Genomic DNA, 57,671 nt, shown 5'->3' with positions numbered 1-57,671 from the left:
CGCACCGCCGCATTCGACAAAATTTTCTAAATGATTAAATCGATTGAGCGGACGGGGGTATTCAATCGATATTCCGCAAGTCTCGCGGACCAACTTCACGGAAGACCTGAAGGGCACAACGACTCCCGTGCTCGTGAGGCACGGCGACGACGACCAGATCGTGCCTTATACCGATTCCGGTCTCCGGTCGGCTGGCAGCCTGGCCTTCGGGGAGGGACAGCCAGGGCCGTCGTTTCGAGCGAGCGGTATGTCGACGCGAGCCGCCCACGAACACATCGAACCGCCAGCCACCCGTCATCATGTCGATTCAAACGATAAAAATATTCTGCAATCCTTTTAAATTGGCGCAATCCCCTGCCCCTTGCTCACCGTCACCTCGCTGTATCGAGCCACGCTCGAACGAACAGCGGCGCAGCGAGCCCGTTGACTCCCCGCTCGTCACGTTCAACCAGGGAACCGGTTCATGTCGCCTCGCGCCTTCAGCGCGACGCCCCTACGTTCCGCTTACGACTCCCGCAAGCTTTGAAATTTTTCTCGGCAACCCTGCCAAACCTCGATCTAAACATTTTAGATTCCATCAAAAAATATTTGACGCTCCGTTTTCTTCCTTGCTATCTTTTCCTGCAATAAATACCGGCGGGAGCTTGAACGGCGAAAAAATCAAAAACCCGACAAATAACTTCCATTTTAATTACGTTACTACGAGGTCGATATCCGGTTCGCAAACCGCGATTACCTCCAGCAGGGAAAGATTTTCGATTCACCCTCATCCAGCTTTGCTTCAGGCTGGACCGTTTCTTAGATGCGTCGCAAGGAAGTCACCGGCATCCAGGTCGTCTAACGGCATCTCGATATCGCCTTTTTTCGACTCCAATAAATTGCATTCCTAATCAACAGGGAACGAATCGAAGCTGTTCCATCCGCAAGCCGCGGACTGTACCCAAAGCATGTGTCGGACCACCGCACGCACGATCGCGGCACAGCCCGGCAAACAAGAGGGCCGAGCGCAGAATCCGCGCCCGCGATACGCGAGCCCGATACCGGACCGGCCTCAAATCCTGATGGTGGGTGGGGAGGAATACTTATGTCGCCTTGAATTCTGCTGATCGTTCTGGCTTGCGTCAGGTTGCATCGGCCGCCCTTCGCTACCCGCGATCCGGGCCGCGCGCTGTACCCGTTCTTCGTCGAAATCTCGGAGCTCACAATGCAGAGAACTCAATACCTCAATCGCAAACGCCTGCAACGCTTTGCGCTGACGGCAATTGCAGTTGGAGTAGCAGCCACGATGGTCCCGCTGTCCGCCCAGGCGGCAACCAACTGGGTCCAGACGCGCACCAGCGCGTTCCTCCTGCCGAATGCACCGGCCGCGGCCGCATCGCAGGCACTGGCCGCGTCCGCTGCGGCACCCGGTTATTCGCTGAACAGCGTCGGCACGCCGGCGCTCACCGATACGCACGTGACGCCGCTCGAATTGAGCCAGCCGCTGCACGTGACCGTGGTCCTGAAGAACCGCAACGCGGACCAGCTCGACACCTTCCTTCGCGACGTCAACCAGCCGGGTAGCGCGAGCTATCACAAGTACCTCACGCCGGCCCAATTCAAGGCACGCTTCTCGCCGACCGACGCGCAGGTCGCGGCGGTAGTCGCTCATCTGAAGGCGAACGGCTTCAGCAACATCACGGTCTCGGACAACAACACACTGATCGCCGCCGACGGTAATGCCGGTAACGTGCAGCGTGGCTTCCAGGCGAGCATCAAGCGCTTCAACTATCGAGGCAAGCCGGTCTACGCGAACGATTCGGCGGCGCTGATCCCGGCGTCGCTCGGCTCGGTCGTCGATTCGGTGCTCGGCCTGCAGAACGCTGCCGTGCCGCACCGCCTGCTCCACCGTTTCGCGCCGGCCGCCGTCGTCGAGCCGAATGCGATCTCGAAGAATGCGACCGCCGGCTCGCAAGTCGGCCATCAGCCGACCGATTTCGCAAAGATCTATGACGCGAGCGGCCTGCCCGCCGCGACCAACACCACGGTGGGCATCATCACCTGGGGCGACATGACCCAGACCATCGCCGACCTGAACACCTTCACGCAGAACGCCGGCCTGGCAACCGTCAACACGGCGGTGGTCGCGGGCGGCCCCGGCACGCTGGCCGACGACGGCGATCCGAGCGAGTGGGATCTCGACAGCCAGGACATCATCGGCACGTCGGGCGGCGTCAAACAGCTGATCTTCTACTCGGCCATCAACGGCGACAGCAACGACAGCGGCCTCACCGACGCCACGCTGACCGCCGCCTACAACAAGGCGGTAACCGACAACAAGGCGACCGTCATCAACGTGTCGCTCGGCCTCGACGAAACGGCCGCCAACTCGGACGGCTCGCTCGCGGCCGACGACGCGGTATTCAAGCAGGCGGTCGCGCAAGGGCAGGTGTTCTCCGTCTCGGCAGGCGACGCGGGCGTCTATCAGTGGTCGACGTCACCGCAGGGCGCACCCGGCTACATCGGCACGTACAACGGCACGTCGGTCAAGACGACGATCAACCTGTCCAAGTACAGCGTGTCGTCGCCCGCGAGCTCGCCGTACGTCGTCGCCGTCGGCGGCACCACGCTATCGACCACCGGCACCACGACGTGGGCCGGCGAAACCGTGTGGAACGAAGGCGTCGCCTATGCGGACCTCGACAGCAACGGCAACCCGGTCGACAACGCCGTGCGGATCTGGGCGACGGGCGGCGGCGTGAGCGCGTTCGAGACCGCACCAAGCTGGCAGACCGCAGCGCTTGGCAGCACGGTAACGAAGCGCGTACTGCCCGACGTGGCGTTCGACGCCGCGCAGTCGACGGGCGCATACATCGTCATCAACGGACAGACGAACCAGCTCGTCGGTGGCACGAGCCTCGCTTCGCCGATTTTCGTCGGCGGCTGGGCACGTGTCGAATCGACCAACAACAACAGCCTCGGCCTGCCGACTTCGGCGTTCTATCAGGGCCTCCCGACCCATACGTCGCTACTCCACGACGTGACGTCGGGCAACAACGGCTACAGTAGCCACGGCTACACCGCGAAGGCCGGCTGGGACGACGACACCGGCTTCGGCAGCCTGGATTTCGCGAAGGTCAGCGCGAGCTCCGTCAAGTAACGCGGCACGGCCCGAGGGGGCGCGGCAAGCTCGCCGCGCCTCTCGTTGCCCAGTCGGGCTCACGTGACGGCACGGCTTACCGGGGTTGGCCTCACGTTCATCCCGCGCCTCGATTGTTGCCACGAAACACGACCGCAGCCGCCTCGTTCGGCTGAATTCCCCGCGCCTGCGACGCGCAGGCAAACGCGGGGCCGACGACGGCTGCATCGCGCTATCCAACGCCGCGGCGCCACCGATCGGAACGGACATAAGCAAAGAATCCGCAACCACACAATGCGGATCCAAGTTAGCAGTATGGCCAAAGTGCTGTTGCTCGACGACGAGGTCGAGTTGCGCGAAGAAATCGCCGCGTTGCTGGAAAAACGCGGCTGGACCGTCGATCAGGCCGGTACGGTCGCGAATTTCCAGGAACGGGCGTCGGATCTCGCCTTCGCGATCATCGACGTGATGCTGCCGGACGGGAGCGGCTTCGATGCGGCCGTGTGGCTCGGGGCCCGGCATCGCGACTGCGGCATCGTGATGCTGACTGCGCGCGGAGAGACCCAGGACAAAATCGACGGCCTGATTGGCGGCGCCGATCACTATCTCGTCAAGCCGGTGAAACTGCTCGAACTCGACGCCATTCTCCAGGCACCCGGCCGTTGGGTGGCAAACGACTGGCGGCTCGACTGTCAGGCGCGCGTGCTGTCCGCGCCGGTTGGCGGCCGGCTCGAACTGTCGGCAAGCGAAATCGCCCTCCTCGCCCTCCTCGCCCTCCTCGCCCTGCTGGCGCGGCGCGTGGTACAGGCACCAGTGCGCCCCTTCGCGCCGCGCCGCCTTCTGCTCGACGTAGCGGCGCAGTTTCGCGCGATCGTCGGCGTTATCCTGGGCGACCGCGCCGGCGATGCAGTCGGTAACGCATTCGACCCGTTGCCGGCACGACAGTCCGCCGCATGTGACTGGCTGAGGTCGCAATGGAACGCCGGCGCCTACCTTGCGGCAAACTGCACCGGCAGTTTTGTCCTGGCCAACACCGGCCTTCCGGAAGGACGGCCCGCGACGACCACGTGGTGGCTGGCAGACCCGTTTCGCCGTCGGTTTCCCCGGGGCGACCTTCAACTGGAAGTCTGTAGAATCAGCGTGTTCGCCGTTCACGGCACGGTAAACGACATGATCCGCGGCCGCTGCCCCGGCGAAGACTGCGATCCTTCATCGACCCGGCCCGGGCGTCACACCCGCCGTTTCCGAGTCAGACGAGGCGGTCAATCCTGTTCAGGAAGGGGCCGGCGAGGCCCGACAGAATCGAGCGTCACCCGCACCACCCACCGGAGGGCACCATGGCGATTCACGAAGTCTTCCCCTATTTGCGCGCCAGGCGCGCGGACGACGCCATCGCGTTCTATGCGAAGGCATTCGGCGCGCAGGAGAAATTCCGTCTCGTCGAGCCGTCGGGACGCATCGGCCACGCGGAATTGCAGCTCGGGCCGTGCACGCTGATGATCTCGGACGAGTTCCCCGAATACGATATCTTCGCGCTCGACCCGGATGGCAAGGCGCCGATGTCGCTTCACCTGCATGTCGACGATGCCGACGCGACGATCGCCGCCGCGATCGCGGCCGGCGCGCAGCTGACACGCGCGATCCAGGACCAGTTCTACGGCGAGCGTTCGGGCAAGATTCGTGATCCGTTCGGCTACGATTGGCTGATCGGGCATACGTTCGAAGCGGTCGAACCCGATGAAATGCAGCGGCGTTACACCGCGCTGCTGTCCGGCGCCCCGCCGAAAACCTGAACGGCGCACCGCGCGCGCCGGTCGATCACCCCGACATTCGCGATGCACTATCACCCCGACGACATCCACCGGCTCTACCGAAGCGTGCCGACGCTGTTGCTGAATCGTCCCGCGCCGGCCGAACGGTTTCTCGCCGCTGCCGTCGAGACCGGCGCCGAACTCGGGCACGTGCTGCGCGACTACCCGCAGGTCCGCTGCCAGCCGCTCGACTTCCACTACCTGTGCCAGCAAAGCCTGTCCGTGCTGGACGACGCGCTGCTGGCCGACCTCACGCGCGACGAGGAACATGGATGGCGCGGCGCGCAATGGGCCGCGCTGTTGATCGCGTTGTCGGGCGACGCACGCCATCTGCCGCACCTTGATGCAGTCAGGCGCCATCGCGGCGTCGAGTGGACGGCCGGGCTTGCCGACGCCGCCGTCCACCCGCAGGCCGCGTCCCACGGTTTTCGCTGCTGCCGGCTGATCGTCGACCTCCGGACGCAGCTCGCATCACTGCCGCGCGTCGCCGTGCGCCTGCGAAAGTCACCCCCGCCGGAGGTCATCGCGGCCACGACGGCAGCCGTTCGGGCTGCATATCGCCGCGGCGATGTCGCGACGGCGTTGGCGATCGCCCGAGCGTAGACACGTAGCGACCGTCCGCCCGTTTTCATCACCTACCGCTTACTCGACGTTGTCCGACACATCCGTCATGCGGATCATGTGCGGCCTCACGCCGTCGTCGATGGCCACCGCCTCCTTCGGATGGATCAGCGCCTCGAGCCGCGCCTTCGTCGCGATGAATTCGGGCGTATTGACCTGCGCACCGTCGCGCGGCCTTGGCACGGGCACCTCGATCAGCTCCTGCACCGCCCCCGGGTTCGCCTTCAGCACGAGAATCCGGTCCGCCAGGAAGATCGCCTCGTCGAGGTCGTGCGTGATGAACAGGATCGTCACGTCGATGTTGCGCCAGATGTCGAGCAGGTGCGTCTGCATTCGCGCCCGCGTCTGCGCGTCGAGCGCGCCGAACGGCTCGTCCATCAGCAGGATGCGCGGACGGTTCGCGAGCGCGCGGGCAATCGCCACGCGCTGCTTCATCCCGCCCGACAACTGGTGCGGATAGACATCCGCGAAACGCGTCAGCCCGACCAGATCGAGCCACTGCAGCGCTTCGCGCTCGGCCTGGCCGCTGCTGCTTCCATTCATCCGGAGTCCGAACATCACGTTCTTCTTCACGGTGAGCCACGGAAACAGCGTATAGCCCTGGAACACCATCCCGCGATCGGCGCCCGGCCCCTGCACGGGCTTGCCGTCGAGCAGCACCTCGCCGCTCGTCTGTGCGTCGAGCCCCGCCAGGATGCGGATCAGCGTCGACTTGCCGCAGCCGGACGGGCCGATCACGCACACGAATTCGCGCCGGTAGGTACGGAAACTGATGTCGTCGAGTGCGGTGCACTCGCCCTGCGGTGTCGCGAAACGCTTGCCGACATGACGCACGTCGAGTATCACGTCGCGGGTTTTCAGGCGCGCGAAGCGCTCGCGCACCGCGTCGGACTGCATCAGGTAATCGGGAACGGCTTGCGGGTTCTGCATGATGGTCTCCGCGGAAATCGGTCGATGGGTGGGCGTCAACGGGCGTCACGCGTTCAGCGTGCGATCCCACGGAAACAGCCGGCGGCCGAGCAGCCCGAGCACGATGTCGGTGCCTAGGCCGATGATCCCGATCATCAGGATCGCCGCATACACGTTGTCGAAATGCTGGTAGCGCGCCTGCTGGCTGATGTACCAGGTGATGCCCGAGCTCGTGCCGACGAGTTCGGCGACGATCAGGTAGGTCCACGCCCAGCCGAGCAGGATGCGCTGGTCGCGATACAGGTCCGGCAGCACGCCGGGGATCACGACGTGCGTGAGCAGCTTCAGCTTCTTCGTGCCGAGTGTCATCGCTGCCTCGAACAGCCCGTATTCGAGCTTGCGCGTCGTGTTCGCGATGATCAGCACCTGCTGGAACAGCGTCCCGATCACGATGATCGCAACCTTCGGCGCATCGTAGATGCCGAGGATCGCGACCATCAGCGCGCCGAACGCGGGTGCCGGCAAGTAGCGGAAGAACTCCAGGAACGGCTCCTGCAGCCGCGCGAGCACGCTGAAGGTGCCGCAGACGATGCCGAGCGGCACGCCGATCGCGGATGAAATCACGAAGCCCCAGAAGATGATCCGGATGCTGTGCCACAGGCTCTCGTGCAGCCAGACGCCGTCGCGAGATGCCGGCGGAGTCGTGAACGCCGTGTAGAACGCGCGCAGCACCTGGTGCGGCGCGGGCAGGTACACCGGGTTCGCGCGCACGCCTTCGGGCACGGCCGCGTGGGTCGCTCGCGCATGGGCGAGCTCGTCGTCGAACACGTCGCGATCGATCTGCATGCCGGTCTGGAAGTAGTCGACGCTGCCCGGATTCGTGACGCGCATTTGCGGATGCCAGATGAACGGCACATAGCTGATCAGGCACCAGACGGCGAACGGCAGCAGGAAGGACGCCACGCCGAGCGTCCATTTTCCGCGGGTCGTCAGCTCGCGGCGCACGGCGAGCCATCCGTTCGTGTTGCGGGTCGTTGGCATGAAAATCTCCGTATCGTTTCAGATGCCGGTCGCGCGCATGCCGGGGCACCGCGCGACCGGGCGTTCATTGCAATGCGCCTGCGCCGGTCGCGGCGCTCGCACGGTAGGCACGCCAGCCGCCGAAGTGCGTGATGTCCTGCGCACCGGCCAGCGCCGCGCTTTCGCACAGGAAACCCTGCACCCGAGAGCCGTCCGCGAGCGTCAGCGTGCCGATGCCAAGCGGGCCGGCAATGCCGGCGACGAAGCTGCCGTACGCGTCGACCGGCATCTCCCAGAGCTCGACCGCGATCGACGCGCCGCCGTCCGGCACACGCACGAGACCCGGCTTGGCGACGCCGCCGGATGCCGCCGCGGACAGCGCGTAGAGACGATAGGCGGGCGCTGTCGTCGTCGCGGCGACGAAACGTCCGCCACGCTGGGTGAGCTGCCAGTTGAGCGCCTCACCGCTCAGATGCGCGCCGACGACAGCCACGCGCACGACGCCGGATGACGCGCCGGGCATCGGTACCGGCGTTGCGAACGCGTCACCGGCGACGTCCGTCAGCAGACCGCCACCCTCACCGCTGCCACGTTCCGCCGCGTCACCCCACGCCTGTGCAAGATCGAGCAGTTGCGCGTCGTCGTGCGCGCGCCCGACGAACGTGATGCCGAACGGCAGCCCGGCATGCGGCCCGGTTTCGCAAAGGCCGGCGGGCACCGCGATCGCTGCCAGGTCGAGCAGGTTGACGAAGTTCGTGTAATAACCAAAACGCGAATTGACGCCGATCGGGTCGGCTTCGAGTGCGTCGATGGTCGCTGTCGTCGCCGAAGTGGGCATGACGATCGCGTCCAGTCCGTCCCAGGCGCGACCGGCGTCGACGCGCAATGTCGCGAGCGTGTCGAACGCGGCGAACGCATCGGCCGCGCTGAAGCGCGCCGCGCCGCCGACGATTTCGCGGATCACCGGATGCAGCGCGTCCGGTTCCCGCGCGGCGAAGGCGCCGATCGCGGCGAGCCGTTCGGCGACCCACGGGCCTTCGTAAAGCAGCCGCGCGGCGGCCAGGAACGCGCTGAAATCGATCTCGACGATCCGCGCCCCGGTCGCGCGCAGGCGATCGAGCGCGGCACGCCACGCCGCGCCATACGATTGGTCACCGAAGAATTGCAGCTGATCGGCGCGCGGCGTGCCGAAGCGCAACTGCCCGAGCGGTCGCGCCGGTTGCGCGCGTAGCCCGTCCGCGCCCAGCAGCGGCTGCCATGCGCGTCCGTACGGATCGCCGTCGGTCACACCGTGCGCGGCGGCGAACACCGTGCGCGCGTCGGCCGCCGACTGCGCGAACACCGACACGCAATCGAGCGACCGGCAGGCCGGCACGACGCCGAGCGTGCTCAACACGCCCTTGGTCGGCTTGAGCCCGACGAGCCCGTGGAACGCGGCCGGCACGCGCCCGGAGCCGGCCGTGTCGGTACCCAGCGAGAACGACGCGACGCCGAGCGCCACGGCCACCGCCGACCCGGCGCTCGAGCCGCCCGATGCATAGCGCGGATCGAGCGCATTGCGGCACGCGCCATAAGGCGAGCGCTGGCCCGACAACCCGGTCGCGAACTGGTCCAGGTTGGTCTTGCCGATCGGGATCGCGCCGGCCGCGATCAGCCGCTCGACGACGGGCGCGCTGCGCGCCGGCGTGTACGCGTAGGCCGGGCAGGCTGCCGTCGTCGGGATGCCGGCGAGGTCGATGTTGTCCTTGATCGCGAACGGCACGCCGTACAGCGGCAATGACGCGAGGTCGCGCCCGGCCAGCGCGTCGGCATACGCGGTCATCTCGCCATGCGTCAGCGGCCGGATCCACGCATGATGCGGATCGCCAGCGGCGAAATGCGCGGCGATCGCGTCGACGAGCGCGTGCGGCGTCAGGTCGCCCGCCGCATAGCGCGCACGCAGCGCGGCGATCGAGCGGACGCCGGGCACAATCGAACGTTCCGTCGTGCTCATGCGACCTCCTCGGCGGCGCCCGCCTTCATCACCATCAGCCGCTGGCCGGCCACCACCGCCGCGCCCGGCGCGCAATCGATCGTCTCGATCGTGCCGTCTTCCGTTGCCGTCACCGCGACCTCCATCTTCATCGACTCGACGATCGCGACGACCTGCCCTTCGGTCACGCGTTCACCCGCTTCGACCAGCACCTTCCACACGCTGCCCGATACGTCCGCGGCAATCGCGCGCTGCGTGTCGGCGAGTGCGCCGGCTTCCCGCGCGGCATCCGCGTCACCCTGCGCCGCGTCGCCGACGTATTCGGCATGGCCGGCCACCCGCCACCGTTCGCGCTCCGCTTCGAACGCCGTTTGCTGCGCTGCCTTGAACGCGGCGATCGAATCGGCCTCGTCGCGCAGGAAACGGTTGTATGCGCCGAGATCGAACACCGATTCCTCGATCTTCAGCCCGGCGCGCCCCGCGACGAAATCCGCGCGCAGTTCCGCCAGCTCGGCCTCGCTGACTTCGTAGAAGCGAATCTCGTCGAAGAAGCGCAGCAGCCACGGCTTGCCGGCTTCGAATTCGCGAGTGGTGCGGTGGCGATTCCACATCTGGACGGTGCGGCCGACGAACTGGTACCCGCCCGGCCCCTCCATCCCGTACACGCACAGGTACGCGCCGCCGATGCCGACCGCGTTCTCCGGCGTCCAGGTGCGCGCCGGGTTGTACTTCGTGGTGACGAGCCGGTGGCGCGGATCGATCGGCGTCGCGACTGGCGCACCGAGGTACACGTCGCCGAGCCCCATCACCAGATAACGCGCGTCGAACACGATGCGCTTCACGTCGTCGATGCCGGCCAGGCCGTTGATCCGCCTGATGAACTCGATATTGCTCGGGCACCACGGCGCATCGGGCCGTACCGACTGCATGTAGCGTTCGATCGCGACCCGCGTCGACGGGTCGTCCCACGACAGCGGCAGATGCACGATGCGGTTCGGCACGCGCATGTCGGCGACTTCCGGCAGTTCGCGCTCGGCCGTCTGCAGATGCGCAAGCAGCGTGTCGAGCGGCAAGGTCCGCGCGTCGAACTGCACCTGCAGCGACCGGATGCCCGGCGTCAGGTCGAGCATGCCGGGCAGACGGTGCGCGTCGAGCCAGCACATCAGCGCATGCACGCGAAAACGCAGGTTCAGGTCGAGCACGAGCGGCCCGTATTCCACCAGCACGTTGCGGTCGCCCGAGCGCCGGTAGACGACGCCGAGGCCGCCGCCGGCCGACGGGTCGCGATGCAGCACGCAGTCGTCCGGCGTGCCGGTGGGTGCCGGACGCGCAACCGCCATGTCGGCGGAGCGCTTGGTCGACACTCGGGCGCGCACGAATTGCACGGTATCGCCCGGCCGCAGTTGCCCGAGCTTCCACAATTCGTCATGCACGACCGTCACCGGACACACGAAGCCGCCGAGGCTCGGGCCGTCCGGGCCCAGGATCACCGGCATGTCGCCGGTGAAATCGACCGCGCCGATCGCATACGCGTTGTCGTGGATGTTCGACGGATGCAGGCCGGCCTCGCCGCCGTCCGCGCGTGCCCACTGCGGCTTCGGGCCGATCAGCCGGATGCCGGTGCGGCTCGAGTTGTAATGAACCGTCCACTGCGTGCCGTACAGCATCGCGATGTCGTCCGGCGTGAAGAAATCCGGCGCACCGTGCGGACCGTCGAGCACGCCGAGCGTCCACGCGTGCGTCAGCGCGGGGATGTCCGCCGCGGCCAGCGTGGCGCCCGCGTCGCCGCGCCCGGCTGCCGCATCCAGATGCAGCACGTCGCCCTTGCGCAGCGCACGCCCCGCATGGCCGCCGAACTGGCCGAGCGTGAAAGTCGCCTTGCTGCCGAGATAGTCGGGCACCTGCAGCCCGCCTTTCACGGCCAGGCATGCGCGCACGCCGGCGCCCGTCACGCCGCCCAGCTTCAGCACCGCGCCGGGCCGCGCACGCAGCACCTGCCAGAACAGAGCGGGCTCGCCATCGAGCGATGCCGCGAGCGGCGCACCGCCGAGCACGAAGAGCGTCTCGGCGTTGAAGCGCAGCGTCGCGCCGACCATCGTGAATTCCAGCCCGGCCGCGTCGAGCGCGTTGTCGAGCAACGCGTTCGCGAGCGCGAACGCGCGATCGTCCATCGGCCCGGACGGCGGCACGCCGACGTTCCAGTAGCCGACGCGCCCGGGCGCCTGCTGCACGGTGGTCTGCACGCCGCCGTCGAGCACGTCGATCGTGTGCGGCGCGAACGCGAAGCGCGACAGGAAGGCGGTCGTCGATGCGCCGCGCGCGAAGGTATCCGAACCGGCAATCGCGCGCAGATAGTCGAGGTTGGTTTCGATGCCGTACAGTTCCGTGCGCGCCAGTGCGCGCTGCAGCGCAGCCAGCGCGTCGCGGCGCGTCTCGCCATGCACGATCAGCTTCGCGAGCAGCGGATCGTAGTACGCGCTGATCTCGGTGCCCGCCTCGATCCAGCCGTCGACGCGCACGTCGTCCGGAAACGCGACGTGCGTCAGCAGCCCCGCGCTCGGCAGGAACTGCTTGTGCGGATCCTCCGCATAGAGCCGCACCTGGATGCTCGCGCCGCGCGGTGCAACGGCGAGCGTGTCGAGCGGCGGCAGGTCGCCCTCCGCCTGCAGGATCATCCATTCCACGAGATCGATGCCCGTCACTGCCTCGGTCACGCAATGCTCGACCTGCAGCCGCGTGTTCACCTCGAGGAAATAGAACTGGCGCGCAGTCGCGTCGAACACGAATTCGACCGTGCCGGCCGACGCATAGCCGACCGCACGGGCCAGCCGCACCGCGCTCGCGTGCAACGCGGCGCGCTCTTCAGCGGTCAGGCCCGGTGCAGGCGTTTCCTCGATCACTTTCTGGTTGCGGCGCTGCACCGAGCAATCGCGCTCGCCGAGCGCGATCGCATCGCCACGGCCGTCGCCGAAGATCTGCACTTCGATGTGCCGCGCGTGCTCGACGAATTTCTCGAGATACACGCCCGCATGCGCGAAGTTCGCGGCGCCGAGCCGCACGACGGAATCGAACGCCGCTTCGAGCTGTGCGGCATCGCGGCACAGGGACATGCCGATCCCGCCGCCGCCCGCGGTGCTTTTCAGCATCACCGGATAGCCGATCGCGTCCGCTGCCGCGAGCGCCGTCCGCGCATCGTCGAGCAGGCCCGTGCCCGGCAGCAGCGCGACGCCCTGTGCGGCGGCGAGTTCGCGCGCGGTGTGCTTGAGCCCGAACGCGCGCATCTGGTCGCCGCGCGGCCCGATGAAGCGCAGGCCCGCGGCTTCGCATGCGTCGGCGAAACCGGCGTGCTCGGACAGGAAGCCGTAGCCGGGATGCACGGCTTGCGCGCCCGTCTCGCGCGCGGCGGCGAGAATCGCCGCGACGTTCAGGTAGCTGTCCGCCGCAGGCGCGGGGCCGACCCGCACGGCTTCGTCGGCGAGCGCCACATGGCGCGCATCGCGATCGGCGTCGGAGTAGATCGCGACCGACGCGATTCCGAGCCGCTTCAGCGTACGGATCACGCGGCACGCGATTTCGCCGCGGTTCGCGACGAGGATTTTCTTGAATCTCATGTTGCCTCCCGCCGGGCCGCCCCAAGGGGCGTAGCGGGGAATTCGCGGAGCATCGCTCCGCGCCCGCGCAGCCGGCCGGCTTTGCAAAGCCGGCCGTGGACGGCAACCGCCCCCTTGGGGGGCAGCGAACGATAGTGAGCGTGGGGGTCGTTCATTTCGCCTCCCAGATCGTGAGGCGCACCGGCGTCGGGTTGTACCCGTTGCACGGATTGTTGAGCTGCGGGCAGTTCGAGATCAGCACCGTGACGTCCATCTCCGCGCGCATCTCCACATACTTGCCCGGTGCGGAAATGCCGTCCTCGAAGGTCAGCCCGCCGAGCGGCGTGACGGGCACGTTCATGAAGAAGTTGACGTTGCCGACCAGGTCGCGCTTGGTGAGCCGCGCGCCCGCGCCGCACGTGCAGTGCGTGATCGCGTTGAGGAAGCTGTCGCGGCAGTTGTGCATGTGCCGCTTGTCGAGCGCATAGCGCACGGTGTTGCTCTCGGCCGCGCACGCGCCGCCGAGCGTGTCGTGACGGCCGCAGGTATCGGCGACGATCGTCACCATCGGATTGCCCCGGCTCGACAGCAGCACGCTGCCCGCGCTCAGGTACAGGTTGCGCTGGGCGCGGATGGTGTCCTGCGCGCTGTAGCGCTCCTCGGGGTCGTCGGACCGGTAGAACAGCGTGTCGACGGCCTGGTTGCCTTCCAGGTCGAGGATGCGGAAGACCTGCCCGCGCTTCAGGTCGCGCAGCCACGGTTCGCCCGCGTTCAATGTGGTGTCGTGAATGGCATCGCGCGGGTCGAGACGGCTTTCGATGATCGGCATGGCTCGGCGCTCCTTACGCAAACAGGCGATCGGTGTTGGCGAAGCCGCGCACGTTCTCGGCGCACGCGCGGCGGCACGGATCGTCTTCCGGCGCGGCACCGTCCGCCGGATACGCGCGGTACGCGATCAGCTTCACGGCCTTCGGCGCGTAGTCCGGGTGCGGGTCGAGCGGATGCGGCGCGGTCGAGAACGCGGCCAGCGTGTTCATCTCGAAGCGCAAATCGACGGCGCTGCCGGCCGGCGAATGTCCGGCGACGAAATCGAGCGCGCCGTCGTCACGCGTGTCGAGCTTGCTGAAGAAATTGACGTTCGCGACGAGGTCGCGCGCCGACAGCCCGTATTTCGCGAGTTCGAGCACGAGGCTGTCCCGGCCGTTGCGGATCATCGCGTTGCGATCGACCTGGTACGACGTCGTGCCGTACTTGTGCGCGAACAGCCGCGCATCGCCGACGCCGCCGAGCGGGTCGTGCCAGCCGAGCGTGTCGGCCGTGATCGACGCGATCACGCGCCCCATGTCGGTGTACAGCGCATGGCCGCGGGTGAGATGCGCGGTGTGCTGCGCCTTCAGCGTGTCGGCCATGTTGTAGCGTTCGAGCGGATCTTCCTGGCGATGAAACACGGCGGAAAGATTCGCACCGCCGTCGACATCGACGACACGCAGCGCGAGACCGCGGCGCAGGATGCCGGACCAGTGGGTTCCGGCGGGAATGAGCGTTTCCCACACGACGTGTGGCGGCGGGGCAAGGACGGCTTGGGGGCGCGGCGACATGGCGGCTCCGTGGTCGGTTGGACAAAAGGCGTGAGAGGGCGACCGAACGACATCGCGACCTCCCGGGCTTTTATCCCTCCGTGGAGCCTCGCCGTTTCCTCGAAACGAGGAGAAGACAAGACCGGATTGCTCTCGGACCAGCCATCGCGCGGCGCGAACGCCGCACGACCGGAACCCTAGCGATCCTGAAGATGATGCAAATTGCTTCGCACCTCTCGGGCACTGACTAAGCGAGTTGCGTGCCAGCGTGTGAGGAATCGCCGCGCCATGCGGCTTTCCGGCATGCGCGCGCTGACGGATACCGCACCGGATGCGGATGGCCGCCCTCGCGGCGGGCGTGCCGCGCACCATGCGAACGCGCGCCCGCACCGACGCAGTGCGCGCCGCGCCCGCCTGCACGACACGACCGGCGATGGCATGGGCATTGCTCGATGCATGCACCTTCACTCGATACGCGACACCTCATGAACAAGCTCGACCTGCTCCGGCGCGCGCTGAGCGCGCTCTTCTCCGCCCGCTTCATCGAACTGCAGCGCAGGTCGCGCCGCCCCTGAGCCGCCCCGCCGCGTGCCGTTGGCACGCTTCTCGCTCGGCATGACGCCGAGAGGTGCGGCGGCGTCGCATCTTAGGGGTGCTAGGGTTCCGGTTCATCGAACGTCTGGTCCGAGAGCAGCCCGGCGCGGATGCGTCCGATCGCGAGACCGGACGCGCACGCGCTACACGGCGGGACAAAAGCCCGGGAGATTGGCGATGGCAACGGCCGTCGCGCCTCTCCGTGGCCGCTTCATTCGTTCCGCCTCCGCAGGAACCGGCCACGCGGCCGGACCGCGCACGTGCACGCGCACGGTCCGTTTCGACGATCCCGATCCCGGTCTCCTGGAGAAAACGATGACCCGTCCCGCCCTGGCGCTCCGCCGCCTGCTGTCCCGCCGTTCCGTCCGTCACGCATTGGGGGCCGCCGCCGCGGCCGCCACGCTCCTCATGACGCCCGCCGCACACGCGGCAGCGCCGCTCAAGATCGGCTACAGCGACTGGCCCGGCTGGGTCGCGTTCCAGGTCGCACTCGACAAGGGGTGGTTCAAGGAAGCCGGCGTCGACGTCGATTTCGAATGGTTCGATTACTCGGCATCGCTCGACGCGTTTTCGGCAGGCAAGCTCGACGCGGTCGCGGCGACGAACGGCGACGCGCTCGTGACGGGCTCGGCCGGCGCGAAGAACGTGATGATCCTGCTCACCGACTATTCCGCCGGCAACGACATGATCGTCGCCAAGCCGCCGCTGCGCAGCGTCGAGGCGCTGAAGGGCAAGAAGGTCGGCGTCGAACTCGGCCTCGTCGATCACCTGCTGCTCGAAACCGCGCTGCAGAAGCACGGGCTGAAGGACGGCGACGTGACGCTCGTGAACGCGAAAACCAACGAACTGCCGCAGGTGCTCGGCTCGTCGACGGACATCGCCGCGGTGGCCGCCTGGCAGCCGAACGCGGGCGAGGCGTTGAAGCGCGCGCCGGGCGCACGTGCGATCTTCACGTCGGCGGATGCGCCCGGGCTGATCTACGACGCCATTACCGTCGCGCCGGCCAGCCTCGCCGCGCGCCGCGCCGACTGGGCCAAGGTGATCAAGGTCTGGTACCGCTGCGTCGCCTACATCAACGATCCGAAGACGCAGAGCGACGCGGTCCGGATCATGTCCGCCCGCGTCGGGCTTGCGCCGGAGCAATACCTCCCGCTGCTGAAGGGCACGCACCTGCTCGACGAAGGCGCCGCGAAGCGCGCGTTCCGCAAGGGCGACGGGCTCGATTCGATCTACGGCTCGACGCGCAACGCGAATGCGTTCAACGTACGCAACGGCGTATACAAGCAGTCGCAGGACATCGACGCGTATATCGATCCGCGCCTCGTGATGCCGCATTGACGGGCGCGGGGCCGGGCTTCGGGCGCCGGCCCCTCGCGCTCACTCCCGCCAAACCCGGCCGCGTCGATGCGCGGCCGCGGCCGCCGCCTGACCCACTCCCCGCCCCCGCTTCGCCGCGATTCCACGCGATTTTGCAGAGGACCTTTCCTGTGCAACGCCTTAATCGACCGCCGCACGATCTCCAATAATGGCCGCTCGATCCGCCGGCCACCGGGCCGGAAAAACGATAAAAACTCCTATGCATTCCTACAAGATGAACCAGCACGCCAGCACTCGACTCGCGGGGACCGCCATTGCCGCCTGCCTGACCGCCCTCGCATCGGACGGGGTACACGCACAGAGCAGCGTGACGCTGTACGGCCTGATCGACACGTCGATCACCTACGCCACCAACCAGCGCACGCACGGCGCCGGCTCGCCGGGCAGCGGCGCCGTCGCGATGACGAGCGGCGCACTGAACGCGTCGCGCTGGGGGCTGCGCGGCCGCGAGGATCTGGGCGGCGGGACGGCCGCGGTCTTCACGCTCGAGAACGGCTTCTCGGGCACCACCGGCGCACTGTCGCAGAAAGGCGTCGACCTGTTCGGCCGCCAGGCATGGATCGGCCTGAGCTCGAAGACGGCCGGCACGCTCACGTTCGGCCGCCAGTACGACCTGATCCTCGATTTCGTGACGCCGCTCGGCGCGTCCGGCCCCGGCTGGGGCGGCAACCTCGCGGTGCATCCGTACGACAACGACGATTCGAACCGCAACCTCCGCATCAACCACGCTGTGAAGTACACGAGCCCGACGTACCGCGGGCTGACGTTCGGCGCGATGTTCGGGTTCTCGAACACGGCCGGCCAGTTCGCCAACAACGCGGCATGGAGCGCGGGCGTGTCGTACGCGAACGGGCCGCTGAAGCTCGGCGCCGGCTACCTGAAGATCAGCCGCGACCGCAATGCGCCGAACCCGAACGGCGCGCTCAGCACGGTCGACGGCTCGGCGACGATCACCGGCGGCAACCAGCAGATCTGGGCCGCGGCCGGCCGCTACGCATTCGGGCCGCATTCGGTCGGCGCCGCGTGGTCGCACTCGACCACCGACGGCGTGACCGGCGTGCTCCAGGGCGGCGGCATCGCGCCGCTGAAGGGTGAATCGCTGGTGTTCGACAACTTCTCGATCGACGTGCGCTACGTCGTCACGCGGGCGTTGAGCCTCTCGGCCGCCTACACGTACACGATGGGCCGCTTCGACACGCGCACTGGCCAGACGCGCCCGAAATGGAATCAGGTCGTGGCGCAAGCCGACTATGCGCTGTCGAAGCGCACCGATGCGTATCTCGAAGGCGTCTACCAGAGCGTGAGCGGCGGCAACGGCAATCCCGCATTCAACGCAACCGTCTGGACGCTGACGCCGTCGGCGAACAGCAACCAGGTCGTCGTCGCCCTGGGGCTGCGGCACAAGTTCTGACGACGCAAGACGGAGCGACGCGGCGCAACGCTGCTGCGCCGACGGACGTATCAGGCAAGCGTTCCAGCACCACCCGATCGTCATGCTCCGAACCGGAATGGCCGCGCCCGTGCGCGGCCTTTTCCCTGTGGCATCGCCCATCACAACGGCAAAAATGCGGCCCGGACTGTCGCATCGGCGCAAAAAAATGCGGAGAAACTGGTCACGCTGTGACATTTTTCCTAATCTGTTTGCAGCGACGCCGAGATTTGGCGTTCCGGTCGCGACACTCTTTCATATGGCGCACCACCGGCTTACGAACGCGCTTCACGCCGTGCGTGCCGGACCTTTCGCGCCATGCCGGCCGGATACGGGCGTGCCCGTGGCACGCCCTACGCGTTCAACGCAGTCAACCGCTGGAGACGAACGATGAGCAAAACGAATCGATTTGCAGTCCTGGCAACCTTCGTGCTGCTGGCCGGTTGCCACAATGCGGCGAAGACGCCCGAGAATGCCGGCACGGAGCCAACACCCTCGAGCGAAGCCGTCGCAACGGTGACGGCCGACGATCTCGACAATCCGAACAGCCCGCTCGCGAAACGCAGCATCTACTTCGATTTCGACCAGTACTCCGTCAAGCCCGAATACCAGTCGCTGCTGCAGGCGCATGCCGACTACCTGCGCAGCCATCCGGCGCGGCACGTGCTGATCCAGGGCAACACCGACGAACGCGGCACGTCCGAATACAACCTCGCGCTCGGCCAACGCCGCTCGCAGGCCGTGATGAGCGGGCTCGAAACGCTCGGCGTGCCGGCCACGCAACTCGAGGCGGTCAGCCTCGGCAAGGAAAAGCCGGTTGCGCTCGGCCACGACGAGGATGCGTGGGCGCAGAATCGCCGCGCCGATCTCGTCTATCGTTGATCACAGGCCGCCGCGACGGCGGCGGCTTCTGCTTAAGGAACGGCATGCCAGACCACGGGCCGCAGAAGCGGCCGCGCGGTGCCGCCCGCTGCATGCTCGCGAGCAACGACACAGCGCCGGATGACGCACCGCGCCGCATTCAACGCCGGCGTGCGAGCCGCCGATGCAGCCAGTACGACAGCACGGCCGACGTCACGATCGCATCGAGCGTGGCGATCGCGTTGATGTCGCCGACCTTGTCGGATTTCAGCAGGTAGGCCACGAGTTCGACGAAGCCGATCATCGCGCCTGCCCCGACGATCATCCCCAGCAGCACGAACCAGCGCCGCCGGATTCGCGTGCCGATTGCACCCATGATGCCGCCCGCCACGGCCGCGGGCACGAAATAGCCGAACAGGAACGACGCGAAGAAGATCAGCGGCACCATGCCGGCGCTGACTTTCAGTACCTCCCACGACGGACCGTCGATCAACGACCACGCGATCAGCATCACGGCCGGCCAGACGAGCGATGCGACCAGCGGGCCGCCGACGGCAAACGACATGCAGCCGAACACGACGGGATGGGACGGACGCGACGGCGGACGTTCTGCGGTAGCACTCATGTTTTTGTAGTCGGAACCGGAATGGCGGCTGCCGGAGTGTACCAAGGCGGCAAGATGCATCCGGTCTGCGCCTTCGCGTTCAACGATCCACAAAATGCATGGAATAACCCGCCCGCCCGAAACGTTTCATGTTCCGTCAGCACGCAGACGCGCGGTTCACGCGAACCGGCCTTTCCAGCGTCCCGCGCGCGGCAAGGAGGCGGACATGAAATCGGCAAGGTGGGCCGCGGCGCTGATCGCCGCGCTGGTGCTCGTGCTGTCGGCGGGCTGTATGTCGTCGGGTAGCGGCCCTGCGCAGGGACCGGGCATGAGCCGGTATGGCGGTGGCGGCTCGGGAGGCAGCGGAGGCGGAGGTGGTAGCGGCTACTGAAGCGCCGCCGAAAAAATCGGACGACGCGTCGCCCACGAGCACCGGAAACCGGCTGACTCGCGCGCGACGCGCCGCCCTGCGGCACGACTTAACGCATGGCCTTCACGTCGGCCGGCGTGACGCTCGCGGGCTGGCCGCCCCACGTCGCACGCAGGTAGTTCGCGAGCTGCGCGAGTTCGTCGTCGCTCAGCGTGTGCGCGAAACCGGGCATCGGCTGCAGGTTCTCGAACCCGGCAAACTTCTGCTCGCCGATGCCGTCGAGCATCGCGACCAGCAGGTTGCGCGGGTCGCCCTGGCGCACCGTCGAATTGCCGTTCATCGGCACCGCCACGTGCGGCTTGCCTTCACCGTTGAAGCCGTGACAGCCCGCGCAGACCGCGAGATACACCGAGCGGCCGGCCGCAAGCTGCGCGGCGTCGGCCGATACCGGCTTCACCGGTTGCGGCGCGGGCGGCGTATCGCCCAGCAGGTACACGGACAGCGCGCGCAGGTCGTCCTTCGTCATGGTCTGCGTGCTCAGGTGCACGACCGGGTACATTTCGCCGAACGCCGAGCCTTGCGGCGCGATGCCGACGCCGAAGAACGTCTGCAGGTCGGCGCCCGTCCAGCCGCGCGCGGCGAGGCCGGCCGGCGTGATGTCGGGCGCGGCCACGCGGCCGAGCGCGGCGCCGGCGAACGGCTTCGCGCTGTCGAGCTGGCCCGTGAACGCGCGCGGCGTATGGCATTCCGCGCAATGGCCGAGCGCACCCGCCAGATAGCGGCCGCGCTGCCAGTCGGCGGACTGGCCGGTCGACGCATCGGGCAGGCTGTCCTTCAGGAACACCATGTCCCAGAAGACCATCCCGAAACGCAGGTTGTACGGGAACTTCAGCGCGTGCTCGCGGTTTTCCAGTGCGACCGGCTTGACGGTCTTCAGGTACGCGTACATCGCGTCGGAATCGGCGCGCGTGAGCTGACGGTACGACGTGTACGGCATCGACGGATACAGGCGCTTGCCCGGCGCCTTGCCGTCATGCAGCGCGGCGTAGAAATCGTCCGCGCTCCAGTTGCCGATCCCGTGATCCTTGTCGGGCGTGATGTTCGAGCCGTAGAACGTGCCGAATGGCGATTCGAGCGGCGCGCCGCCGGCGAACGGTGCGCCGTCCTTCGCGGTGTGGCACGCCGCGCAGTCGGCGGCCTTGACGAGGTAGCGGCCGCGCGCGATCGGGTCGGCACCCGGTGCGCCGGAAGCCGCGTTCGAGGCCGGCGCGTCATGGCCGCCGCACGCGGCGAGCAGCAGCGCGCAGGCGGCCGCGAGCGCGGGGAAGCCCGCAGCCCGCGCGACACGATGAGCGAATGTGCGTTTCATGCGGCGTCCTTCACGAGTCCCGGCGTCGTCAGCACCACGTCCTTGACGGCTTCGTAGTAGCGGACATAGCCCGTGCAGCGGCAGAGGTGCGCATCGAGCGCCTCGGTGATCGTGCGCTCGACGTCGGCCTTCGCGACCGGCTCGCGCTTCAGGCGTTCGATCAGCACGGTCGCCGCGTTGACGAAGCCCGGCGTGCAGTAGCCGCACTGGAAGCTGAAATGCTCGAGGAACTTCTGCTGGATCGGCGACAGCTCGACCACTTCGCCCGCTTCGTTGCGCTTCGCGTGGCCTTCGATCGTGCGGATCGAGCGGCCGTGGAAGAAGTGCGCGCCGGTGATGCAGGTGCGCATTTCCTCGCTCGTGCCGTCCGGCTTGTCGACGATCACGACGCACGCGTGGCAGATGCCCTGCCCGCAGCCGAGCCGCGAACCGGTGAGGCCCGCGTATTCGTGCAGGAACTCGATCATCATCAGCCCTTCCGGCACCTGCATCGGGCCGACGGACTTGCCGTTGATATTGATCGACAGCGGTTTCGACTGGAACCGGACGAGCGGACGCTCGACGGCAGCCGGGGCCGAAGCCGGCGCAGCCGGGGCCGATGCCGGTGCGGCCGAAGCCGCGCTCGGCGCGGAAGCGCCGGTCGCGGCGGCGCTTCCGCTCGCGGCGGAAGCCGCGGTTTGGGCGGTCGTCATGCGAGCACCTCCTGAATCTTTTGCGGGGTCACCGGCAGGTCGGTGAAACGATGGCCGATCGCGTGCGCGATGCCGTTCACGATCGCGCCGACGACGGGAATCATCACCACTTCGGCGACGCCCTTCGGCGGATCGGTCTCGGACAGCGGCGGCAGCACGTCGCCCGTCTGCGTCCAGACGGCGACGTCGGACGCGCGCGGCAGCTGGTAACGGTTGAAGTTCCACGTGCCGTTGCCGGGGCCGTCTTCATACAGCGGCAGGTATTCGTACAGCGCATGGCCGATCCCCATCGCGAGACCACCCTGCAACTGGCCCGACACGAGCTGCGGCGAAATCTGGTTGCCGCATTCCATGATCGAGTGGTGCGTGAGCAACTCGACCTTGCCGGTCGCTTCGTGCACGGCCAGCTCGACCAGCGTGCCGACTGCCGTGTAGTACGTGACGGCCGCGTTGTTGCGGCTCGTCGGCGGGATGAACACGCGCTTGCGGTCGAGCACGCGGTAGCCGTTCGCGGTCGGCGCCAGCGTGCCGCGCATCGTGGTCGCGCCGGCCGGTGCGGCGGTGCCGGGCACCGGGCCGTTGTCGCCCGTCTTCGGCGCGCCGACACGCAGCGACAGCCCGTCGATCGGCAGACGCTCGACCATGCCGCCCACTTCGAACTCGGCGTCGGTCCACTGCCAGCGGTTGAACACGTGCACGACGGCGCCGGTCGGCAGGCCGAGCGCATGGGCCTGCTTCGCGAGCTGTTCGAACGACAGCGGCTCGAGGCCGTCGGCGGTCAGCTTGCCGTCGACCCAGCGCGCGTCCTCGATGCGGATCGTGTACGGCGCGGCCTGGCCGCCGCCGAGGCCGCGCGTCCAGATCGACATCGCCGCCGGCCACAGGCCGTAGCGGAACACCGCGCGCGCGGCTTCGCGCGTGCTGTGCGTGAAGTAGTACGCGGAGTTCGTCGCGCTCGACGGCGACGCATAGCTCGGCGACCAGCGCGGATTCGCGCTCAGGCGATCCTGGTCGGCCTGCGACATGAGGTACGGATCGCCGCTGGTCTCGACCGGCAGGTCCGGCCATTCGGTCACAGCCACGCGCACGTCCGTGGCCGGACGGCCCAGCCATTTCGCGACCGCGACGGCCTGCGACGTCGACATCCCGGTGCCGATCTCGGCCGCCGTGTGCTGCAGCGACACCTTGCCGTTCTCGTCGAATTCGACCTTCGCGAACGACGCTTCCGCGCCCGTGCCGAAATCCTTCTGCACGCACGCGAAGCCGACGCCATAGCGCTTGCCCGGATGCGCAGCCTCGTATTCGGCCTTGCGCGCGGCGCGGCGCGTCCACAGCGGATGCTGCCTCGAGCGCTCGAGCACCTCGTCCACGCGCAGCGCGCCGGCGGGAATCGCCCCCTGCGTGTTCTTCATCCCGGAGCGCAGCGCGTTGCGCAGGCGGAAATCGATCGGGTCGATGTTCAGCTGCGCGGCGATCTCGTCGACCGCCATCTCGGTCGCCGCCATGCTCTGCAGCGTGCCGTAGCCACGTGCCGAGCCGGCATCGATCGCGCGCGACGCGATCGCGACCGCGGCCAGGTCGCTCTTCGGGAAGTAATAGATCGATTGCGCGGCCGTCGCCCCCACCATCGCCACCGACGGCGAGAAGTTCGAGCGCCCGCCGCCGTTCGCCTCGAAGTCGCCCTTGAACGACTGCAGCAGGCCCGTGTTGCGGTCCACCGCGATCCGGTAATGCATCTTGAACGCGTGACGCTTCAGCGACGTCTGGAACTGCTCGTAGCGGTCGTTCGCGAAACGCACCGGGCGGCCGTCCGCATACAACGCGCAGACGAGACCGTAGAACGGGACGTTGAAGTGATCCTTGGAACCGTAGCCGACCGTGTAGCACGGATGCACGAACAGCTTCTTCACCGGGAAGCGGCACTTCGCGACCATCGCGGCCGCGTTCTCCGCCACTTCGAGCGGCGACTGGGTCGGCACGACGAGGTGCAGCGACTGCGTCGCGGTGTCGTACCAGCAGTTCGCGTTGTCCGGTTCGAGCGCGGACGTGTCGACCGACTGCGTGTTGTACTCGCGGTCGAACACGAGCCAGTCGGCCGACGGATGGTCGAGTTCGCTGGCGATCTGCCCGGCGAGGAACATGCCCTGCTCGTCGAGCTTGCCGTGCTCCTTGCCGTCCGGCCACACCGGCAGGTGCTTGCGCATCATGCTCGGGAAGATCGGCGCGTCCTTCAGGCTCGAATAGACGTCGTCGTCGTAGGCCGTCTTGCCGCCCACGCGCACGTAACGGAAGGTGCCCCACGGATCGCGCTCGAGCGGGCCGGTGACCGCGCCGTAGCGGATCACGTCGTCGCGGAACTTGAGCGCGTTCTTCGCGAAGCGGAAGCGCGCGAAGTCGTGATAGATGAGGATCGCGACCGCATGGCCGAGATACGCGGGCGTCTTGCCGGCCGGCAGCAGCATGTCGTCGCCGTAGAACGTCGGGAACGCGACGCCGTCGCGCACGAGATCGTCGGCCGTGACCACGCGGTCCGGCTTCAGGTCGTCGCCGAGCAGCGACAGGTCGAAGCCTTCGTAGGTGCGGTCGGCCTGCGTGACGCGCAGGATCAGCGCATGCGACTGCTGCTGCGGCCAGTGCGGCATGTCGGCGGCGCGCACGTCACGGGCGAACACTTTCGAGCCGGTGACCTTCGCGATGCCGTCGATGCGGAATTGGGGGATGCCGGTGACGCTATCCCATTTGACGGGGGTGAGGAGTTTTTCTTCGAAGAGCGCCGCGAATGCGCGGCTGCCCAGGGGCGCGACATACACCGCGACACCCGCCAGCACGCTGGCTTTCAGAAAACCCCGCCGTGACAGGCCGTGGTTTTTCATTTGGGGGGGAACCTCCTGATGCGGCTCGGACGGCGATCGGGTGTCGCGACGTTCGGAGCGGCGCGCATTCTGGCATTGTTTTAGATATATCGCCTATAGTATTTCTCGCATGAAATACTTATTGAATTTCTTATAACGGTATTCAGCCGGGCTGCGGCAGCCGGTCGCGGGGGTTGATCCGACCGCGTCGCGTGCCCGGTTACGGCGGTTTCGATCGTGCGCCGTGCACGGCGAGCGATCTCACGCGGGTCTCCTGCCGGTCGCCGTGCCGCAATCCGTTCGCCACGATGCTGCCCCGGCGCCGACGAATGCGCAAGCCATTCGCGGGCGTGGTTGACGACGAGTGGCCGGCGCGGCGAGCGGTGCCGCGGGCCTCTCCGGGTATCCCCCGGGGCAACCCGCGCCGCCCGTGTTTCATGGTAATGTCGTGCGCATCCGGCCTGGCCGGGCGCCCGCCATGTGCCGTGCGGGCGCCGCCAGCCATCGCGACATCACGCGACATCGTGTCGAGGTTAAAAACCATGGCAGTCAGGGCATCTCTCCTGCACTCCGTTCTCGCCACTCCTCCCTCCGGCAACCACCGTGTGACGGCCGCGCTGCGCCCGTCAATGCTCGTTACGCTGTTCGAAGACGTCCGACCGATGGCGCTCTCCGGGCTCGCGAGCGGCTTCGTCGCGGCCGTTGCACTGATCCGGCTGCAGCAGCTGTGGTGCCTCGCGTGGCTGATCGCCGACGTCGGCCTCCTCATCACGCGGCTCTCGATCGCGCGCGCGTACACCGTTCAGCGCAACGCCGGCGACGACCGTGCCGAATACTGGGCGTTGCGCTATGCGCCCGTGTCGCTCGTCGCGTGCTTCGTGCTCGGCCTCGGCGTGATGGGCTGCGTGCAGGCCGTCGACGTCGAGCTCGGCACGCTGTCGGTGATGGTCGCGGGCGGCGTGTTCGGCGGAATCGCGTCGCGCAATTCGGCGCTGCCGCGGCTCGCGATGATGCAGGTCGCGCTCGGCGTGCTGCCGATCGGCGTCGGTGCGCTGCTGGCCCACCGGTCGGGCGCGTGGCTGCTGCTGCCGCCGCTCGCGATCTATCTCGCCGCGATGCGCACGGTCGTCCAGCGTCACTATCGCGTGCTCGTCGCGCTGATCGCCGCGCGCCAGCGCAACGCCGAACTCGTCGCGCGCTTCGACGCCGCGCTCACCTACATGCCGCACGGCCTGTGCATGATCGACGGCGAGCGCCGCGTGATCGTCGCGAACCGGCGCACCGCGCACCTGTTCGGCTCGCCGCGCGAAATCATGCTCGATACGCCGTTGCCCGCCGTCGTCGCGGCGCTCGGCGCGAACGACGCGACCGATCCCGGCGGCGCCATTCTCGCCGCGCAGTGCGAACTCTGGCTGGCCTGCGACGAACCCGCGCCGCTCGACGTCGTGCTCGCCGACGGCCGCCAGCTCGAACTGACGCGCCACCGCGTGCCCGACGGCAACGCGGTGATCATCGTCGAGGATGTCACCGCGCGGCGCCGGACCGAGCAGCACATCCGGCATCTCGCGCGGCACGATGCGCTGACGGGCTTGCCGAACCGTCATGAACTGCATGCCGAGCTCAAGCGGATGCTCGCGCGCCGGCCGCGCGCGCCGGGTCCCGCGCTCGCCGTCATGTATCTCGACCTCGACGGCTTCAAGGCGATCAACGACCGGTTCGGCCACCAGGCCGGCGACGATGTGCTCACGCAGGTCGCCATGCGGCTCGGCAAGACGCTGCCGTCCGGCGAGCTGGCGGCGCGCATCGGCGGCGACGAGTTCGTCGTCGCGATCGACGACACGACGATGCATGCGTGCTCGCTCCTCGCCGCGCGCATCATCCGGCAGATCTCGGCGCCGTACACGCTGTCGATCGGCGAGACGGTGAGCCTCGGGATCAGCATCGGCATCGCGCTCGACGACGGGCACGGCTCCCCCGACGAACTGATCCGGCAGGCCGACAGCGCGCTTTACGAAGCGAAGTCCGCCGGCAAGGGCATCTATCGCTTCTATTCGAGCGGCAGCAGCCGGGTCACGCCCGTGACCGCGAGTTGACCCGGCTGCACAAGCCCGCTTTCCCCCGCCTCCGCCGCCTCCCGACGATTCAATTCCGAAACGCTTTGCGTGGCCGCACGTGTCGTCGCGCGTTCGCGTGTCACGTGACGTGTTCCGTAACATCGCCGCCTGCCGCGCGTCACGTTGGCTGCAGAAGCCTGCACGATCGAAGCAGCGCAAGGCTTTTCAAGCCTGGCACTCTTATTGCTCCCTGTCAGGGAAACAGGTTGTCAGGGAGACCCAACATGAATACCGTCGAAGTCCTCAGCCGCAGCGAAACCATCGACGCACTGGACGTGATCGACGGCGAATCGCTGATCCGCCGGCTCGTGTCCGAAAGCCGCATGCCGGCCGCCCGCGAGGCCCGATGCGTCGACAATCCGCCGCTGACGCTGTACGGCGCATTTCGCCAGGGCATCGCCGATCACGGCGCACGCCGCGGGAATCCGTATCGCGCCGGCAGCCGTTTCTGGGCGCTGTGGGAAGAAGGACGTCTCGAAGCTGAAACATCGGGCCGGTAACGCGGCTGCGCGCGCCGGCCCTGTCTCGGCAAGGGCCGGCGCGAAACATCCCGCCGAACGCATGCCGGCCGACCGACCGGCATGCGTTCATCGCTGCAACATCGCACGGGGTCTCGCGTATCGGCTGCCGTGCAACTGGCCGTACCCGAGATCCATGCACGTGCCGCTTGATGGCGTTCGGCGTTGCGCACTCCCTGCGCGCCGCGCGGCAGTCGTTTCCCGATAAGATGGCGAATTCCGTTCATCGAACGATGCCGCCATGACCGCCTCTTCTTCCTCGCACCGCAATCCCATCCACTGCGAAATCGATCTCGACGCACAAGGCAAGCACGCGGGCTACCTGCGGCTGCCGCATTCCGTCCACCGCTCGGCATACGGCTGGCTGCCGATCCCGATCGCGTCGATCCGCAACGGCGACGGCCCGGTCGCGCTCGTGATGGCCGGCAATCACGGCGACGAGTACGAAGGCCAGATCATCGTGTCGCAACTGATGCGCGAGATCGAGCCCGAGATGGTCAGCGGGCAGTTGATCCTGCTGCCGATGGCGAATTTCCCGGCAGCGGATGCCGGCCTGCGCGTGTCGCCGCTCGACGGAGGCAACCTGAACCGCAGCTTCCCCGGCGACCCGACCGGCACGCCGACGCAGATGATCGCCCACTACATCGAGCACGCGCTGCTGTCGCGCGCGCAGTATCTGGTCGACCTGCACTCGGGCGGCAGCTCGCTGCTGTACCAGGGCGGCAACATGCTCGCGATCGATCCGCTCGACGCCGACGAAGCCGCGAAGCTCAACGGGCTGCTGGTCGCGTTCGGGCTGCACAATGCGCTGCTGCATGCGCCGAATCCCGTGCATTCGGCGTCGGCCGCGCGCCGCCAGGGCGCGATCTCGATCGTGACCGAACTCGGCGGCGCGGGCATGGCCGATCCGTCGCTGATCCGGATGGGCCGCCACGGGCTGCTGCACTACCTCGGCCATATCGGGCTGCTGCACGGCGCGCTCGTGCCCGATGCGCCACCCACCGTCACGCGCTTCATGCGCGTCGACGGCGAGCGCCATTTCGTCTATGCGTACGAGCGCGGGCTGTACGAGCCGCTCGTCGAACTCGGCGACCAGGTGAAGGCCGGGCAGCCGGCCGCGTGGGTGCATTTCCCCGATACGCCGCTGCGCGAGCCGGTACTGCACCGCTTCAAAGGTGACGGCGAAGTGGTGTGCAAGCGCGTGCCCGCGCAGGTGCAGCGCGGCGATTGCCTGTTCCAGCTGGCGGAGTTGTCGGCGCCGCCGAGCATCGGCCAGACGGCCTAAATCCGGACCTCTCTCCTTTCCACGCTGTCTGCCAGTCATGGCGGACGGCATGCGTTCGTCATTAACCAACTTGACAAATTAACTTACTTGGTTATGATCGCAGATGGAAAAGAGAACGCCTCATTGCAAGCTGCTGCGCGTGAAAGCGCTCGTCGAATCCGGCCAGGTCCGGCTAACGGCGAGCGCGGTACTCGGCGCCCGGCTATTGGGTTTCACGGAACGGGAGGCGCTCGGTGTCGTGCTGTCGCTGACCGATCTCGACTTCCACAAGAGTATGACGACGTACGCCGACCACACGATCTGGCAGGACGTCTACCGGCCTTTCACGGTGCGCGGCGACGTGTACCTGAAACTGACGGTGATCGACGATGTGCTGATCGTGTCTTTCAAGGAGCGTTGAACATGAAGTGCCCTGCCTGCGGTGCCGCCAAGCTGGTCCGCGACACGCGAGACATCCCATATACCTACAAGGGCCGGTCGACTGTCGTTCGCGATATCACCGGCGATTTCTGCCCGGCCTGCGGGGAATCGGTGCTGGATCTCGACGAGGCCACCCGTCTCGGCGAAGCGATCACCGAATTCAACAAGCAGGTGAACGCCACCCTCGTCGACCCGAAGTACATCGCGAAGGTGCGCAAGAAGCTGAAGCTGGACCAGCGCGAGGCGGCCGAGCTCTTCGGCGGCGGCGTCAACGCGTTCTCCCGTTACGAGACAGGCAAGACGAATCCGCCGCTTGCCCTCGTGAAATTGCTGAAGCTGCTGGATCGTCACCCCGATCTGCTCGCCGAAGTGCGAGCGGCATAGGCGCTCGCGCTTCAGGATCGCGCATACGTCCGGCACACGCCTCAACGCATGCGCGATCCCCCGTCACCCCACCCCACTCCCGCTGCAAGCCTTCTGACGCTTCCCGCGAAATCCTTATCGAAATTGCTTCGTTCGCCTTTGCCGGCCGCGCCGCTAACGTGTTCAAAACGGCGGCGGCCCGCCACCCGCATCCCAGCAGGACACGCACCGGCCGCCGCCATCACGACAACCGCGTCGCGATAACGGAACAGACCGGACGGGCCGCGTGCCCGCACCCCGCCAGGAACGTCCGCATCGCGCGCCTTTCGCGATGCCCATGGCCACGACCGACCGCATCATCGACACGACGCCGCTCGACGTCCGCGCGCAACCGCTGATCGACGCGCTGATCGACGAGTATTCGACCCGTTACCACGCGTATCGGCCCGACAGCGAGGCATCCGCCCGCGAAGAACTCGCACGCTACCCGGCCGACGTGTTCGCGCCGCCCGAAGGCGCGTTCGTGCTGCTGCTGCGCGACGGCGAGACGATCGGCGGCGGCGCGTTCAAGCGCTACGACGCGCAAACCGCCGAACTCAAACGCATCTGGACCCGCTCGGACCTGCGCCGCCAGGGCCTCGCCCGCGTCATCGTCGAGGCGCTCGAACTGCGTGCCGCGCAGCAAGGCTATCGCCGCATCTACCTGACCACCGGTTTTCGCCAGCCCGAAGCATGGGCGCTGTACGACCGCACCGGCTATACGCGGCTGTTCGATTCGTCGATCGACCCCGAAGCGTATTTCCACCTGCGGTTCGGCAAGGATCTCGCCGATCCGTCGCGCACGTCGACGCTGGCCGACCTGTGGGCGCCCGTGCCCGAACCGGTGCTGTCGCGCTGACCGCGACGGCCCCCGCTTCCCTCCGATTTCCGCTTGCCACTCCAGGACGCTTTCATGCAACGAGCCGTACCGCTTTCTTCCCGTGCCGTGCGCACGCTGGCCGCCGCGCTGATCGGCCTGACTGCGTTCGCCGCAGCCGCGGCCGCCGCCACGTTCGACCTGAGCCCCGAGCAGCGCGGCCGCCCGCGCGGCGTGGCCGATGCGGCCGTCGAGCGCGCGGTGCCCGCGTCGTTCAAGTTCGCCGAACCCGGCACGCTGACGATCGGCGTTGCGCCGAGCCTGCCGCCGATCAGCTCGTATGCGACCGACGCGCGCACTGTGATCGGCTTCGACGCCGACGTCGGCCAGCTCGTGTCCGACAGCCTCGGCCGCAAGCTGAAGATCGTCGCGCTCGCGTGGGCCGACTGGCCGCTCGCGCTCGAATCCGGAAAAGTCGATGCGGTGATCTCGAACGTCACCGTCACCGAGGAGCGCAAGCAGAAGTTCGATTTCTCGACCTACCGCAAGGACCAGGTCGGCTTCTACGTGCGCAACGACAGCAAGATCCAGGCGATCCGCGAGCCGAAGGACGTCGCGGGGCTGCGCATCGTGACCGACGCCGGCACCAACCAGGAAAAGATCCTGCTCGCGTGGGATCGCGAGAACGTCGCGCACGGGCTGAAACCCGTGCAGATCCAGTACTACGACGACCAGGCGATGCGCATCGTCGCCGTGCAGTCGGGGCGCGCCGATGCGGTGTTCAGCGTGAACTCGGTGCTCGCGTACCAGAGCGCGCAGCAAGGCAAGACGCGCCTCGTCGGCGCGATCAGCGGCGGCTGGCCGCGCACGGCAGACATCGCGATCGCGACGCGCCGCGGCAGCGGGCTCGCCGATCCGCTGACCGTCGCGCTGAACGGGCTGATCAAGAATGGCCGCTACCAGCAGGTGCTCGACCGCTGGAACCTCGCATCGGAAGCGATCGACCAGTCGCGCACGAATCCGCCGGGGCTGCCGAAGAGCTGAACGCCGCGCACGCGCACCGTCCCTTCACGCTCACGCCACGCTCACGCAGGAACGCCACTCACCATGTCTTATTCGCTTTCGTTGCTCGACAAGAGTCCGATCGCCGACGGCGCGAACGCCGCCGACGCGCTGCGCTTCACCACGACGCTCGCGCAGCGCGCCGAACAGCTCGGCTATGAGCGCTTCTGGGTCGCCGAACATCACGGCACGCCGGCCTTTGCAAGCTCGGCGCCGGAGATCGTCGTCGCGCACCTGCTCGCGCACACGTCGCGCATCCGCGTCGGCTCGGGCGGCGTGATGCTGCAGCACTACAGCCCGTTCAAGGTCGCCGAAACCTTCAAGGTGCTGGCCGCGCTCGCGCCGGGCCGCGTCGATCTCGGCATCGGCAAGGCGCCCGGCGGGCTACCGCTGACCACGCGCGCGCTGCAGTGGTTCCACGACAAGGCGCGCAAGCCGGATTTCGCGGGCCAGCTCGCGGAGCTCGACGCGTTTCTCGGCTGGGGCGTCGCCGAGGATCATCCGCTCGCCGGTGCCGTCGCGCTGCCCGTGCCGCCGCAGGCGCCCGAACGCATCCTGCTCGGCGGCTCGCCGGACAGCGGCGCGCTCGCCGCGCGCAACGGCTGGCGCTTCTGCTACGCGGGGCACTTCAACGGCGACGACGCGAACCTCGAACGCTCGCTGGACGCGTACCGCAGCGCGGGCGGCACCCGGCCGCTGGTCGCGCTGTACGCGGTGGCCGCGCCCACGCGCGACGCGGCCGAGCAACTGATCGGGCCGCTGAAGATCTTCAAGCTGCAGTTCGCGGGCGGCCAGAGCTTCAATCTCGCCAGCGCGCAGGCGGCCGCCGAATTCGCGAGGCAGAGCGGCGCGTCCGACTACCGGATCGACGAGTTGCGCCCGACGGTGCTGGCCGATACGCCCGAACGCGTCCACCGCGCGCTCGACGCGCTGAGCCGGCGGCTCGACGTCGATGCGTTCGTGATCGATTCGCCGGTGACCGACTACGCGGCGCGGCTCGCATCGGCCGAATGGCTCGGCGGCGCGCTGTCGGCCACGCCGTTGCAGGCGGCCCTCGCGGCCGACCGCTCCCTTTCCCCTGACCAGAACGCGTGACGCGCCCATGACGACCCGACGATCGATTCCCTTCGGCCTGATGCTGCAAGGCGCAGGCAGCCACATGAATGCATGGCGGCACCCGAGCAACCCGCCGGACGCGAGCATCAATCTCGATTTCGCGATCGGCATCGCGCGCCAGGCGGAAGCCGCCGGCATCGCGTTCGCGTTCGTCGCGGACGGCCTCTACATCAACGAGAAGTCGATCCCGCACTTCCTGAACCGCTTCGAGCCGCTGACCGTGCTGTCGGCGCTCGCGGTCGCGACGAAGAAGATCGGGCTCGCGGGCACGATCTCGACGTCGTACAGCGAGCCGTTCACGGTCGCGCGCCAGCTCGCGTCGCTCGATGCGATCAGCGGCGGGCGCGCGGGCTGGAACGTCGTGACGACGCCGCTCGAAGGCACCGCGAAGAATTTCGGCAAGGCGCATCCCGATCACGAACTGCGCTACGAGATCGCCGACGAATACCTCGACGTCGTGCAGGGCCTGTGGGACAGCTGGGACGACGACGCCTTCGTGCGCGACCGGGCGACCGGGCGCTTCTTCGATCGCGACAAGCTCCACACGCTCGACCACCACGGCCGCTTCTTCCAGGTCGCGGGCCCGCTCAACATCCAGCGCTCGCCGCAGGGGCAGCCGGTGATCTTCCAGGCCGGTTCGTCGGATACCGGCATCGGCCTCGCGGGCAAGTATGCGGATGCGGTGTTCACGCATTCGCCGTCGCTCGACGAAACGGCCGCGTTCACGCGGCGCGTGAAGCAGAGCGCGATCGAGCACGGCCGGCAAGGCACCGACGTGAAGATCTTCCCCGGCATCGGGCCGATCGTCGGCCGCACCGCGGCCGAGGCCGAGGACAAATACCAGGCGATCCGTAACCTGCTGACGATCGACGAGGCCCTCGCGTATCTCGGCCGCTATTTCGATCACCACGATTTCACGCAGTACGCGCTCGATGCGCCGTTCCCGGAACTCGGCGAGCTCGGCCGCAACAGCTTCCGCTCGACCACCGACCGGATCAAGGCCGACGCGAAACAGAAAGGCCTGTCGCTGCGCGAGACGGCGCTCGCGGTCGCCACGCCGCGCCCGAACTTCATCGGCACAGCCGAGCATGTCGCCGACGAGCTGATCCGCTGGCACGACGCCGGCGCCGGCGACGGTTTCATCCTCGGCTTCGCGGTGCAGGCGCAGGGCGTCGAGGATTTCATCGAACTCGTGATTCCCGTGCTCGAGGCACGCGGGCGCTACAGCCGCGACCTGCCCGGCGCGACGCTGCGCGACCACCTCGGGCTGCCGCGCAAGGCCAGCCGCTACGCGGCGCCTGGCGCGCCGCACGAAACGGCCGCCGAAGCGCACGCCTGACACCCGCCGCCGCGCCGCCCGTGCGCGGCGCGCCCGCCCGACCGATTCGAGGATTTCCACCGACATGAGCGACACGACCCACCTCGGCGGCGCGCTGCCGCCGCTCTCTTCCCCCGGCGCGCGCGACGCCGGCACGCGTTTCCGGATCGTGCCCGCGCGCCACCGGTCGCGCACGGCCGGCACCGTGCTCGCCGTCGCGCTGATCGCGATCGTCCTGCATTCGATTCTCGGCAACCCGCAATGGGGCTGGCCGGTGTTCGCCGAATGGTTCCTGTCGCCGCCGGTGCTGTCGGGGCTCGCGCGCACGCTGGTGCTGACGCTGCTCGGCGCGGTGTTCGGCCTCGTGCTCGGCGCGTTCGTCGCGCTGGCCCGGCTGTCGCGTTCGCGGCTGCTGTCGGCGAGCGCGTGGACCTTCGTGTGGCTGTTCCGCTCGATTCCGCTGATCGTGCTGCTGCTGATCCTGAACAACCTCGGCTACCTGTACGAGCATGTGCGGCTCGGCGTGCCGTTCACCGACATCGTCTGGTTCGACACGCCGACGACCGACCTGATCAGCCCGTTCCTCGCGGCCGTGCTCGGCCTCACGCTGCACCACGCGGCGTTTTCCGCGGAGGTGATTCGCGGCGGCATTCTCGCGGTCGACCAGGGCCAGCTCGAGGCGGCCGCCGCGCTCGGGCTGCCGCGCGGCCGACAGACCACGCGAATCGTGCTGCCGCAGGCGATGCGCGCGATCCTGCCGACCGCGTTCAACGACCTGATCATGCTCGCGAAAGGCACGTCGATGGTCTACGTGCTCGCGATGCCCGAGCTGTTCTATACGGTGCAGGTGATCTATCGCCGCAATCTGGAAGTGATTCCGCTGCTGATGGTCGCCACCGTCTGGTACCTGATCATCCTGACCGTGCTGTCGGCCATCCAGGTGCAGGTCGAGCGGCACTATGCGCGCGGGGCGCTGCGCAACCCGCCGCCGTCCGTCATCACGTTCGCGCTCGCGCGTATTGGCGTGCTGTGGCGGCGTGTGGCGTCCCGTCACGCGGCATCGGTCGCGCAGGCTCACGGCGATGGCGACGCGGCGACCGCCGTCGCACCGCGCGCCGGCGGCGAAGTGGCCGTGCATGGCGTGTCGAAGCAGTTCGGCATGCAGCGCGTGCTCGACAACGTGTCGTTCGTCGCGCCGCGCGGCAGCGTGACCGCGATCGTCGGGCCGTCGGGCTCGGGCAAGTCGACGCTGCTGCGCACGATCAACCATCTCGAACGCGTCGACGACGGCTTCATCGACATCGACGGCGAACTGATCGGCTATCGCCGCGACGGCGACGTGCTCTACGAGCTGAAGGAACGCGACGTGCTGACGCGGCGCACGGCCGTCGGGATGGTGTTCCAGAACTTCAACCTGTTCCCGCACCTGACCGTGCTCGAGAACCTGGTCGAAGCGCCGGTCGTCGTGGGCGGCATCACGCGCGACGCCGCCGAACGCGTCGCCCGCACGCTGCTCGCGCGCGTCGGCCTCGCGGACAAGGCCGATGCGTATCCGCGCCAGTTGTCCGGCGGCCAGCAGCAGCGCGTCGCGATCGCGCGGGCGCTCGCGCTGCGCCCGAAGGTGCTGCTGTTCGACGAGCCGACGTCGGCGCTCGATCCCGAGCTCGTCAACGAGGTGCTCGACGTGATCAAGGAACTCGCGCGTTCGGGCACGACGCTCGTGATCGTCACGCACGAGATCGGCTTCGCGCGCGAAGTCGCGGACAACGTGCTGTTCATGGAGCGCGGGCGCATCGTCGAAGCCGGGCCGCCGGCCGTCGTGCTCGATGCGCCGTCGCATCCGCGCACGCGCGCGTTCCTGTCGCGGGTGCTGTGATGCGCGCCGCTGCCTGCCTGCGAGGTGCCGCACGATGACCGACCGACGCCAGTTCATGACCGCCGCGCTGATCGCGGCAGCGGGTAGCCTTCCGTGGCACGCGGTGCATGCAGCCGCCGCGACCGCGGATCTCGATCCGCGCCAGGCCGGCCGCCCGCGCGCGCAACCCGACGACGCGGCGATCCGCGCGGCAGCCGGCTACCGCTGGGTACGCGACGGCGCGTTCACGGTCGCGATTTCACCGCACGCGCCGCCCGTGTCGACCTACGCGACCGACGCGCGCACCGTGGTCGGCGCCGATCCCGACTATGCGCAGCTCGTCGCCGACGCACTCGGCCGCACGCTCGTGCTGCTGCCGATCGCGTGGGCCGACTGGCCGCTCGGGCTGACGTCCGGCAAGTACGACGCGGTGATCTCGAACGTCGGCGTGACCGAGAAGCGCAAGGAGAAATACGATTTCACGACCTACCGGCTCGGGCTGCACGGCTTCTACGTGCGCACCGGCAGCCCGATCGCGAAGCTCGCCGAACCGAAGGACGTCGCCGGCCTGCGCATCATCACCGGCGCGGGGACGAGCCAGGAGCGTATCCTGCTCGAGTGGAACAAGCGCAACGTGGCTCAGGGGCTGAAGCCGGCCGAGCTGCTCTATTTCGACGACGATGCGGCGGCGCGCGTCGCGCTGCTGTCGGGTCGCGCCGATGCGGAGCTGAACCCGAACGCGTCGCTCGCATACGAGGCCGCCCGCACGGGCAAGATCCGCCGCGTCGGCGTCGTCAATGCGGGCTGGCCGGCCAACGCCGACGTGGCGATCGCGACGCGGCGCGGCAGCGGGCTCGCACCCGCGCTGACGCTCGCGACGAATGGGCTAATCGGCAACGGCCGTTACGGGCAGGCGCTCGCGCGCTGGGGCTTGCAGAGTGAAGCGATCGCGCGTGCGGAGACCAATCCGCCGGGGCTGCCGTCGTTTTGACGGCGTCGATGGGGCGATGCCCGACATGACCTCGCCCCGGCATGCCACGATGGCCATGCCGGGGCGCGTCGAAGCAACATCGTTGGCTGCAGGAGCCTACGCCGTCACCGCCGCGTGATACCGGTCGAGTTCCGCGACCTGCGCATGAATCGCCGGAATCAGCTCGCGCCCGTAATCGAGCGCATCGTCCAGCGGATCGAACCCGCGAATCAGGAACGTCGACACGCCGAGCCGGTAATACGCGCCGAGCGCCCGCGCGACCTGTTCGGGCGTGCCGACCAGCGCGGTCGAATTCCAGCGCGCGCCGGTCAGGTTCGCGACACCCATCCACAGCCGCTCGTCGAGCACGTCGCCTTGCGCGGCCGCCGCCATCAGCCGTTGCGAACCCGCATTCTGCGGCGCATGGCCGGCGATCGGCTGGCCGTTCGCGAGCCGTGCCGCGCGCACGCGCTCGCGGATCGCCTCGGCCTTCTCCCATGCGGCCGCTTCGGTAGCGGCCACGATCGGCCGGAACGACACGCTGATGCGCGGCGCCCGCCCGAACGGTGCGGCGGCTTCGCGCACGCGCGCGATCTGCTCGCGCACCGATGCGAGCGGCTCGCCCCATGTCATGTAGACATCGGCATGCTCGCCCGCGACCGCCAGCGCAGCCGGCGACGAACCGCCGAAATAGATCGGTACGTGCGGCCGCTGCGCGCCCTTCACGACCGGCGACGCGCCGCGCAGCCGATAGAACGCACCGTCATGGTCGACCGGCGCGTCGGCCTGCCAGATCCGTTTCAGCACGTCGAGATATTCGCCGGTGCGGCGGTAGCGCGCATCGTGCGGCGCGAAATCGCCGTCGCGCTGCAGGTCGGCATCGTCGCCGCCCGACACGACGTTCAGCGCGAGCCGGCCGCCGGAAAACACGTCGAGCGTCGCGATCTGCCGCGCGGCGGCAGACGGCACGATCACGCCCGGCCGGTGCGCGAGCAGGAGGCGGATGCGTTCGGTCGCGGCGGCCGCGAACGACGCGACGATGAAACCGTCCGCCGCGTTGCTGAAATGGCCGACCAGGATCTGGTCGAAGCCGGCGGCCTCGTGCGCCTGCGCGAAGCGGCGCACGTAGTCGGGCTGGACGGCCGCGCCGCCCGGTACGTCGACCTCCGCGCCGGGTGTCGCGGTGATCATGCCGATGATGTCGACTGGCATGTCGGAATGTCCTTGGGGTACTTGATCGAAAATCGCGGCGGAGGCAGCCCGCTTACTGCGCGGCGGCCGTCTTCTGCGCCGGCGCCGCGAACGCGCCCGCATACGAACGGTCGAGCAGCTTCGACGTGTCGTACGCGACCGGAATCACGCCGGCCTTGTGCAGGAAATCGGCCGTGTTCTGCGCGTCCTTCGCGGCCGTCTCGTCGACCGGGCCGACGCGCTGCTTCGCGTTGTTGAGCCAGCGGTACGCGACGTCGGGTTCAAGCTTCGCGCGCTTCGCCCACAGGTCCGCATACTCGCGCGGATGGTTGTCGACCCACTGGCGCGCGGCAACCACGCGCCGCAGGAAATCGGTGATCTCGGCGCGCTTGCCGGAGACGGCCTGCTCGTTCGCGGCGACGAAGCTCAGCGCCGGCATCAGCCCCTGCGCGGTCGTCACGGCCCGCGCGCCCTGCCGCAACGCGAGCGTGCTGACGAACGGCTCCCACAGCGACACGGCGTCGACCGAGCCGTTCGCAAGCGCGTTGGTCGCATCGATCGGCATCAGGTACGCGTACTTGACCGAATCGGCGCGCAAGCCCGCGTGTTCGAGCGCGCGCAGCACGAGCTGCTGGCTCCACGCGCCGCGCCAGACGGCGATGGTCTTGCCTTGCAGGTCGGCCACGGTGCGCACCGGCGAATCCTTCGGCACGAGAATCGCGACGCCGTCGAGGCTCTGCCGCGACACGGCGACCACCTTCACCGGCGCGCCGCGCGCGGCCAGCGTGAGCAGCGCGGAATCGCCGAGAAAGCCGACGTCGATCGCATTGCCGTTCAGCGATTCGGCGACGGGCGCCGCGGCCTGGAAATGCTTCCACTCGATCGTGTAAGGCAGGTCCTTCAGCACGCCGGACGCCTCCATCGACGCCTGGATGTTGAAGTAGTTCTGCTCACCGACGCGCAGCGTGACGGTGTCCTTGGCCATGCCCGGCTGCGCGGCAAGCGCCAGCAAGAGTGCCGTGACGATTCGACTCAACAACGTGATCTCCCGGTGGGTTGGCGGGCGGCCGCGCGAGAGCGGCGCCCGGTGGTCCGCCGTGCACGGTGACCGGCGGAACGGATGGAACCGCTGAAGATACGTCGATCTTCATCATGAAACAAACGCAATATTCTTCTATGCAAAGATGCAAATGTTTTATGACAAGGCAGGCGTCGCCGGATGCCGCCGGCCGCGCTCGAGGGAATCCGGTTCGAATGAATCCTCGACAGATATTTCGTGCGCGAAATAAATCACGGACTATATTTCGCATACGAAATAACTACCCGTCACGAGGACAGCCATGACCTCCGAGCCCATCGAGTTTTCCGCCGCCGACGGCTACGCGCTGCACGGCACGCTGTGGTCGCCGGACGCGCCGCCGCGCGCGCTGGTGCTGATCCATCCGGCAACGGCCGTGCCGGAGCGGCTGTATGCGGGCTTCGCGCGCTTCCTGACCGAACGCGGCTTCGCGGCGCTCACCTACAACTATCGCGGCATCGGCGCGTCTCGCCCCGCGCGCCTGGGTGCGTTGAAGGCCCGCATGCGCGACTGGATGGAGCTGGACGTGGGCGCCGCGACCGCGTGGGCGCGGCAGGCGTACGAAGGGTTGCCGCTGCTGGCGGTCGGCCATAGCGTCGGCGGGCACGCGATCGGGCTGTCCGCCGCGACGCCGCACCTGCGCGCGGCCGTGCTGGTCGCCGCGCATGCGGGCAGCACGCGGCTGATCACGCAGGCGGCCGAACGCCTGAAGGTGCGGCTGATCCTGCGCGTGCTCGGCCCGCTGCTGTCGGCGCTGCTCGGCTACGTGCCCGGCAAGCGGCTCGGGCTCGGCGAGGACATGCCGGCCGGCGTGTTCCGCGAATGGAGCCGCTGGACCACGCTGCCGCACTATTTCTTCGACGATCCGACACTCGGCGCGGCCGAGCGTTACGCGAAACAGCAGTTGCCGATCCTCGCGCTCGGCTTCGACGACGACCCGTGGGCGAACCCGCCGGCGATCGGGCTGCTGGTAAGCTATCTGACCTGCGCGACGGTCGAACGCCGCCAGATCGATCCGCACGCGGCGGGCAGCGGCCCGGTCGGGCACATGGGCTTCTTTCGCAGCCGCCCCGGCACCGTGCTGTGGCCCGACGTGGCCGAATGGCTCGCGCAGGCGCTCGACACGACGCGAACCGCGGGCCGCCCCTCCCTTTCCATTGCAGCCGGGAACCCAGCTTGAGCGAAGACCGACGACTGTTTTTCATGTTGAACATCGGCCAGCGGCGCGTGCAGCGCTGGATCGACCGCAAGGCGGAGACCGAGACGCGTGCGAGCGCCGCGCAGGCCGGCGCATTGTTCTGTCTCGCGAAACAGGATGGCGCGCTGATCGGTGAAGTCGGCGCCGCGCTGCAGCTCGCGCCGTCCGCGATGACGGGGCTCGCCGACCGGATGGCGAAAGCCGGCCTCATTACGCGTCACGCCGATTCGGACGACGGCCGCGCGACGCGCCTGTACCTCACCGATGAGGGCCACGCCGCGCTCAAGCGTGCGCGCGTGCTGCTGCGCGAACTCAACGGCAAGCTGTGCGACGGGTTTTCCGACGACGAACTCGATGTCGTCGCGCGCTGGCTGCATGCATTGCAGGAGCGGTTTCCGGCGGAGCGTTGAGCAGCGTGGTGCCGTCGCTCCATTGACGGCACGTGCGCGGCGCGCATCACGTCAATGCATGTCCGTCAGCACGATGCGCCCGTCGACCTTGCCTTCGCGCAGCTTTGCGAACACGTCGTTGATGTTGCCGAGCCGGTCGCGATGGATATGCGCGCGCACCAGGCCGTCGGCCGCGAAGTCGAGCGATTCCTGCAGGTCGCGCCGCGTACCGACGATCGACCCGCGCACGGTGATGCCGTTCAGCACGGTCGAGAAGATCGGCAACGGGAAATCGCCGGGCGGCAAGCCGTTGAGTGCCACCGTGCCGCCGCGCCGCACCATCCCGAGCGCCTGCGCGAATGCACTGCGCGACACGGCCGTGACGAGCACGCCATGCGCACCGCCGATCTCCTTCTGGATCACCTTGGCCGGATCGTCGATCGACGCGTCGATCGTCAGTTCCGCGCCGAGCTGCCGCGCCAGCGCGAGCTTGTCGGGTGAAATGTCGATGGCCGCGACGTGCAGGCCCATCGCACGCGCATACTGCACGGCCACGTGCCCGAGACCGCCGATGCCGGAGATCGCGAGCCACTGGCCCGGGCGCGTATCGGTGACGCGAATGCCCTTGTAGACGGTGACACCCGCGCACAGGATCGGCGCGATCTCGTCGAACGCAACCTGCGCGGGCAAATGACCGACGTAGTCGGGATCGGCCAGCACGTATTCCGCGTAGCTGCCGTTCACCGAATAACCGGTGTTCTGCTGGCCGTGGCACAGCGTTTCCCAGCCCGTGTGGCAGTACTCGCAATGGCCGCAGGCCGTGTAGAGCCATGGCACGCCCACGCGATCCCCCTCGCGCACGTGCGTGACGCCCGCGCCCACCGCCGCGACGATGCCCACGCCTTCATGCCCCGGAATGAACGGCAACGTCGGCTTGACCGGCCAGTCGCCATCGGCCGCGTGCAGGTCGGTATGGCACACACCCGACGCCTTGATGTTGACGAGGATCTGGCCGGGCCCCGGCGTCGGCACGGGCACTTCCTCGATGCGCAGCGGTTCGCCGAATGCGTGCACGACGGCCGCTTTCATGGTTTGGGTCATAGGTCGCTCCTGCCTAGTCGATGAGCGATCCAGTATCCGGTTCCGGAATCGAACGACGTTGATACGCATCAACACGCGGGCAATGCACGGCGATGGCCACCGCTACAAGGCGTCGCACCGTCGCGCGACGTGGAATCGTGCTGGCTCCCGACTCAGGAGCGGAGGTCCGCGCCCGCTGCATCGATCAGCGCAGGGCTGCTTCGGGCGGGCCGCTTCGACGGACACCGAACGCGGGCAGCACGCACCTGGCCGGCGTATCGGCAACGCGTCGGCCGTCGGCGTGCACATCGCGTCATCCGGTTCAGGCGATCGCTCCGAACACCGCGCAGGCAGTTTCCGCTCCCGCCGCCATTCCCCCCATCCGCCAGAAACCCGACAGGATCCCGCCATTCAGCTTGGATTTTGAAATGATATAACATATCATTTCGCGTGCTCGTCCGCCTGACGCCGTTCCACAGTGGGTGGCCGAGCCTCGCCGAGCCATGTTCCAACGGGTCACTGCGCGCCACTGACGCAACAATATATCGTATCCAGCCGTGACCTGCATCGCTCGTTATCCGATCCGATTCCAACCGATTCACCGACCATGCGCGACCTCCCTCGTCTACCGCTTCGCCCGCTCTCGTCCCTTTCGCTGATGCTGTTCGCCGCCGTCGCGCACGCGCAGACCGAACCGCCCGCCGTGTCCGGCACGCCGCCGACCACCACGCTCGCCCCGATCTTCGTGACCGCGAACCCGCTCGGCGACAACGAACTGATCGCGCCGACCGCCCAGCTTTCCGGCGATGCGCTGACGCGCCGCCAGGCCGATTCGCTCGGCGAAACGCTGAACGGGCTGCCCGGCGTGTCGACCACCACCTACGGGCCGATGGTCGGCCGCCCGATCATCCGCGGGATGGATGGCGACCGGATTCGGCTGCTGCAGAACGGCGTCGCGGCGTACGACGCGTCGTCGCTCTCGTACGACCATGCGGTGCCGCAGGACCCGCTGTCGATCGAACGCGTCGAGATCGTGCGCGGCCCGGCCGCGCTGCTGTACGGCGGCAATGCGGTGGGCGGCGTCGTCAACACGATCGACAACCGGATTCCGCGCGAAGCGATCCAGGGCGTGACGGGGGCGCTCGACGCGCGCTACGGCGGCGCGAACTCGGTGCGCGCGGGCGCCGCGCAGGTCGAAGGCGGCAACGGCCGCTTCGCGTTCCACGTCGATGCGTTCGACCGCGAGACGAGCAAGCTGCGGATTCCCGGCTACGCGCGCAGCAGCGCACAACGCGCGATCGACGGCCCCGACGCGCCGCAGCCGTACGGCAACGTACCGAACAGCGACGGCCGCGTGCACGGCGGCGCGGTGGGCGCGTCGTACACGTGGGCGGACGGCTTCGCGGGCCTGTCCTACAGCGGCTACGAATCGAACTACGGCTCCGTCGCGGAAAGCGACGTGCGGCTGCGGATGCGCCAGGAGCGCCTCGCGCTCGCGTCCGAGGTGCGCAACCTGAGCGGGCTGTTCACGAAGCTGAAATTCGACTTCGCGTACACCGACTACCGTCACAAGGAAGTGAACAACGGCGAAACCGCGACCACCTTCCGCAATCGCGGCTACGAGGCGCGCATCGAGGCAACGCATCGCAAGATCGGCCCGTTCGAAGGTGCGATCGGCGTGCAGTTCGGCCAGAACACGTTCTCCGCGCTCGGCGACGAATTGCTCGTGCCGTCCACGCGCACCAACAGCGTCGCGCTGTTCGGCCTCGAGGAATGGCAGGTCGTCCCGGCGCTGAAGCTGAGCCTCGGCGGCCGCTTCGAACACGTGAAGGTCGATCCCGATCCGGCCGGCGTCGAGAAATTCGCGGGGGCGCAGCCGCGCGAATTCAACGCGGGCAGCCTGTCGGCCGGCGCCCTGTTCTCGCTGACGCCCGTGTGGTCGGTGGCGGCCAACGTCGCGTACACCGAACGCGCGCCGACCTTCTACGAGCTGTATTCGAACGGCCCGCACGATGCGACCGGCCAGTTCCTGATCGGCAACCCGAACGCGTCGAAGGAAAAGGCCGTGTCGACCGACCTGTCGCTGCGCTACGCGAGCGGGCCGAATCGCGGCAGCGTCGGCGTGTTCTACAACCGCTTCTCGAACTACCTGACCGAGTACAACACCGGCCGCGTCGTGAACGGCGACGACGAGCCCGTCGCGCCCGGCACCGACGGCGCGCTCAACGAAGCGATCTATCGCGGCGTGCGCGCCGAGTTCTACGGCATCGAGCTGGACGGCAAGTGGCGTGCGTTCGCGCGGCGCGGCCATACGGTCGACCTCGAACTGACCGCCGACTACACGCATGCGCGCAACGTCGACACGGGCCAGCCGCTGCCGCGTATCGCACCGCTGCGCGCGACGCTCGCGGCCGACTACGGTTACGGCCCGTTCGGCGCGCGTGCGCAGGTCACGCACGCGTGGTCGCAGCATCGCGTGCCCGACAACGATTTCTCGACGGACGGCTACACGTCGCTCGGCGTGATGCTGACGTACAAGTTCCGCGTCGGCCCGACGCACTGGCTCGCGTACCTGCGCGGCGACAACCTGACGAACCAGGAGATCCGCTATTCGACCTCGGTCGTGCGCGGCTTCGCGCCGCAGGGCGGCCGCAGCATGATGGCCGGGTTGCGCACCACGTTCTGACCCTCTCGTGGTCCGCGGCGCCCGCCGCGGGCCTCTCTCCGGCGCCCCTCCCTGCGTCGCGAGTTTCCGTTGATCCGCGATAACCGCCAATCGTGCGGCATTCGCCGGCGACGCTCACCGGTTCCCTCCCCAATTAAATACAAATCGAATCCCGATATTCATCCATAAATCGGAACAGATTCATCAGACAATTATTAGCAAAACAAGTGCTTTTGTTTCACCTACGAAAACCGGTTTCAAATTCCACATATAAACCTTTTAATCACGGGCACTCCGCCGATTTTTGATCAAAATCAGGAACGCCCGCCTGGCAACGATTCCAGCGCTAAAAAAACTAATATCAGGGTTTTCGAAGGGTAAAGAATCATCCCGGATACCCGTTAATGCCGACACGAGCCCGTATCTGGTCGAACAATAAATTCAATTCGTCAACCACACGCACAGAGGCACACTGTGAAAATCGCCAGAATGAGCATCAAGACAAAACTCCTTGGCGGCTTCGGCCTGCTCGCCGCGGTCGTCGTGATCGTGTCGGGCATGGCACTCAAGGCGCTATCCGATACCAACGCCGAATTTTCCCGCTACATGAACGGCATCAATGCGCGGGCGACCGTTTCCGCGCAAATCCGCACCGCGGTCGACCGGCGCGCGATCGCCGCGCGCAACCTCGTGCTCGTGACCAAGCCGTCCGACGTCGAGCTCGAACTGGCCGAGGTGAACCAGGCGCACAAGGACGTGCAGGATCACCTCGCGAAGCTCAAGGACCTGATGGCGAACGCGACGGACACCTCCGATCGCGCGCGCGAACTGGTGGCCGACATCGTGCGCATCGAAGGCAGCTACGGGCCCGTCGCCCTGCGCATCGTCGGGCTCGCGCAGGCCGGCAAGAAAGACGAGGCGACCGCCGACATCGACGACAACTGCCGGCCACTGCTCGCGCAACTGGTGCGCGCAACCGATGCATACGCAACCTATACGCATGAACGCGAGCTTGCGATCGCGCAGCAATTCGCGGATCGCTATGCGATGGAACGCAACCTGCTGGCCGGCATCTGCCTGATCGCGGTCGTGGTCGCGGCATGCGGCGGCCTGTGGCTGACGCGCAAGATCACGGTGCCGATCGGCTCGGCCGTGGACGTCGCGCGCACGGTCGCGAACGGCGATCTCGGCAGCCGCATCAACGTGAGCGGCAACGACGAGACGCGCGATCTGCTCGACGCGCTGCGAACGATGAACGAGCGGCTGATCGGCATCGTCGGCCGCGTGCGCGATTCGTCGAACAGCATCGCGCATGCGGTCGGCGAGATCGCATCGGGCAACCTCGACCTGAGCCAGCGCACCGAGGAACAGGCCGCGTCGCTGCAGGAAACCGCCGCGACGATGGAGGAATTCACGTCGACGGTGCGCCTGAACGCGGAGAACGCGCAACAGGCCAGCTCGCTCGCCGCGAACGCGTCGGACGTCGCGCAGCGCGGCAGCGCGGTGGTCGGCCGCGTGGTCGACACGATGACGGAGATCGGCCAAAGCTCGTCGAAGATCGCGGACATCACGGGCATCATCGAAGGCATCGCGTTCCAGACCAACATCCTTGCGCTGAACGCGGCCGTCGAAGCCGCGCGTGCGGGCGAACAAGGGCGCGGCTTCGCGGTGGTCGCCAGTGAAGTGCGCAGCCTCGCGCAACGTTCATCGACGGCGGCGAAGGAGATCAAGGAACTGATCTCCGCATCGGTGCAGACGATCCGCGACGGTTCCGAACTCGCGGGCGAAGCCGGCAAGACGATGTCGGACGTCACGCAGGCCGTCGCGCGCGTGACGGACATCATGGGCGAGATCGCGGCCGCGTCGGCCGAGCAGAGCCGCGGCATCGACCAGGTGAACCTGACGATCACGCAGATGGACGAGACGACCCAGCAGAACGCGGCGCTCGTCGAGCAGGCCGCGGCCGCATCGAAGTCGCTCGAGGCGCAAGGCCGCGAGCTGTCCGAAACGGTGGCCGCGTTCCGGATGCCGTCCGGCACGCACGGGGCGTCGCCCGGCGAGTACGCGCATGAGCCCGCCGCGCATCACTGGCAACCGGCCACTGTGTAGCCACGGAACTGCGTAACCGATACCGCAAGGAGACGACGATGCGCCCGCTGTTCCGCCGATCCGCCTGCGTCACGCTCGCGCGCCCCGCGCGAAGCGCGGCCGCACGCGGCACGCGGTGCAGTTGCGTATCGTCGCCGTCCGGCGCGGCCGGTTCGCGTGCACGACGTCGCGCTTCGCCGATTCGCGTCGCGCATGCGCGGCACGCCTACGCGCCGCTCGGTGCCGCTCGCGCGTCGTCGCAGCCGCGGCATCGCCGGTTGCTGCCACCGACCGGCGCGGGCCACGGGCGCACGTCATGAAATGCCCATCGTCACGCTCGATCGCGCGTGACGCGCGCGCTTGCGCATCACACGGCGCACGCTGAATCGGCAGCGCTGCGCAAGTTTCGATCCCGCCCATGTTTCTCACGTTGCCACACCGGCGACATGGAGATCGCGCTGCATTCGCACGCGCATCGCTCGCCGATGCAGACTTTTAAAACAGCCGAATGACGAGTATGCTTAAAAAAGCACTCCCCGTTCGGACGGCGAATCGCGTGCCCTGATTCCCGTCCGATCGCATTGCGGCCCCATCGTTCTGCGCGCACCGCGCATCGATGGCGGCGTCTGCTTCTCGCGCCACGGCCGCACGAACCTTTCCCTCAACAATCGTCAGGAGAGCTGGTGAGCCGACTCGTCGTCGTATCCAATCGCATTGCAGATCCCCGTAAAGCCGCGGCCGGCGGGCTCGCCGTCGCCGTGAAGGACAGCCTGCAGGAATCCGGCGGCGTGTGGTTCGGCTGGAGCGGGAGGCTACGCGGCGGCGACGACCAGCCTGCGCACGGCGACGAGGTGCAGATCCAGAACGTCGGCGGCATCCAGCTCGCGACGATCGATCTCGATCCGCAGGACTACGACGCGTACTACCTCGGTTATTCGAACAACGTGCTGTGGCCGGTGTTTCACTACCGGCTCGATCTCGCGCAGTTCGACCGCCGCTTCGCCGACGGCTACCGGCGCGTGAACCAGCTGTTCGCGCGCAAGCTGCGCACGCTGCTGCGCCCCGACGACACCATCTGGGTCCACGACTACCAGCTGATTCCGCTCGCCGCCGAGTTGCGCGCGATGGGCTGCACGAACCCGATCGGCTTCTTCCTGCACATTCCGATGCCGCCGCCGCCGATCATGGCCGCGATCCCGGAGCACGAATGGCTGATGCGGTCGCTGTTCGCCTACGATCTCGTCGGCTTCCAGACCGAGTCGGACCTGCTTCACTTCGAGCATTACGTCGAAGCGGAAGCCGGCGCCGCGCGGCTGCCCGACGGCCGCCTGCGCGCGTTCGGCCGCACGCTGTCGGCCGGCGCATTCCCGATCGGCATCAACGTCGACGAGTTCGAATCGCTCGCGCGTGATCGCGACGGCCTCGACATGTTCGAGCGCATGCGCGATGAATACTCGCGCCGCCAGTTGCTGGTCGGCGTCGACCGCCTCGACTACACGAAGGGGCTGCCGCAGCGCGTGAATGCATTCCGCCAATTGCTCGAGCAATATCCGGAGAACCGCAACCGCGCGACGCTGATCCAGATCGCCGCGCCGAGCCGCGAGGATCTCGGCGCATACGACGACCTGCGGCGCGAGATGGACAGCCTGTGCGGCGCGATCAACGGCGACTACGGCGAACTCGAATGGATGCCGATGCGCTACATTCACCGCACCGTCGCGCGCAAGCGCTTGCCGGGCCTGTACCGCGCGAGCCGCGTCGCGCTCGTCACGCCGCTGCGCGACGGGATGAACCTCGTCGCGAAGGAATTTCTCGCCGCACAAGATGCCGCCGACCCGGGCGTGCTCGTGCTGTCGCGTTTCGCCGGCGCGGCCGAGCAGTTGAAGTCGGCACTGCTCGTCAATCCGTACGACACGCAAGGCACCGCGCAGGCGATCCAGCGCGCGCTCACGATGCCGCTCGAAGAGCGCCGCCAGCGTCACGCAGCGCTGATGGCGATCGTGCGCAAGACCGACGTGCACTGGTGGCGCACGCGCTTTCTCAACGCGCTCGCCGAGGCAGCCGAAGTCGCGGCCGCGGCAGAATCCTGACCCGCCCGACGCGCGTTCACGCGTGCGTCGCCGCGTGTTCGAGCGCCGCGCCGTTCACGTCGCACAGGTCGACCGACACCGGAATGCCTTCGCGCAGGCTCTCCGTCAGTACGCAGTACGCATCGAACTGATCGAGCACGCGCTGCGCGGCTGCGAGATCGGCCCACGTCTTGCCGATCGACAGCCGTACCGACATCGCGCCCACGCGCACCCGGCCCGCTTCGTTCTGCACCATGTCGACGTCGATATGCGCGGCAATCGGCTGCGGATCGACCTGCTGCTTTTCCAGCGCGAACTGCAGGCTCGCCGCGAGACAGGTCGCGACGGCCGCGGCCAATAACCGGATCGGGTTCGGCCCGCGTCCGTCGCCGTGCGGCGGCGGTTCGTCGGTGAGCACCGGTGCCAGCGTCGTGCCGGCGAATACCACTTCGAAACAGAAACGCGCCTGCTGCGCGACATCGACCGATACGTGCGCCTCGCTCATGGCGACTCCGTGGAGATCAACGGGGAAAGGAATGACGGCACGCAGTCGCTTCGACGCGCGCCGCTCGCCGGTTCATGACATCTTCAGCGCTCGGGTTCGCGTGGCGGCCCGTACGCGACGAAATCGCGCTCGATCGAGGACGCCTGCTCTGTCTCGACCGTGCCGCCGCGTGCGCCGGCTGCGTCGTCCGGAGCCGGCACCGACGCCGTTGCGGCCGGCGGTTCGGCGCGCCCGTCGATCAGCGCCTGCAGCGCATCACGTTCGAGCACTTCGCATTGCAGCAGCCGGCGCGCGATGCGTTCCAGCGCATCGCGACGTTCGCCGAGCGTCGCCGCGACGCGCGCATGCGCGTCGGTCAGCAACGTATGCACCTCGTCGTCGATCATCCGCGCGGTGTGCTCGCTGCAGCGGCCGTCGCCCGCATGCCATACGCCCGGCATGCCGGTACGCGTGTCGCCATCATCGAAAGTCACCAGCCCGATCTTCTCGCTCATCCCGTACTGCATGACCATGTGGCGCGCCATCGCGGTCGCGCGCTCGAGATCGTTCTGCGCACCCGTCGACACGTCGCCGAACACGAGTTCCTCGGCAGCGCGGCCGCCGAGCAGCGCATCGATCCGGTCGAGCAGCTCGCTTCGACGCAACACGTAGCGATCCTCGGTCGGTACCTGCTGCGTATAGCCGAGCGCCGCGACACCGCGCGGAATGATCGACACCTTCTTCACCGGATCGCAATGCGCGCGGCTTTCCGCGACGAGCGCGTGGCCGGCTTCGTGATACGCGATGGTCAGCTTCTCCTGTGCATTCATCACGCGGCTCTTGCGCTCGAGGCCCGTCAACGCACGGTCGATCGCCTCGTCGAAGTCGGCCATGCCGATCGCCGGCTTGCCGAGTTCGGCCGCATGCAGCGCGGCCTCGTTGACGACGTTCGCGAGATCCGCGCCGACGAAGCCCGGCGTGCGCGATGCGAGTTCGCCGAGATCGACGTCGGCCGCGAGCTTCACGCGCTTCACGTGCACGCCGAGGATCTGCCTTCGGCCATTCACGTCGGGCCGGTCGATCGCGATGTGGCGATCGAAGCGGCCCGGCCGCAGCAGCGCGGGATCGAGGATCTCGGGCCGGTTCGTCGCGGCCATGATGATCACGCCGGAGCCGGCCTGGAAGCCGTCCATCTCGACGAGCAACTGATTGAGCGTCTGCTCGCGTTCGTCGTTGCCCGACATCGGGCCGACGCCGCGCACCTTGCCGAGCGCATCGAGCTCGTCGACGAACACGATGCACGGCGCCTTCTGCTGCGCCTGCTCGAACAAGTCGCGCACGCGCGCCGCGCCCACGCCGACGAACATCTCGACGAACGCCGAGCCGCTGATCGAGAAGAACGGCACGGCCGCCTCGCCGGCCACCGCGCGCGCGAGCAGCGTCTTGCCGGTGCCCGGCGCGCCGACCACGAGCACGCCCTTCGGAATCTTGCCGCCGAGCCGCTGGTAACGGTCGGGGTTGCGCAGGAACGCGACGAGCTGCTGCAGCTCGGCCTTCGCTTCGTCGATGCCCGCGATATCGTCGAACGTGATGCCGGTTTCCTGCTGCACGTACACCCGCGCCCGGCTCTTGCCCATCCCGGTGAAATCCTGCAGCCCGCCGCGCCGGCGCAGCATCATGTTCCAGATGAACACGAACAGCACGAGCGGCAGCAGCCACGACGCCAGCGATGCGATCCAGCTCGTGTCGGACGCACCGTGATAGCGGATGCCGGCGGCGGTCAGCGTGTCGGTCAGGTGCTCGTCGGTCACGCGGTTGGTCGTGAAGCGCCACGGCGCGCCGGCCTGCCGCACGGCCGCGGCTTCGGACGCCGGCAGCATCGTGCCGGCCTGCGGCATCTTCAGCGTGCCCGAGATCGATACGGGGCCGACTTCGAGATCGTCGACGAGCCGGGCGGCGACGAGCTGGTGGAAATCGCTGTACGCGATCGGCGCCGACGTCGGGCGCAGCATCAGCAACTGCGCGGCGAACAGCACGAAGAAGCCCGCCGCGATCAGCAATCCCGGGTAGTCGAATTTCCTGTCCATGGCGTCGGGCCGGACGTGCGCGCTACGCTTGCGTTGCGCGGCACGGCGGACGGGTGCGGGCACGCGCGCAACCGGCGCGCGCCATCGGCGGCCATGCGGAAGCGGCATTCATGCGCGCCATCGTCGCCTCGCTTCATCGCCTCGTTCGTCGCATCAAATGGCTCCGCGGCGACGCCGTCGGCCGGCGCCGCCGGGCAATCCTCGCCCGGGCAGCACGCTGCGACGCGCCGCCCCTGAATCCAGTCTAGTTCGCGCGCGGGCGTCGCGCATGGCCCGGGACGCGCGTCGAATCGTCCGACAAACACCTTTCATCCGCCCCCGTTGCCGCGTTATAGTCGCGTTCATGACATTTTTGTGACAGATGGATCGCGCCAGCCCATCCGTAACCGGGGCCGTTGCTTTCCATCCCGCGGCGCGGCAGCCTGTGCGACGCCGCCGCGCATCACGCCCCCGTCCACCCGCCCATTCGAGGAACCCACGACGTGAACGACACCCCCGATCGCCCCGACGACCTTCCCGCCGATCCCGACCGCCGCCGCGTGCTCGGCGGCCTCGCCGCGCTCGGTGCGGGTGTCGCGCTCAGCGGCTGTGAAACCACCGGAGGCAGCGCGCCGCGTTCGGCCGCCGACCTGCGCATCGACGAAGCGTTGCGCCAGCGCGTGCGCCACATCGTCGTGATCTATGCGGAAAACCGCAGCTTCGCGAACCTGTACGGCGATTTCCCCGGCGTGCGCCATCCGCTTAGCGAGGTGCGCCCCGAGCACGCGCAGCAGCTCGATCGCGACGGCAAGACGCCGCTGCCCGTGCTGCCGAAGATCTGGGGCGGGCTCGTGCCGCAGGCACAGGAAGTGGACGGCAAGCGCTACGCGATCGCCGAGCGCGACATCGACAAGCTGCCGAACGCGCCGTTCCTGATCAAGGACGCGCAGGGCAACCCGCTGCCCAACAGCGTGATCACGCGCGACCTGTGGCACCGCTTCTACCAGAACCAGATGCAGATCGCGGCCGGCCGCAACAACCAGTTCGCCGCGTGGGCCGATTCGGGCGGCCTCGTGATGGGTCATTACCGCAATTCGGCCGACACGCTGCGGCTGTGGAATCTCGCGCGGCAATACACGCTGTGCGACAACTTCTTCATGGCGGCCTTCGGCGGGTCATGGATGAACCACATGTTCCTGATCTCCGCACAGCCGCCGCTGTATCCGGACGCGCACAAGCATCCGCATGCGGCGAAACTGCTGTCGAAGGTCGAAGGCGACGATCCAACCGGTACGCGCCTGAAGCTCGCCGACAATTCGCCCGCGTCCGCGCTCGACGGCCCGCCGAAGTTCGTGGCCGACGGCCCGCTGACGCCGGACGGCTACGGCGTGAACACGATGGCGCCGCCGTACCAGCCGAGCTACGTGCCGCCGCCCGATCCGGGCAACGCCGCGTATGCGGATCCGGCCGACCATCGCGTGATGCCGCCGCAGGGCTATGCGACGATCGGCGACCGCCTGTCGGAAAAGAACGTCGACTGGGCGTGGTACAGCGGCGCATGGCAATACGCGCTCGAGCATCGCGACACGGGCACCGTGCCCGATTTCCAGTACCACCACCAGCCGTTCAACTATTTCGCGAACTACGCGCCGGGCACCGACGCGCGCCGCAAGCACCTGCGCGACGCGGGGCTCGGCGACGCGCCGTCGACCAACCACTTCATCGCCGACATCGACGCGGGCCGCCTGCCGGCCGTCACGTTCTACAAGCCGCAGGGCAACCTGAACATGCATGCAGGCTACGCGGACATCGAATCGGGCGACCGTCACATCGCGACCGTGATCGACCATATCCGGCGCGGGCCGCAATGGGACCACACCGTGATCGTGATGACGCACGACGAGAACGGCGGCTGGTGGGATCACGTCGCGCCGCCGGAAGGCGACCGCTGGGGGCCGGGTTCGCGGATTCCGGCGCTCGTGATCTCGCCGTTCGCGAAGAAGGGCTTCGTCGATCACACGCTGTACGACACGAACTCGATCCTGCGCTTCATCAGCCGCGTGCACGGGCTCGCGCCGCTCGACGGCGTGGTCGCGCGCAACAAGGCGTTCGCCGCGCGCGGCGCGACGCCGCCGGGTGATCTGACGAATGCGCTCGATCTGGGCTAAGCGCCGACTGGCCTGACTGGCCGGCCGCCTGGCTGCTTGAAACGACGACGCCCCGGGCAATGCGATTGCCCGGGGCGTCGTTCATTGCGCGCCTGGAAACGCTACGCGGCGCGGCGCACTGCGTCGCACCCCGCTTGCGCGGCGTGACGCCCTGCCTGCCGCCCGAAGAACGTCGCGTCGGCCAGCGACAGCCCAGAGCTGTACCCGGCGCCCCAGCGCGGCAGCCCGCAGGTCGTGCGGCCCGCCGCATAGAGCCCCGGCACCGGCGCGCGTGTTGCATCGACCACCTGCCCGGTCGGCAGCGTATCGAGCCCGCCGAGCGTGAAGTGCGGATAGAACGCATAGTCGATCCGGCAATCGAGCGCGACGAACGGCGGCTCGATCAGCGGCTGCAGCCATTTCTTCGCCTTGTGGAACAGCGGATCGGTGCCGTCGGCCGCATGGCGGTTGTAGACGTGGATGGTCGCCGTCAGCGTGCCGGCCGGCATCTGCAGGTCGCGTTCGACTTCCTCCCACGTTTCGCCGGCCGCCGCGATGCCGATCCGCGCGATCGCGGGCGGCTCCCGATAGGTGGCCTGATCGACGAGCAGGTAGATCCGGTCGTCGGCCTGATGGAACGCGTGATGGCCCGTGCGGCCGTGATAGCCGTCCTCGTTGATGAAACGCTGGCCGCGCGCGTTCACGAAGATCCCCTTGATCAGCGCTTCGGGCGCGTAGAACGGCAGGCTGACGAAGCCTTGATCCATGTGAATCGCCGCGCCGCCCGCGCTCTGGCCGAGCAGGATGCCCGAGCCGTCGTCGCCGGGGCTGCCGATCGGTTCGTCCGAGCGCAGGAACTGCGGCGCGTGCCGGCGCACCATGTCGCGGTTCATCGCGAAGCCGCCCGCGCACAGGATCACCGCGCGACGCGCCCGTACGAATGCCGTCTCGCCATAGGCGCGCAGCACCACGCCGCGTACGCCGCCGCCGTCGTCGACGATCAACGCGAGCGCGCGCGTGTCGTAGCGCGTCGCGACGCCGAGCGCCGCCACACGTTCGGCCAGCACGCGCATCAGCATCTGTCCGCCGCCCCAGCCCGGCCATTGCGGCGTGTGCCCGCGCGGGCACGGCTTCGCGGCCTCGCTGAACGGCCAGGCTTCCTCGCTGCCCGACCAGATCAGGCAATCGTCGGTTTCCGGTTCGACGATCCGCTCGTCGACGAACGTGTTCTTGTAGGTCAGGCCCTGCGCGACGAGCCAGTCGTGGTGCGCCAGGCTGTCGTTCGCGTAGAGGCGCACTTTCGCCTCGTCGGCGTCGTGGCCGCCGGCCAGCATCAGATAGCGGTACAGATCCTCGGTGTCGTCGGTAAAGCCGGCCTGCCGTTGCGCGGGTGTGCCGCCGCTGCCGCCGAGGTAGATCTCGCCGCCCGACAGCGCGCTCGTGCCGCCGAAGCTCGACGCGCGCTCCACGATCAGCGTGTCGGCGCCGGCGCTCGCGGCTTCGATCGCCGCGCAGGCGCCGGCCGCGCCGAAGCCGACGATCACGACATCGTGTTCGGCGTCCCAACGATGCACGTCGCGGGTATTCAGGGGGTGAGTCAGGGAATAGTCGGATGACATGAGGAATGGGTCAGCGTTGGGGAAATCTGCGCAAAGCGATGGAGGTGGCGAGGGATTGACGCGGACGTTGCCGCAAGCCCCGTTGCCGAGACGGACGTACGACGGGTGCGCGTGCAACGCGCACGTCCGCCTCTCGTCCGGTTGAAGTCGAACCGCGTAAAGCGGGATCGGCGCGCGGCGACTCCACCGTTGCCGTAGCGAATCGCATCCGTACGCCATCGCGCCGCCACGGCTTCCGCGCTGCGCAACGCGCGGCCGCGCCGGTGTCACATGCCGCGCATCGCGGCGAAACCGAAGTGCGACGGATCGATCGGCACGCAACCGGTCGGCAGGCCGTTCACGTCGACCGAACGGCATTGCAGGATGCCGGCCGCATACGGCGGCGACGGGACCTGATCGGCGCCGTATCGCGCCATCGCCATGGCAGCGAACGTGCCTATCGCCAATACGCACAGCTTGCGAGTCGTCAGTCTCATGATCGTCGTCCCCTTCGGTTGTCCGCTGGTGCGGTTCGTGTCCGGCGTGCATCACATGCGGCACCGGATGACTGCACGGTAGCCAGCGCCCGGCCGCCGGCCATCGTCCATCTCGACTAGGGGCAAACGCTGAGCGGACGATTTGCGGCCTGACGCATCGCAACATCGCGCGCCGCGGCTTCGCCCACGCGGAGGAAACGCGGCACGTCGCGCGCCTGCCGCGGCCGGTCGCACGCATCGTCAGACGCATCTCGCACACCGGTCGCTGCGCCGCACCATCCCCGCGCCCTCACGTGACGCGTGGCGGCGTGCCCCGGTGTTTTCCCCGACCGTCGCCCTGCTCCGTATGGATGATGAATCCCGGCCTGCGCGATGCGAACCTGCGCGTCGACGTCGCAATGCCGTCACGTCGGCCCGCCTTGCGCGGCCCACGCGTTCCGTTCTTCCACGGGAGCCCACGCATGACCGATTCCAATCCCCGCCACGCGCTGTACGAACTGGCGTGCCGCTACGCGCAAGCCGTCGACCGGCGCGACTGGCCACGCCTCACCACGCTCTTCACCCCCGACGCCACGCTGGCCGGCCCCGGCTTCCGCTTCGACGACCGCGACGCGATCGTCGCGGGCATGCGCGTGATCGAGCGCTACGAAGCAACCCAGCATCACGTGCACAACCAGCTCGTCACGCTCGACGGCGGCGAGGCCGACGTCGAAACCTACGGCGTCGCCTGCCACGTCTACGTGCGCGACGGCGTGAAGCGCAAGCTCGACTGGGGGCTGCGCTATCGCGATCATTGCGTGGTCGACGGCGGCACGTGGCGCTTCGCCGCGCGTACGCTGCACGTCGACTGGGCCCAAGACCTGCCGCTGGAGGGCTGAACGATGCGCACCTCCGCTCCCCTCGCCGGCCGCACTGCACTCGTGACGGGCGGCGCCGGCGGCATCGGCGCGGCCTGCGCGCATGCGCTCGTCGCCGACGGCGCGGCCGTCGTGCTGATGGGCCGCCGCCGCGACGCGCTCGAACGCACGCAGCGGCAACTGACCGACGCCGTGCCCGGCAGCCGCGTCGCGATCCATGCGGGCGACGCCTGCGACGAAAGCGACCTGCAGGCCGCGCTCGACTGCGCGTGGGCGCTCGACCATCGCCTCGACATCGTCGTGCCGACGGTCGGCGGAGCGGGCTTCCGGCCGCTGCTGCTGCACGACGCCGACACCTTCCGCGCGGAAATCGACCTGAACCTGCACAGCGCGTTCGCCGCGATCCGTCATGCGGCGCCGCGGCTCGCCGACAGCGGCGGCGGCGCGATCGTCTGCATTTCGTCGACGGCCGCACAGATCAATTTCCGCTGGCTGTCCGCGTACTGCGCCGCGAAGGCCGCGCTCGAAGCGCTCGTGCGCGGCGCGGCCGAGGAACTGGCCGGCGCGAGGATCCGCGTGAACGCGGTGCGCCCGGGCCTCACGCGCTCCGAAGCCACCGCGCCGATGTTCGACAACCGCGCGCTCGTCGACAGCTTTCTCGAACAGATCCCGCTCGGCACGCTCGGCGAACCCGAAGCGATCGCGCACGCGGTGCGCTATCTCGCCGGCCCCGAGTCGGGCTGGGTGACCGGCCAGAGCTTCGCGGTCGATGGCGGCCATGAGCTGCGCACCAACCCGCGCGTCGACGACACGATCGCGCAGATCTACGGCACGGCCGCGCTCGACGCGATCAAGGCCGGCCGTGTGCCGGGCGCCGCATGAGCGCGCCTTCTTTCAACGTCAAAGGAATCCGAACGAACATGAATCGAGTCGCAAACAAGGTCGCGCTGGTCACCGGCGCGGCAAGCGGCGTCGGCCGCGCGGATGCGCTGCTGCTCGCCGCGGAAGGCGCGCGTGTCGTGCTGACCGACATCGACGAGGACGCGGGCCGTGCGCTCGCCCGCGAGATCGGCGACGCGGCGCTGTTCGTCCGCCACGACATCGCCGACGAAGCCGGTTGGCAGCACGCGATCGCATCGACGCTCGACCGCTTCGGCCGCCTCGACGTGCTCGTCAACAACGCGGCGATCTGCCCGGTCGGTTCGATCGAGGACACGAGCCTCGACACGTGGCGGCGCGTGATGCGTACCAACGCCGATGGCTATTTCCTCGGCTGCCAGTACGCGATCGGCGCGATGAAGGGCAACGACACGCCGGGCTCGATCGTGATGATGTCGTCGGTCGCCGCGCTCGGCGGGCTGCCGATGATGTGCGCGTACACCGGGTCGAAAGGCGCGGTGACGGCGCTCGCGCGCAGCGTCGCCGTGCACTGCAAGCGCAGCGGCTACCGGATCCGCTGCAATTCGATCCATCCGGACGGGATCTGGACGCCGATGACGCAGGCGCTGATGCCCGATCTCGACGCCGCCGCGCTCGGCATCGGCAGCGATCCGATGGCGCGCATGTGCGACCCGCAGGACGTCGCGAATCTCGTGCTGTTCCTCGCGTCCGACGAATCGCG

45 protein-coding genes, 1 pseudogene and 2 riboswitches (1 of these 48 cut by a window edge) are annotated in these 57,671 nt (G+C 68.1%); of the genes and pseudogenes, 29 read left to right on the top strand and 17 right to left on the bottom strand.

Going from position 1 to position 57,671, the window contains the following annotated elements:
• Positions 1-82: 82 nt before the first annotated feature.
• The 5 genes and pseudogenes from LGM56_RS05045 to LGM56_RS05025 all read left to right on the top strand — a co-directional run.
• Positions 83-193 (top strand): annotated as a pseudogene (locus tag LGM56_RS05045) (alpha/beta hydrolase); the annotation flags it as partial.
• Between the two features lie 1,011 nt (positions 194-1,204).
• Positions 1,205-3,139, top strand: a complete 1,935-nt coding sequence (locus tag LGM56_RS05040) for a protease pro-enzyme activation domain-containing protein (RefSeq protein WP_226203200.1) — start codon at positions 1,205-1,207, stop codon at positions 3,137-3,139.
• 294 nt (positions 3,140-3,433) lie between these two features.
• The gene (locus tag LGM56_RS36920; protein ID WP_226203198.1) at positions 3,434-4,615 is read left to right on the top strand and encodes a response regulator; all 1,182 of its coding nucleotides are present in this window, start codon (positions 3,434-3,436) and stop codon (positions 4,613-4,615) included.
• The gene (locus LGM56_RS05030) at positions 4,510-4,911 is read left to right on the top strand and encodes a VOC family protein (protein WP_226203257.1); all 402 of its coding nucleotides are present in this window, start codon (positions 4,510-4,512) and stop codon (positions 4,909-4,911) included. Before LGM56_RS36920 ends, LGM56_RS05030 begins: the two co-directional genes overlap by 106 nt.
• 42 nt (positions 4,912-4,953) lie before the next feature.
• Positions 4,954-5,532: a hypothetical protein gene (locus LGM56_RS05025; protein ID WP_226203196.1), complete on the top strand. Its 579-nt coding sequence runs from the start codon at positions 4,954-4,956 to the stop codon at positions 5,530-5,532.
• Between the two features lie 39 nt (positions 5,533-5,571).
• Here the strand turns inward: LGM56_RS05025 and LGM56_RS05020 are convergent, their stop codons facing one another.
• The 6 genes from LGM56_RS05020 to LGM56_RS04995 all read right to left on the bottom strand — a co-directional run bounded on the left by LGM56_RS05020 (position 5,572) and on the right by LGM56_RS04995 (position 14,639).
• The gene (locus LGM56_RS05020) at positions 5,572-6,480 is read right to left on the bottom strand and encodes an ABC transporter ATP-binding protein (protein ID WP_089496918.1); all 909 of its coding nucleotides are present in this window, start codon (positions 6,478-6,480) and stop codon (positions 5,572-5,574) included.
• Between the two features lie 45 nt (positions 6,481-6,525).
• Complete coding sequence (locus LGM56_RS05015) at positions 6,526-7,500, bottom strand: ABC transporter permease (RefSeq protein WP_226203194.1); 975 nt, start codon at positions 7,498-7,500, stop codon at positions 6,526-6,528.
• Positions 7,501-7,564: 64 nt separating this feature from the next.
• Positions 7,565-9,472: an allophanate hydrolase gene (gene atzF, locus LGM56_RS05010; protein WP_226203192.1), complete on the bottom strand. Its 1,908-nt coding sequence runs from the start codon at positions 9,470-9,472 to the stop codon at positions 7,565-7,567.
• Entirely contained in the window at positions 9,469-13,062 is a 3,594-nt protein-coding gene (gene uca, locus LGM56_RS05005) for an urea carboxylase (RefSeq protein ID WP_226203190.1), read from the bottom strand. The genes atzF and uca overlap by 4 nt, the downstream gene beginning before the upstream one ends.
• A 151-nt stretch (positions 13,063-13,213) precedes the next feature.
• Positions 13,214-13,870: an urea amidolyase associated protein UAAP2 gene (locus LGM56_RS05000; protein ID WP_226203188.1), complete on the bottom strand. Its 657-nt coding sequence runs from the start codon at positions 13,868-13,870 to the stop codon at positions 13,214-13,216.
• A 13-nt stretch (positions 13,871-13,883) separates the two neighbouring features.
• A complete protein-coding gene (locus LGM56_RS04995; protein ID WP_226203186.1) occupies positions 13,884-14,639 on the bottom strand; it encodes an urea amidolyase associated protein UAAP1 in 756 nt (251 codons plus the stop codon).
• A gap of 57 nt (positions 14,640-14,696) precedes the next feature.
• Positions 14,697-14,830: riboswitch (guanidine-I (ykkC/yxkD leader) on the bottom strand.
• A gap of 432 nt (positions 14,831-15,262) precedes the next feature.
• A riboswitch (guanidine-I (ykkC/yxkD leader) is annotated at positions 15,263-15,384 on the top strand.
• A gap of 143 nt (positions 15,385-15,527) precedes the next feature.
• On the opposite strand from LGM56_RS04995, the gene LGM56_RS04990 reads away from it, so the two are divergent.
• The 3 genes from LGM56_RS04990 to pal all read left to right on the top strand — a co-directional run bounded on the left by LGM56_RS04990 (position 15,528) and on the right by pal (position 18,900).
• The gene (locus LGM56_RS04990; RefSeq protein ID WP_089496912.1) at positions 15,528-16,550 is read left to right on the top strand and encodes an ABC transporter substrate-binding protein; all 1,023 of its coding nucleotides are present in this window, start codon (positions 15,528-15,530) and stop codon (positions 16,548-16,550) included.
• Between the two features lie 238 nt (positions 16,551-16,788).
• Positions 16,789-18,000, top strand: a complete 1,212-nt coding sequence (locus LGM56_RS04985) for a porin (protein WP_226203184.1) — start codon at positions 16,789-16,791, stop codon at positions 17,998-18,000.
• Positions 18,001-18,408: 408 nt separating this feature from the next.
• On the top strand, positions 18,409-18,900 hold the full coding sequence (gene pal / locus LGM56_RS04980) for a peptidoglycan-associated lipoprotein Pal (RefSeq protein WP_089496910.1): 492 nt from the start codon (positions 18,409-18,411) through the stop codon (positions 18,898-18,900).
• A gap of 139 nt (positions 18,901-19,039) precedes the next feature.
• On the opposite strand, the gene LGM56_RS04975 is transcribed toward pal, so the two are convergent.
• A complete protein-coding gene (locus LGM56_RS04975; protein WP_226203183.1) occupies positions 19,040-19,504 on the bottom strand; it encodes a hypothetical protein in 465 nt (154 codons plus the stop codon).
• 205 nt (positions 19,505-19,709) lie between these two features.
• On the opposite strand from LGM56_RS04975, the gene LGM56_RS04970 reads away from it, so the two are divergent.
• Positions 19,710-19,874: a hypothetical protein gene (locus tag LGM56_RS04970; RefSeq protein WP_226203181.1), complete on the top strand. Its 165-nt coding sequence runs from the start codon at positions 19,710-19,712 to the stop codon at positions 19,872-19,874.
• Positions 19,875-19,962: 88 nt separating this feature from the next.
• On the opposite strand, the gene LGM56_RS04965 is transcribed toward LGM56_RS04970, so the two are convergent.
• Genes LGM56_RS04965 through LGM56_RS04955 form a run of 3 tightly spaced genes read right to left on the bottom strand, consistent with a single transcriptional unit; the run spans position 19,963 to position 24,787 of the window.
• Positions 19,963-21,222 (bottom strand): cytochrome c, encoded by a 1,260-nt coding sequence (locus LGM56_RS04965; protein ID WP_089496909.1) that lies wholly within the window; start codon positions 21,220-21,222, stop codon positions 19,963-19,965.
• Positions 21,219-21,914 carry a (2Fe-2S)-binding protein gene (locus tag LGM56_RS04960; protein ID WP_089496908.1) on the bottom strand — a complete coding sequence of 232 codons (696 nt, stop codon included), beginning with the start codon at positions 21,912-21,914 and terminating at the stop codon, positions 21,219-21,221. Before LGM56_RS04960 ends, LGM56_RS04965 begins: the two co-directional genes overlap by 4 nt.
• Entirely contained in the window at positions 21,911-24,787 is a 2,877-nt protein-coding gene (locus tag LGM56_RS04955; RefSeq protein ID WP_089496907.1) for a xanthine dehydrogenase family protein molybdopterin-binding subunit, read from the bottom strand. Before LGM56_RS04955 ends, LGM56_RS04960 begins: the two co-directional genes overlap by 4 nt.
• A 521-nt stretch (positions 24,788-25,308) precedes the next feature.
• Between LGM56_RS04955 and LGM56_RS04950 the strand changes: the two genes are divergently transcribed.
• From LGM56_RS04950 to LGM56_RS04895, 11 genes are all read left to right on the top strand, one after another.
• Positions 25,309-26,859: a sensor domain-containing diguanylate cyclase gene (locus LGM56_RS04950; RefSeq protein WP_226203179.1), complete on the top strand. Its 1,551-nt coding sequence runs from the start codon at positions 25,309-25,311 to the stop codon at positions 26,857-26,859.
• A gap of 245 nt (positions 26,860-27,104) precedes the next feature.
• A complete protein-coding gene (locus LGM56_RS04945) occupies positions 27,105-27,380 on the top strand; it encodes a hypothetical protein (RefSeq protein ID WP_089427445.1) in 276 nt (91 codons plus the stop codon).
• A 259-nt stretch (positions 27,381-27,639) separates the two neighbouring features.
• Entirely contained in the window at positions 27,640-28,683 is a 1,044-nt protein-coding gene (locus tag LGM56_RS04940; protein ID WP_226203177.1) for a succinylglutamate desuccinylase/aspartoacylase family protein, read from the top strand.
• A gap of 103 nt (positions 28,684-28,786) precedes the next feature.
• Entirely contained in the window at positions 28,787-29,083 is a 297-nt protein-coding gene (locus LGM56_RS04935) for a type II toxin-antitoxin system MqsR family toxin (RefSeq protein ID WP_089427443.1), read from the top strand.
• Between the two features lie 2 nt (positions 29,084-29,085).
• A complete protein-coding gene (locus LGM56_RS04930; RefSeq protein WP_089442431.1) occupies positions 29,086-29,487 on the top strand; it encodes a type II TA system antitoxin MqsA family protein in 402 nt (133 codons plus the stop codon).
• Positions 29,488-29,803: 316 nt separating this feature from the next.
• Positions 29,804-30,364 carry a GNAT family N-acetyltransferase gene (locus LGM56_RS04925; protein WP_226203175.1) on the top strand — a complete coding sequence of 187 codons (561 nt, stop codon included), beginning with the start codon at positions 29,804-29,806 and terminating at the stop codon, positions 30,362-30,364.
• Positions 30,365-30,418: 54 nt separating this feature from the next.
• Entirely contained in the window at positions 30,419-31,366 is a 948-nt protein-coding gene (locus LGM56_RS04920) for an ABC transporter substrate-binding protein (RefSeq protein WP_226203173.1), read from the top strand.
• A 63-nt stretch (positions 31,367-31,429) separates the two neighbouring features.
• A complete protein-coding gene (locus tag LGM56_RS04915) occupies positions 31,430-32,479 on the top strand; it encodes an LLM class flavin-dependent oxidoreductase (RefSeq protein ID WP_089496902.1) in 1,050 nt (349 codons plus the stop codon).
• 7 nt (positions 32,480-32,486) lie between these two features.
• Positions 32,487-33,839, top strand: a complete 1,353-nt coding sequence (locus tag LGM56_RS04910; protein WP_226203171.1) for an LLM class flavin-dependent oxidoreductase — start codon at positions 32,487-32,489, stop codon at positions 33,837-33,839.
• A 64-nt stretch (positions 33,840-33,903) separates the two neighbouring features.
• On the top strand, positions 33,904-35,694 hold the full coding sequence (locus LGM56_RS36915) for an amino acid ABC transporter permease/ATP-binding protein (protein ID WP_319000749.1): 1,791 nt from the start codon (positions 33,904-33,906) through the stop codon (positions 35,692-35,694).
• Between the two features lie 34 nt (positions 35,695-35,728).
• The gene (locus LGM56_RS04895; RefSeq protein WP_226203169.1) at positions 35,729-36,664 is read left to right on the top strand and encodes an ABC transporter substrate-binding protein; all 936 of its coding nucleotides are present in this window, start codon (positions 35,729-35,731) and stop codon (positions 36,662-36,664) included.
• Between the two features lie 96 nt (positions 36,665-36,760).
• Here LGM56_RS04895 and LGM56_RS04890 read toward each other — a convergent pair whose 3' ends face one another.
• Positions 36,761-37,855: an LLM class flavin-dependent oxidoreductase gene (locus LGM56_RS04890; RefSeq protein WP_226203167.1), complete on the bottom strand. Its 1,095-nt coding sequence runs from the start codon at positions 37,853-37,855 to the stop codon at positions 36,761-36,763.
• 52 nt (positions 37,856-37,907) lie between these two features.
• Positions 37,908-38,873: an ABC transporter substrate-binding protein gene (locus tag LGM56_RS04885; RefSeq protein WP_179254893.1), complete on the bottom strand. Its 966-nt coding sequence runs from the start codon at positions 38,871-38,873 to the stop codon at positions 37,908-37,910.
• A gap of 301 nt (positions 38,874-39,174) precedes the next feature.
• On the opposite strand from LGM56_RS04885, the gene LGM56_RS04880 reads away from it, so the two are divergent.
• On the top strand, positions 39,175-40,092 hold the full coding sequence (locus LGM56_RS04880) for a serine aminopeptidase domain-containing protein (RefSeq protein WP_226203164.1): 918 nt from the start codon (positions 39,175-39,177) through the stop codon (positions 40,090-40,092).
• Complete coding sequence (locus LGM56_RS04875) at positions 40,089-40,520, top strand: MarR family winged helix-turn-helix transcriptional regulator (RefSeq protein WP_059240503.1); 432 nt, start codon at positions 40,089-40,091, stop codon at positions 40,518-40,520. Before LGM56_RS04880 ends, LGM56_RS04875 begins: the two co-directional genes overlap by 4 nt.
• A 51-nt stretch (positions 40,521-40,571) precedes the next feature.
• On the opposite strand, the gene adhP is transcribed toward LGM56_RS04875, so the two are convergent.
• Positions 40,572-41,600, bottom strand: a complete 1,029-nt coding sequence (adhP, locus tag LGM56_RS04870; protein WP_047849938.1) for an alcohol dehydrogenase AdhP — start codon at positions 41,598-41,600, stop codon at positions 40,572-40,574.
• A gap of 586 nt (positions 41,601-42,186) precedes the next feature.
• Between adhP and LGM56_RS04865 the strand changes: the two genes are divergently transcribed.
• The 3 genes from LGM56_RS04865 (at position 42,187) to otsA (ending at position 48,422) form a co-directional block, all read left to right on the top strand.
• Positions 42,187-44,265: a TonB-dependent receptor gene (locus tag LGM56_RS04865; protein ID WP_226203162.1), complete on the top strand. Its 2,079-nt coding sequence runs from the start codon at positions 42,187-42,189 to the stop codon at positions 44,263-44,265.
• 468 nt (positions 44,266-44,733) lie between these two features.
• Positions 44,734-46,353 carry a methyl-accepting chemotaxis protein gene (locus tag LGM56_RS04860; protein ID WP_226203160.1) on the top strand — a complete coding sequence of 540 codons (1,620 nt, stop codon included), beginning with the start codon at positions 44,734-44,736 and terminating at the stop codon, positions 46,351-46,353.
• Positions 46,354-47,015: 662 nt separating this feature from the next.
• A complete protein-coding gene (gene otsA / locus LGM56_RS04855) occupies positions 47,016-48,422 on the top strand; it encodes an alpha,alpha-trehalose-phosphate synthase (UDP-forming) (protein WP_089442420.1) in 1,407 nt (468 codons plus the stop codon).
• A 16-nt stretch (positions 48,423-48,438) separates the two neighbouring features.
• Here the strand turns inward: otsA and LGM56_RS04850 are convergent, their stop codons facing one another.
• Positions 48,439-48,906 (bottom strand): OsmC family protein, encoded by a 468-nt coding sequence (locus LGM56_RS04850; protein WP_089462593.1) that lies wholly within the window; start codon positions 48,904-48,906, stop codon positions 48,439-48,441.
• 83 nt (positions 48,907-48,989) lie between these two features.
• Positions 48,990-50,972 carry an ATP-dependent zinc metalloprotease FtsH gene (gene ftsH, locus LGM56_RS04845; protein ID WP_089498123.1) on the bottom strand — a complete coding sequence of 661 codons (1,983 nt, stop codon included), beginning with the start codon at positions 50,970-50,972 and terminating at the stop codon, positions 48,990-48,992.
• A 482-nt stretch (positions 50,973-51,454) separates the two neighbouring features.
• Between ftsH and LGM56_RS04840 the strand changes: the two genes are divergently transcribed.
• Positions 51,455-53,119, top strand: coding sequence for an acid phosphatase (locus tag LGM56_RS04840; protein WP_226203157.1), 1,665 nt, complete (start codon positions 51,455-51,457; stop codon positions 53,117-53,119).
• A 101-nt stretch (positions 53,120-53,220) separates the two neighbouring features.
• Here the strand turns inward: LGM56_RS04840 and LGM56_RS04835 are convergent, their stop codons facing one another.
• Both LGM56_RS04835 and LGM56_RS04830 read right to left on the bottom strand, forming a co-directional pair.
• Positions 53,221-54,717: an FAD-dependent oxidoreductase gene (locus LGM56_RS04835; RefSeq protein ID WP_226203155.1), complete on the bottom strand. Its 1,497-nt coding sequence runs from the start codon at positions 54,715-54,717 to the stop codon at positions 53,221-53,223.
• 266 nt (positions 54,718-54,983) lie between these two features.
• A complete protein-coding gene (locus LGM56_RS04830) occupies positions 54,984-55,193 on the bottom strand; it encodes a hypothetical protein (protein ID WP_124576979.1) in 210 nt (69 codons plus the stop codon).
• Between the two features lie 461 nt (positions 55,194-55,654).
• Here LGM56_RS04830 and LGM56_RS04825 point away from each other — a divergent pair, with 461 nt between their 5' ends.
• The 3 genes in view from LGM56_RS04825 to LGM56_RS04815 are tightly spaced (at most 38 nt apart) and all read left to right on the top strand, a layout consistent with a single transcriptional unit that may run on beyond the window.
• Entirely contained in the window at positions 55,655-56,071 is a 417-nt protein-coding gene (locus LGM56_RS04825; protein ID WP_226203153.1) for a nuclear transport factor 2 family protein, read from the top strand.
• Positions 56,072-56,074: 3 nt separating this feature from the next.
• The gene (locus LGM56_RS04820; RefSeq protein ID WP_226203151.1) at positions 56,075-56,932 is read left to right on the top strand and encodes an SDR family NAD(P)-dependent oxidoreductase; all 858 of its coding nucleotides are present in this window, start codon (positions 56,075-56,077) and stop codon (positions 56,930-56,932) included.
• A 38-nt stretch (positions 56,933-56,970) separates the two neighbouring features.
• On the top strand, positions 56,971-57,671 hold the 5' portion of the coding sequence (locus LGM56_RS04815) for an SDR family oxidoreductase (RefSeq protein ID WP_089496887.1). The gene runs 58 nt beyond the window's last position; 701 of the gene's 759 nt are visible here — the first part of the coding sequence; it begins with the start codon at positions 56,971-56,973; the stop codon falls past the right edge of the window.

It is taken from the genome of Burkholderia sp. AU38729, assembly GCF_020419725.1.
Classification (GTDB): domain Bacteria; phylum Pseudomonadota; class Gammaproteobacteria; order Burkholderiales; family Burkholderiaceae; genus Burkholderia.
The sequence above is the reverse complement of the archived record's forward strand: the minus strand, read 5'-3'. Positions and strand labels throughout refer to the sequence as shown.

Coding starts and splice junctions, on each gene's coding strand:
- LGM56_RS05040 (WP_226203200.1), top strand. CDS start 1,205: ATGCAGAGAACTCAATACCTCAATCGCAAACGCCTGCAACGCTTTGCG.
- LGM56_RS36920 (WP_226203198.1), top strand. CDS start 3,434: ATGGCCAAAGTGCTGTTGCTCGACGACGAGGTCGAGTTGCGCGAAGAA.
- LGM56_RS05025 (WP_226203196.1), top strand. CDS start 4,954: ATGCACTATCACCCCGACGACATCCACCGGCTCTACCGAAGCGTGCCG.
- LGM56_RS05020 (WP_089496918.1), bottom strand. CDS start 6,480: ATGCAGAACCCGCAAGCCGTTCCCGATTACCTGATGCAGTCCGACGCG.
- LGM56_RS05015 (WP_226203194.1), bottom strand. CDS start 7,500: ATGCCAACGACCCGCAACACGAACGGATGGCTCGCCGTGCGCCGCGAG.
- atzF (WP_226203192.1), bottom strand. CDS start 9,472: ATGAGCACGACGGAACGTTCGATTGTGCCCGGCGTCCGCTCGATCGCC.
- uca (WP_226203190.1), bottom strand. CDS start 13,062: ATGAGATTCAAGAAAATCCTCGTCGCGAACCGCGGCGAAATCGCGTGC.
- LGM56_RS05000 (WP_226203188.1), bottom strand. CDS start 13,870: ATGCCGATCATCGAAAGCCGTCTCGACCCGCGCGATGCCATTCACGAC.
- LGM56_RS04995 (WP_226203186.1), bottom strand. CDS start 14,639: ATGTCGCCGCGCCCCCAAGCCGTCCTTGCCCCGCCGCCACACGTCGTG.
- LGM56_RS04990 (WP_089496912.1), top strand. CDS start 15,528: ATGACCCGTCCCGCCCTGGCGCTCCGCCGCCTGCTGTCCCGCCGTTCC.
- LGM56_RS04985 (WP_226203184.1), top strand. CDS start 16,789: ATGCATTCCTACAAGATGAACCAGCACGCCAGCACTCGACTCGCGGGG.
- pal (WP_089496910.1), top strand. CDS start 18,409: ATGAGCAAAACGAATCGATTTGCAGTCCTGGCAACCTTCGTGCTGCTG.
- LGM56_RS04975 (WP_226203183.1), bottom strand. CDS start 19,504: ATGAGTGCTACCGCAGAACGTCCGCCGTCGCGTCCGTCCCATCCCGTC.
- LGM56_RS04970 (WP_226203181.1), top strand. CDS start 19,710: ATGAAATCGGCAAGGTGGGCCGCGGCGCTGATCGCCGCGCTGGTGCTC.
- LGM56_RS04965 (WP_089496909.1), bottom strand. CDS start 21,222: ATGAAACGCACATTCGCTCATCGTGTCGCGCGGGCTGCGGGCTTCCCC.
- LGM56_RS04960 (WP_089496908.1), bottom strand. CDS start 21,914: ATGACGACCGCCCAAACCGCGGCTTCCGCCGCGAGCGGAAGCGCCGCC.
- LGM56_RS04955 (WP_089496907.1), bottom strand. CDS start 24,787: ATGAAAAACCACGGCCTGTCACGGCGGGGTTTTCTGAAAGCCAGCGTG.
- LGM56_RS04950 (WP_226203179.1), top strand. CDS start 25,309: ATGGCAGTCAGGGCATCTCTCCTGCACTCCGTTCTCGCCACTCCTCCC.
- LGM56_RS04945 (WP_089427445.1), top strand. CDS start 27,105: ATGAATACCGTCGAAGTCCTCAGCCGCAGCGAAACCATCGACGCACTG.
- LGM56_RS04940 (WP_226203177.1), top strand. CDS start 27,640: ATGACCGCCTCTTCTTCCTCGCACCGCAATCCCATCCACTGCGAAATC.
- LGM56_RS04935 (WP_089427443.1), top strand. CDS start 28,787: ATGGAAAAGAGAACGCCTCATTGCAAGCTGCTGCGCGTGAAAGCGCTC.
- LGM56_RS04930 (WP_089442431.1), top strand. CDS start 29,086: ATGAAGTGCCCTGCCTGCGGTGCCGCCAAGCTGGTCCGCGACACGCGA.
- LGM56_RS04925 (WP_226203175.1), top strand. CDS start 29,804: ATGGCCACGACCGACCGCATCATCGACACGACGCCGCTCGACGTCCGC.
- LGM56_RS04920 (WP_226203173.1), top strand. CDS start 30,419: ATGCAACGAGCCGTACCGCTTTCTTCCCGTGCCGTGCGCACGCTGGCC.
- LGM56_RS04915 (WP_089496902.1), top strand. CDS start 31,430: ATGTCTTATTCGCTTTCGTTGCTCGACAAGAGTCCGATCGCCGACGGC.
- LGM56_RS04910 (WP_226203171.1), top strand. CDS start 32,487: ATGACGACCCGACGATCGATTCCCTTCGGCCTGATGCTGCAAGGCGCA.
- LGM56_RS36915 (WP_319000749.1), top strand. CDS start 33,904: ATGAGCGACACGACCCACCTCGGCGGCGCGCTGCCGCCGCTCTCTTCC.
- LGM56_RS04895 (WP_226203169.1), top strand. CDS start 35,729: ATGACCGACCGACGCCAGTTCATGACCGCCGCGCTGATCGCGGCAGCG.
- LGM56_RS04890 (WP_226203167.1), bottom strand. CDS start 37,855: ATGCCAGTCGACATCATCGGCATGATCACCGCGACACCCGGCGCGGAG.
- LGM56_RS04880 (WP_226203164.1), top strand. CDS start 39,175: ATGACCTCCGAGCCCATCGAGTTTTCCGCCGCCGACGGCTACGCGCTG.
- adhP (WP_047849938.1), bottom strand. CDS start 41,600: ATGACCCAAACCATGAAAGCGGCCGTCGTGCACGCATTCGGCGAACCG.
- LGM56_RS04865 (WP_226203162.1), top strand. CDS start 42,187: ATGCGCGACCTCCCTCGTCTACCGCTTCGCCCGCTCTCGTCCCTTTCG.
- LGM56_RS04860 (WP_226203160.1), top strand. CDS start 44,734: ATGAGCATCAAGACAAAACTCCTTGGCGGCTTCGGCCTGCTCGCCGCG.
- LGM56_RS04850 (WP_089462593.1), bottom strand. CDS start 48,906: ATGAGCGAGGCGCACGTATCGGTCGATGTCGCGCAGCAGGCGCGTTTC.
- ftsH (WP_089498123.1), bottom strand. CDS start 50,972: ATGGACAGGAAATTCGACTACCCGGGATTGCTGATCGCGGCGGGCTTC.
- LGM56_RS04835 (WP_226203155.1), bottom strand. CDS start 54,717: ATGTCATCCGACTATTCCCTGACTCACCCCCTGAATACCCGCGACGTG.
- LGM56_RS04830 (WP_124576979.1), bottom strand. CDS start 55,193: ATGAGACTGACGACTCGCAAGCTGTGCGTATTGGCGATAGGCACGTTC.
- LGM56_RS04825 (WP_226203153.1), top strand. CDS start 55,655: ATGACCGATTCCAATCCCCGCCACGCGCTGTACGAACTGGCGTGCCGC.
- LGM56_RS04820 (WP_226203151.1), top strand. CDS start 56,075: ATGCGCACCTCCGCTCCCCTCGCCGGCCGCACTGCACTCGTGACGGGC.